Raw genomic sequence first — 47,834 nt, forward strand, 5'->3', positions numbered from 1 at the left:
GCGATAAAGCCTAAGCCATCAAAGTACCCACATAAAAAAAGAAATGCCAGTCAGCTTAACTGACTGGCATTGGCCTTCGGGCCCTTTTTTTTGGCCTAGAAAATCGTGTTGTATATTTTAATAACCAAAAAGAATAACTAACAACTGAAAACCTATGTAGCAAAATGTACAGGCTATTTTATATTTTTTTCAGTGTGTTAGTTTGAAGATAGGGCGTAAATTAACAGTCTACGCTGCTTTGTTGGTCAAAAAAATTATACAATAAAGCGCGCAAGCGATATGATCGTCCCGGATTAAGTAAAGACTAAAGACTCTTTGGTAGTATTAAGTTGTCATAGTAATTGTTATTTATGACATAAAGGTGAATTGCGTTAATGAAGAAATTGTTTGGCTTAGTATGTTGTTTAACTGCATCCACTGCGTTTGCGCAGGCTGATGTTAAACAACCACAATTAATTAAAAAGTCGACAATACATGCCAGTATCACTGTTGGTTACGGGGGCATTGAAAACCCGGTACTTGATGCAGACGATGTCACTTCGCCAATTCTGCCAAGCTTTGCTTATTACGGTGATGACTGGTATTTCGATGATTTCTCTATTGGCTACAGCCTCTATGAAACAGAGAACTTCTACGTTGATTTACTTGGGCGCTTTAATGATGATGGTTTTTTCTTTGAGCTGGATGGGGTAGATAAACTCTATGCCACCGGTGTTGTACGTTCGAGCTCTGGGCGACCTACATTACCTACCGCATCACCGATTAACCTAACGCCTATAGAGCGTGACCTTTCTTACATGGCGGGGCTGTCATCGGCAGTAAACGTGTATGATAATATCTGGTTAAGTGCTGCGTATGTCCATGATGTAACCAATGTTCATAATGGTTATGAAATCTTGCTAAACGGCTATCAAGTATTTGAACTGTTTTCTGGTACTGCTGGCATTGAGGCGGGTATTAATTATAAAAATGAAGAGCTGATCGATTATTACTACACGGTTAATCCATCAGAAAGCAAAACGCGTTTACTAAGCTACAATTTAGAAAGTGCCACGAACTACTACTTAAAAGTAAGTTACGAATATCCTATTAGCGACAGTTTCAGCCTTGACTTCAAACTTAAGCACACATGGCTTGATAGTAACTTAGCTAACTCACATATGATCAATAAAAACGGTTATTTCTCAGGTTTTACGGGAATTACTTACCACTTTTAGGCCAACGAATGGTGATCTCTGCACCGCCTGTTTGCGAACTGTTAGCCAAGCTAATTTTACCGCCATGCCAACTGGCAATACGATACACAATATAAAGTCCTAATCCATAACCACTCGCTAGTTTATCTCCTTCACCTTGTTTAAAAGGCTCAATTAACGCATCCGCATTAATTGGTAAGCCAGGTCCATCGTCTGTAATGCTTATACTGTAATAGCCCGCTTGTTCTGTGCTATTTATATGGATGGTGTGTTTTGCGTATTTTGTGGCGTTGATCAGTAAGTTTTGTACCGCGATTGCCATAAAGCTTGCTTCGCAATAGGCTGTGTCTACTTCAAGCGCAGGAATGAATTTGAGTTCTTTGTATAAATCAAATTTAGCAATTTCTGTGTTGATCAGTTTAGCTAAGTTAACTTTCTCCTGATTAAACACACTTTGTTGGTGCTCTAAGCGAGCGAACGATAAGTACTGCTCTAGACGTAATTCAATCTCATCGATATCGCGTTCTATTTGGCTACTTTCTTGAGATTCCAAATCGGCAATCGACAAAGCAAATCGCATACGGGTAAGGGGAGTGCGAATTTCATGAGAAATAATACGCGATAAGTCATTATGTAGCTGAACAAACTTATTGATGCGCTCAGACATATGAGTGAAGGTGCTGGCTAATGGCGCAATAGATGAATTTGGTTTTATATCAAGCTCTATGCGCTGCGGTTTTTTACTAAAGCGATGAGCTGCGCGTTGTAATAAGCTCAAATCGCGAAATACTGGGCGAATGAATAATAAGATCATCGAACCAAGTAAAAAGTAAAACGCAAAAAAAGCAAGCCAGTCAGTTTTGGCTTGCGAAATCAAAGAAATGGGGCCAACTTTTTGGATGCTGCCGTTATTGCCTTTGAGGTATATATACTGCTGATTGTTTTCGGTGACGCTGATAATGCCATCTTTATCAAATTTAGCTTGTAATGAATCAGGTAAAACAAGCTCGTTTTGGTTAAAGGAGCTGATCCTCGTTTCTTTTTGCTCAGCTATTTGAGCAAGTTCAGCAACACTTATTTGCACACTCGGTATGTGCTCAGAAAAAAACTGATTATAAAGCTGGCCAAAAGCTAAAACTAAGGCAATTAAGCTTACCGTGATAATTAAGTACAGCTTAAAAAATTGTTGCTTCATATTTTTGAAATATCCAAGCTGTATCCTTTACCTCGTACAGACTTGATATCTAGCGTTTCTTTTTGCTCGCTAATGGTTTCTTTAAGCTTTTTACGTAAACGGCTAATTTTTAAATCAATCGCTCGGTCAAGTCCGTCATACTCACGGCCAATAACATGCTTGAATAATACCTCACGAGAAACCGGTTCAGGGGTGTTTTTCGCAAGGTAGGCAATGATCTCAAATTCACTTTCATTGAGATTCAATGCTGTGTTATGAAAATAGATATCGCGTTTTTTACTATCGATACGCAAAATATCAATTTGGTGCGAAAAGTTATCTTGGCCAACAGTGTGGGCGATAATCGTTTTAACTTTGGCGAGTAACAGTTCAGGCTTAATGGGTTTTACAAGGTAGTCGTAAGCACCTAGGTTTAAGCCCTTGATTTGTGATTGCACAGAATCCAGAGCCGTTAGAAAAATAACAGGGCAACTGTACTTTTCTTTCAATTGAGAAATTAGCTCAAAGCCATTGCCATCCGGTAGCATCACATCACAGATGATCAGTGAAGGCATGAAGGTGATTTCACTGCTACGGTACGCCTCGGCAGTATTAAATACATCTATGGTATAGCCATGCTTTAACAAAAACGTTTGTATTAAGCTTGCTAATTTCACATCGTCTTCAATTAAAAAAATATGCTGCATTATAAACTCCAGCCAAAGCGCCGTTTTATTCGGTAATCTTTAGCTTCATAGCTTGCTATTGACAGTAGTTGTTGCTTAACAACTTGATTGCTCAATGGATCAATTAATTTCACTGTAAGCGGATGCTCAGTCTTAACCGTTAATTTCTCAATAATTAAACCACCTTGTTTGTAACACTGCGTATACTGAGGACGCTGAGTTATTTCTAAACAAAGTTCTTTAAAGGGAGCAACACGAAAATGAATCTGTATATTAAACTCACAGGCTTTTTGTTTTGCATCTGTCACACACACGGTGGGTGAGACTTTAAAAAAAGGTTGCTCGGGACTGTCATCGCTTAAACAAAGCGACGAAAAGCAAAGACAAAAAAACAGTAATAGCCAACTAAATCGGTTTATCATTTAACCAAGTCTCTGTTTTTTAGAAGTCTTTTCTTCAAAGTAACAATAACCATCGAAAGCTGATGTAACCTGCCCAACTCACTTTGAGTACTCATTTTTTTGCCGTTTATTATAATTATTATTTATGCAGCCTATGAGTGGCGATTACACGATAAAAAAGCGTGTCTATCATACCTCATTTATCGTTATAGCTACAAATAGGTGCTATGCAAAGCCAGTAATTTCAACCTATTGGCGTATTTTCTTTATATTCTAAAGTTAGCTTGTTGTTTTAAAAGGGAAACTGAATTTATATTTAGTTTTAGCTAATAGTTTTTCACTAAATTTAGTTGGGCCTTAGTCTTTACTATTCTGCGTTATTTGTTAATTGTTTCGTACAAATTGATACAATTTAAATTTAGCCTATCAAAACCACTATTTTAGCTCATGCATTTAAACATATGCTGAGCGCGTGATTAATAATTAACAGATTCGACCTCTATTTTCATTTTATCTGGTAGTATAGTCAGGTTATAAGTAGTTTAAGCAGTGAACAATTATGTTAAGTCCTTATTATCAGCAACATGCTGATTACGTTTCTATCTCACGTGAGCAAGGCTGTCGTTTTGCCAAGTTAGTGGCTGATGATTTCAATCCGTTACATGATAAAGATGCCAAAAAGTTTTGTGTGCCGGGCGATTTACTTTTTTCGCTGGTTTTAAACCGCTATGGCATCAGTGAAAAAATGGAATTCACGTTTGCAGGCATGGTTGATGAAAATTCAAAGCTGACTTTCCCTGAAGGGGCTGATGAGTTTGCGATCACCGATGGCGAAAAAGTCATGCTAAAAGTGAAACGAGAAGGGGCTGTTAGCCAATGTCCTGAGTTAACAAATAGCTTAATCAAAAACTATGTTGAGTTCTCTGGCACGACTTTCCCGCACGTGATTATTCCATTGATGGGGAAGCAGGATGTGATGATCAACCCAGCCCGCCCAATGGTGATTTACGAATCAATGCTGATTAACCTTGACCGCCTTGATATCAGCGCACCTGAATTACAATTTGCTGAGCCTGATTTTGAGTTTACTGGCAAACGCGGCAAAATCACGCTTCGCTTCAACCTGTTAGAAAATGGCGAAAAAGTAGGGTCGGGTGAAAAACACATGCTTGTGTCTGGCATTCGTGATTATTGCCAAGCAACAGTTGATGACCTAATTAGTTTTTATAATCAACGTAAAGAATCACTTAAACCAGCGTAATCTTTACAATTGCTACAAAGGGCGCTCATTGCGCCTTTTTTGTTGCTGATCTTCCGCGTACAATAGCGCTTTTATAGCCAAATGTACTTCAGACTATGTCAGTAGCGACCTTTTCAGAATTAAATCTTGCCCCTGCATTGCTAACAGCCTTGCAAGAAGAGAATTATCACACTCCCACAGCAATTCAAGCGCAAACAATCCCCCTTATTTTAGCGGGTGCTGATGTAATGGGCAGTGCACAGACGGGAACGGGCAAAACCGCCGCGTTTGTTTTACCACTACTGCATAATTTGTTATCTGCTGAAGTACTCCCTGATGCCGTTAAAGTCCTAATTTTAACGCCGACCCGTGAGCTCGCTCAGCAAGTATTTGCAAGTGTAGAGCGTTATGCAGCGCATACTGAAATAAAAGCAGCACTGGCTTATGGTGGTGCTAGTATTGGCCCACAAATTAAAGCCATAAAAGGGGCGCAGGTTGTAGTGGCAACACCTGGGCGCTTACTTGATCATGTGATCAAGGGCAGTATTAAACTTTCCAGCATTAATGCCTTGGTATTTGATGAAGCTGATCGCATGCTTGATATGGGCTTTATTGACGAAATTAAACGCATCTTGCGCCATGTGCCAAAAGAACGTCAAACTTTACTTTTTTCAGCCACATTTGACGACAGCGTCTTTAAACTCAGTAAGCAGTTATTAAATGATCCTAAATTAGTTGAAGTGAATAAACGCAACTCAGCAGCGGTTGAAGTTGAGCAGCTAGTTTATGCGGTTGATGAAGACCGCAAGCGTGAGCTGGTATCACACATGATTGGCATGAAAAATTGGCAGCAAGTACTTATATTCACTCGTACTAAACAAACCGCCGATGTGCTTGCTAAAGAAATGTGTAAAGACGGCTTAAAAACCGAATCTATTCATGGCGATAAAAGCCAAGGTGCGCGTGATAAAGCACTGCAAAATTTTAAATCAGGTGCGACAAGAGTACTGGTTGCGACAGATGTTGCTGCCCGAGGTCTTGATATTGCCTCACTCAAGTATGTGATTAACTATGAGTTGCCTTATGTGGCTGAGGACTACGTACACCGTATTGGTCGAACAGGGCGTGCTGGCGAGAAAGGGATGGCGATGTCGCTGGTTAGCATCGATGAGCAGTGGCTATTGGACGAAATAGATATCTTACTCGACACAAGGCTCACGCCGCAGTGGTTACCAGGGTATGAGCCTGATTTAACCAAAGAGCCAAAGCAAGTTCGTAAAAATACTAATAAGGCACGCCGCTCTCGTGATAAAAAACGTATTTTAGGGCAAAAAAGTAGGAGACGTTCCTAAATCTGGCATATATTTATACTATCCTCCGGCTAAAGTTGAGAGTTTAGTATGTTAGAAGAGAATAAATGGACGTTCCGCCGCGCTGATAAACAGTTCTCCTTAGAAAAGTGGCAGAAAACAATTGATCTCATGACAGAGTTGTTTTCTGCTCCCGCAGGCTTCATCGTTCATAAAACAGATGATGTCTATCGTATTATCGTCTCCAGTGAGCAACAAGAAAATCCCTATGATGCCGGGGCTGAATTAAGCGCCGACGATAATATCTTCTGCAAAAAAGTACTGCGTGACATGGCACCGCTTTATGTTGATCACGCCAGTCAAGATAGTCAATGGGATGACAGCCCACTGGTAAAAGATGGTTTTGAGTCTTATCTTGGGGTGCCAATTAGCTGGCCAAGTGGTGATCCGTTTGGCACCTTTTGTGTTATGGATTTTAAGCAAACCCATTATCAACAGAGCTTTTTAGAATTAATCGAGCAGCTTCGCGATATGGTTGAAGATGACCTTGCACTGTTAGACAACTTTACGCAGATGCGTGAAATTGCCATGCTCGATTCACTCACTAATATTTATAACCGCCGTGCAATAGACCTACTTTGCCAACATAAATTAAATATATCGAAACGTCTTGGTTTTGATATTAGTTGTTTATTTATCGATATAAATAGCTTTAAACCACTCAATGATACGTATGGCCATGAAGTGGGCGATCTCGCACTGATTTGTTTAGCTGACACGATGAAAGAATGCCTACGTGAAACCGATATTATCGGCCGCTTAGGGGGTGATGAGTTTATTGCGTTATTGCAAGTTCAGCCCGGTGATTGCGTAGACAGCATCGCTGATAAGCTAAACACCACTTTCCAAGTGAATTTAGAGAAGAGGGGCATTCCTGTCACGAGCTTAAGTATTGGTTCAGGGGTAATAGCTCAGCCAAAAGAAAACTTTGCTGAGCTATTAAAACGAGCAGATGAAGACATGTATGAGAAAAAGCAAGCCTCTAAGGCTGCACGTTAAGCTATTTGCTTCTCAGCTAGGTTTAATTCCATGGTTGCTTTAAGTAAACGATAAAGGTTAATTGACGCATCAATTTCTTCTTTACGATTGGTTAAGCTCTCAATATTTAAACCTAGCGGTACATCTAAATGTGCGCAGCTTTGTAAAATTAAGTCGAGATTCTCACGGCAAATACGCACTGATTCACTCAATGTATTTGCCGAATCTAACATGCGGTACTTAGTTGCTTCTGGTACTGAGATACCTAACCATTCCATAAACTCTAAGGTTTTTTCACCACCACAAGGGGTAAACGTTAGAATAATGCGTTTTGGTGTTTTGCCTTGTGCTTTACAGCTACGCGCATAGCTAGTGATCAAATCAATCGTTGCTTGAGCATTGTAAACCGCTTGCGAGATGAAAAACTTACAACCTTGTGCTGTTTTTTCAACTAAACGCTCATGTTCATTGCGTTTGCTGGCATGACGCTCTGCAATAGTAACGCCACCTAAAAATACATCATTGTTCTGTTTTGCCAGCGTTTTATATGCATCAGGTAGGCTTAATTTGATATCGCCATGAGATGATGGACTACCCACTAACACTAAGTTTTTTAGTTCAAAGTCGTTACGTGTTTCGTTTAACCACTCGGTAAACTCTGCTTCTCCACGCTGGGCAACACTTTTATAAGTGATCACATCAAGTTGCGACAAGCTACGTAGTAACTGACTGTATTCACGGGGATCTACCGTTTCTTTAAACGGAAAAGGACGCGGCTTTGCAATACGGCTACTTTCATCTTGAATGTCGTAGATGATTACACCATCGTATTCAATTTCGTGTAAACGACCAAGTAGCTTCTGAGCAATGGTCTCAAGCTGTGCTTTATCAGTACCTGACTTTGGTGGTGTGGTACCAATTAGGTAGACGCCTTGATTGGTGTCTTCAATTTTCTCTTGTAATGATAAAGCCATAATCCTCATTCCAGCTCGTGCTAATGTCTATGACAAATAATATAGCAGCCATTTAGACGTCTAGATAGATTTTTTTCTTGAAAGTTTTTCAATGACTATGAATTTTACTCAAGTTTAAAGCTGAGCGTTTCGCAAAATTGACACACCTGTTTACATAAATTATTGCTCTGACCCTCATATTTTCAGGCGCTTTGATGCATAATCAAGCAGCAATGATTATGAGAAAAATAACTAACAAGGGAACATTATGAAATTTAGATTATTAGCAACCAGTGTTGCTGTAACACTTGCTTTAAGTGGCTGCGCAAGTAACTCACAGTCAACTATGGTTAAAGAAGTCGAAATTGAGCAGCAAGTAAGCCAAGATGATAACCGTGTATTTAGCCAAGATTATCTATTAGAAGAGCTTGAGAATGGCCTTCGCGTGATGGTAGTTAAAACAGATTACCCAGATGTTGTGTCACTGCAAATTCCAGTATCGGTTGGTTCACGTAATGAGGTTGAAGCAGGTAAAACCGGTTTTGCACATTTCTTTGAGCATATGATGTTTAAAGGCTCTGAAAAATACCCACAAGATGTGTATTCAGATATTTTAAAAAACTCAGGTGTTGATAATCGCGCGTATACGACTAACGATTACACTAACTATCACTTAAACTTCTCAAAAGAGCACTTAGATAAAGTGCTCGAAATTGAAGCTGATATTTTCCAAAACCTGACTTACAGCGAAGAGCAGTTCCGTACTGAAGCGCTGACTGTAAAAGGTGAGTATTTAAAGAATAATGCTAGCCCAATTCGTAAGTTACTTTCTGCGGTTCGTAACGAAGCATTCGAAAAGCATACCTATAAGCACACCACCATGGGCTTTTTCGAAGACATTGAAGCCATGCCTGATCAAATGGCCTATGGTAAAGAGTTTTTCGCTAAATTTTATAAGCCTGAGTATGTATCTTTAGTCATCGTAGGTGATGTTGATCCACAAGAAACCATGGCAATGGTGAAAAAGCATTGGGGTAATTGGAAAAAAGGCGATTACCAAGCAGATATCCCTGTTGAACCAAAGCAACAAGCCGCAAAATATGTACATGAAAAAAATGATGGTTTACCAGGCCACTGGTTGCTTGTGTCATACAAAGGCACTGCATGGGATCCTACTCAAAAAGACCGTGCCGCTCTTGATTTGATCTCACAGCTGTATTTCTCTAACAACTCGGCACTTTATCAAGAGCTTGTTGTTGATAAACAAATTGCCAGCCAAATGTTTACCTATAACCCAGATACTAAAGATCCGGGTTTACTACATGTTTTTGTAAAAGTCGAAAACGAAGCGGACCTTGCGAAAGCCCGTGATGCGATTAACCGTACTTATGCGCAAGCACGTACTGAGTTAGTTGATGCACAAAAGTTAGCGGATTTAAAATCAAACCTAAAATACAGCTTTATTAATGGTCTTGATTCATCGCAGTCAATTGCGTCAACGCTTGCAAGCTACATGCATTTTGAACGCGACCCTGAGGTTATTAACCAACTGTACGCAACTGCTGATAGCATCACGCCAGAAGATATCAAAGCGGTAGCAAACAAATATTTTGTTGATCCGAGCCGTACCACGGTGACAATGTCGGCGCTTGATAAAGTGGCTGGTTTTGAGCAAGAAGTTGATTTAAATGCCTTGGTTGCCAGTATTGAGCAAGCCCCAACAGAGCGTCACTTTAAAGTACTTGATAAAACCAATAGCTCACCACTGGTTGATGTTAACTGGTTATTTAATACCGGCGCAGCGGCTGATCCACATGGTAAAAAAGGTTTAGCAGCACTCACTGCAGCGATGCTAGCGCAAGGTGGCTCAGAAACGATGAGCTACAAAGATATTCAAAAAGCGTTATATCCACTAGCGGGAAGCTTTGGCTATCAAATCGATAAAGAGATGATTTCACTACGCGGCCGTGTACATAAAGACAATGCCGCGCAGTGGTATGCACTTGTTAGCGACCAGTTGTTAAACCCTGGCTTTAGAGAAGATGATTTTAAACGCCTGAAAAAAGAGCTTATTGATAGCATTAAAGCAGGTCTGAAAGCGTCAAATGACGAAGAGTTAGGTAAAGAAGTGCTATATCATCAGCTTTATAAAGGCCATCCGTATGAAAGCTATAACTATGGTGATTTATCAGATCTTGAAGCACTGACACTTGACGATGTAAAAGCGTTTTATGCTAACCAGTTTACTCAATCTAAATTAACAGTGGGTCTAATTGGTGCGATTCCGAGTGATGTTAAATCGACTATGCTAAAAGATTTAACATCGCTTCCGCAAGGTAAAGAAAGCCGCTTAACGATCCCTGATGCGCCAGAACTTAAAGGTCATCATGCAACGATTGTTGAAAAATCAGCGCAATCTACCGCTGTGTCATTTGGTTTCCCAATCGATACAATTCGTAGTAGCGATGACTGGACAGCGCTTTGGTTAGTGCGTTCTTACTTTGGCGAACACCGCAGCTCAAACAGCTTCTTGTATCAGCGTATTCGTCAAACCCGTGGTATGAACTATGGTGACTATGCATACATTGAGTACTTCCCACGCGGTATGTTCCAAACTAAACCTGATGCTAACTTAGGTCGTTCAGAGCAAATTTTCCAAGTGTGGTTACGTCCGCTTCGTTCTAATAACGATGCGCACTTTGCAACGCGTACGGCATTATTTGAACTTGATAAGCTAATTAAAAATGGCATCAGCAAAGAAGATTTTGAAGCGACTCGTAACTTCTTAATTAACTTTGTGCCACAAATGGTTGCAAGCCAAGATCGCCAATTAGGTTATGCGCTTGATAGTGAGTTCTATAACACTGAGAGCTTTGTTGACTATGTGCGCGGCAAGCTTGAAAAGCTAACCCTTGATGATGTTAACCGTGTTATTCGCGATAACCTGCAAACAGAGAATATTCACTATGTGTTTATTACTGGTGACGGCAAAGACATGCAAAAACGTTTAGTTTCAGAGCAAACATCACCTATGGTGTATAATGCTGAAAAACCAGCAGAACTTGTTGCTGAAGACAAAGTGATTGCTGACTATAAACTTGCAATACCAGCGAAAAACATTTCAGTACTTGATGTCGAAAAAGTATTTCAGTAATAACTGGATAAAAAAGCTCTAATCAATGCCCCTAATTAGGGGCATTGTTCTAGGTTTAATGGCTCGATGTTATCAGCAATTACAAGCTGATTTCGGCCAGCTTCTTTTGCTTGATAAAGCGCGTTATCAGCCATTTCAATGAGTAACATGGCATCATCAATGCTACTAGGGTAGATAGTTGCTAAACCAATACTAACCGTTAAGGGATGACCGGCAAGCTCTGGTAGTTGAAGCGTATTTAGCGCTGCCATAAACCGCGTCACGAGTTTTTGTGCTTGATGGCTTTGCGTATTACCGAGTACCAGTACAAATTCTTCACCGCCGTATCTAGCGCACAAGTCACCAGGTCTGCGAGTATAATCTGGTAATAGTTTTGCCACTTCTTTTAAGCAAATATCACCCACCAGATGACCAAAGTTATCGTTAAGAGACTTAAAGTTATCAAGGTCAATCATGGCTAACGACAAGGGGTGTTTTAAACGTGCACAGCGACTCCACTCTTGCTTATAAAAATCATCAAAATGACGTCGGTTAGCTATTAGTGTGAGGCCATCGATACGGGCGAGTTCTTGTACTTGCTGCTCGGCGATTTTACGTTCGGTAATATTTATATGGCTGATGACGATAAAGCGTTTTGATGCATGCTCGAAGGGCACTGCTCGCATTAAAAACCAACGCTTGTCGGTATTGCTATGACATGGATATTCTAGGTAATACTCGGTTAGTTGTTGGTTTATAACCTGACTAATACCAGATAAAGCTTGTGCACCAAACTCATCACCTTGCTGTGCAGCTGATTGACATATTGCGAGGTAGTTTTGCTCTTCCCACTGGGTATTACACTGGCAATTATTTTCATCGCCAAAAGTTTGCCAACTGCGATTCACAAATTGAATATCACCTTTCTCATCAATTACAACAATATGTTTTGAGATCGTATCGAGTATTGATTTTAGAAACTCTTTTGATTCAACCACATTCGTTCCTAGCCACTATCACTTTTTTAAGATTAGCAATAAATGCTGGGTTTTCACCGTGGTTTACATAAAAAACAATTAATAAGGTATTTGTAGGTGCTGATATGAAAAAACTGCCAGCACCTAGCTCAACGCTCAGTTCTGACAGTTATATTTTATTTATATGCTTAGAAATGCTAAAGCATTGCGCCAATTTTAACTGCTAGCGCAAATAGCATGGTTGCTATTACAAAGCCGATAAGTGTAGCGTAGCCGCGTTGTTCTTTGGTCATCTATCACTCCTAAAAAATAACAAATACCGTTGCCATACCAAGGGCAAAACTGACAAACGAAGAAGCCGCTACGATTGCAGCGAGATTTTGCTTACTCACTGCATGTGTTGTGCTTTGTTCTGATACTTCGTCATCGAGCTTAATAAGCTCACCTTGGCGCACTTCAAAAACTGCGCATAGGCTCATGGTGGTTTCTTTTGATGCCGCACCTTCTTTTTCAACTCGTTGAATGGTACGTAGGCTTACGTCACAGGCATCGGCCAATTGCTGCTGCGTCCAATCGAATTTAAGTCTAAGTGCTTTTATTGTATTAGGGTTCAGTTGCATTACTTACTTCCCAAGAAATGGTTCAATAAAAGTAACGACAGCATAACCCGATATTGCCCCACCAAGAAAACAGCCTAAGGTAACCAAAGCTACTTGTTTTGGATTATCAGTAAGTGAGGTTTGTGTGCTCTGTTTAACTAATTTGTCAGCTTTATAAAACGAACATTCAAGCTTGCCTGTCAGTATATTTTTCATCTCGAATTTGACTGCATAAGTATTACCTTGGTAGCTAAAGTCATGATGACTTTTAAAACCGAAGCTGCGTTTTTCACTTACCAATTCGTCGTTTACATATACTTTTTCTTTACCGCTCATGATGTGACCAAAGCAAGCGATTTGGTTGTCACCATCTTGAAAGTAAAATTTATAACCTAGCTTGTGTGAGTTTAGTACGTCGTTTTTCATCATCGTTTCCTTGTTAAGTTGATGATGTAAATTTAATGATTATTTTTGTTTTTTACGCCGTCAGCGATATGTCAGTGCCTATTTTGGCATATGACAGACAAGATGTCATATCTGTCTTGTTATTGAAAAATAAGCACTTTAATTAATTTGCTCGGCTAGAGTCAGAATTTGCTACTGTCATATGCGGTTGGCAAAAAAGCACAGTAAAAAGAGTAAAAATAGGTGTTGTTACTCTGGTTATTAGATATAACCAGAACAAATAAACAACGGGTTAGTACATCTTGCTACAAATCCGTTAAACTTAAGGCTTAGCAGTTAGGTACAACCAGAAAGGCAAAATTATGCGTCATGAAATTTGGCAAAAGCTTCGAGATGAAGCAAACGAAGTCGTTTACCGTGAACCGCTTTTAGCAAGTCACGTTTATTCGTGTGTGTTAAATCATGAATGCTTAGGTTCGGCGCTGAGCTTTATTGTTGCAAATAAACTTGCAGATGCGGTGGTATCAGCATTTACTATCCGTGAATTATTCGACCAAGCCTTTGTTAAATGCGATCTAATGCTGACGCATGTGGCTCATGACATAAAAGCAGTTAAAGATCGCGACCCTGCGGCCGATAGTTACTTAACTGTTATTTTGAACCTTAAAGGCTTCCATGCAATACAAGCACACCGACTCGCAAATTGTTTATGGCAACAAAACCGAAAAGAGCTTGCTCGCTTCATTCAAAGCAGAACCTCAGAAGTATTTGGCGTTGACATCCATCCTGCTTGTAAAGTTGGTCATGGTATTATGTTTGACCATGCAACTGGGATTGTAATTGGTGAAACAGCGGTTATTGAAGATAACGTATCGATTCTACAATCTGTAACCTTAGGTGGTACAGGTAATGAGCAAGGTGACCGCCATCCAAAAATTCGCGCCGGTGTATTGATTGGTGCGGGTGCAAAAGTACTAGGTAACATCGAAGTGGGAGAGGGGGCACGTATTGGTGCAAACTCTGTCGTGTTAAGTGCGGTTCCAGCACACACAACTGTGGTTGGCGTGCCAGCTAAAGTGGTCGGCAAACCGAGCTGTCCCTGTCCAGCAGAGAGCATGAACCAAAACTTTTTAGATGATGGTACGACTACCGCTAGTAATGCCTCCCACACCAGTGCTATGTTGTAGTTTTACACTTTAAAAGAGCAATGGAATTGTCTAAGTTATCCTTCGGATTAGCTGTTACAGCGTCATTTATTTGTGGCGCTGTCGCTATGTCACTTTTTCAACCTACTCCACAACAGCCACACACTTATCAGCAAGAATTTGTTGAAGAACAAATAGTTCAAGCACCAGAGCAGCAAGTCACTGCCATAGCGCCTGTTATTAATAAACAAGTCGCTGAAGTTAATTCATATAGCTCAGCAGCTGTTAGCAAAAGTGAGCTTGAGCAACAAATAGCAGAGTTAAAGTTACAAGTCGAAAATCAACAAGCGGTGATTGCTAGTTACCGTTCAAGTGCGATACCTCCACAGCAAATCGACTCACACCTGGATGAACTTTATACCTTGTTAGAAGAGCAATCTCGGGATGAGGCTTGGGCCTACCAAGTTGAAACAGCTATGAGTGATTTTTTAATCATGGCCGATTTACCAGTGCAACCACAGCTTAGTGTCTCAACATGCAAAAGCTCTGTGTGTCAGTTTAAGCTATTGCAACCAGAGGATGTTGATGATTTGCCAAGCCATTATTGGCGCAACATGACCGATAAAATGATGGAGCAAAGCTGGTGGAAGCAATTTAAATTTACCTCCACCACCTCAAGTGACGATAGTCTAACAATCATTGCAAGCACGGAGTAATTTTATACAACTTTTGATTGCAGTTGACCATCAGCAAGCTCGGTGGTTATAAGCTCACCTACGCTTACATTGTTAACCGATTTTACTACGCCACCTTGTTGGTTTTTAGTAATGCTGTAACCACGAGCTAACACACTAAGTGGACTCACAGAATCTAAACGACTCGCTTGTAAAGAAAGCTGGTTTCGAGAACTTGAAAGTTGCTGTTGCATCGCTTGTGTAAGACGGGCATGTAATTGCGTGAGCTGATGCTCGCTTTTCGCTAACTGCTTTTCGGGTGAGCGTTGCATCAAACGTGGTGTTAGGTTAGCAAGTACTCGCTCATATCGCTGGATTTTGCCACTCATTGCGCTGTGTAAGGCCAAACTAAGTTCATCTAGTTTTTGCGCTTGTTGATTGAGTTGATTACGGGGATGGCATAGCTGCAAGCGATGCTCAAATTGAGTGGCAGTACTGCGTTTTACAGCTAAAGAGTGTTTAAAGGCATGATTTAAGTGCCTAACTAACTGCGTAACTTTGTTATGTAGCTCTTCGGTATTTGGACTAACTAGCTCGGCGGCTGCAGAAGGTGTTGCGGCGCGAATATCGGCAACATAATCACTGATTGTGGTATCGACCTCGTGACCAACAGCGCTAACAATAGGTAAGCGACTTGCAAAAATAGCGCGAGCTAGTTGCTCATGGTTAAAACACCACAAATCTTCGAGTGAACCACCACCACGACCTAATATAAGCACATCTACTTCGTTGCGCTGATTGGCGATGTTTATTTTTTCTATTAATTGGCTGTGGGCATCTGCACCTTGCACCATAGCTGGGTAAATCACGACTTCTAGCTGCGGAGCACGGCGTTTAAGTACCGTTAGAATATCGCGTATAGCCGCACCTGTGGCTGAGGTGATTACCCCAACGCGATTAATATTGGTTGGTAATGGTTTTTTATGGGCTGAGCTAAATAGACCTTCGGCAGCTAAGCGCATTTTTAGCGCATCAAATTCTTGTTTTAATAAGCCTTCACCTGCAGGGGCCATATGCTCAACAATCAGCTGATAATCACCACGAGGTTCATATAAAGATACGCGGGCACGCACAGTTACTTGTGCACCATTGCTCGGGCGAAAAGTTTGGCCGCGATTATTGCCACGCCACATTGCCGCTTTTACCTGTGCTCGGTCGTCTTTTAAAGTGAAGTACCAGTGTCCAGACGCAGGGGCTATAAAGTTAGAAATTTCACCATTTAAGATAAGCGATGAAAAGCCTTGTTCTAAAACATGGCGAATTTCCTTATTTAGGCGCGAGACCGTGTAAACAGGCTGTGTTGATTGCGTAAAAGCCATTAAAAACCCCAGTAAAAAATTCTCTGTGTACTTTAACACAAATAAATGAATAATTTTATTTACTCGTGCTCACAACGCTGATAAAATTTGGCCGCAATTCCTTATACTCAGATCCACATGTGAGAAGTTGCACTATGCTAAGAATCGCTAAAGAAGCTCTTACCTTTGACGACGTACTTTTAGTACCAGGTCATTCTACTGTTTTGCCACACACGGCAAATATTTCAACTCGCTTAACGCGTGGTATCAATCTTAACCTGCCGCTAGTTTCAGCATCTATGGATACTGTAACAGAAGCACGCTTAGCGATTGCTTTAGCGCAAGAGGGCGGTTTAGGTTTCATCCACAAAAACATGACAATTGAAGAGCAAGCTAAAAACGTTCGTAAAGTTAAAACTTACGAAGCGGGCATTGTTTCTTTCCCTGTTACTGTGACTGCGGATCTTACAATTGCTGATGCTATCGCGCTTTCAGAAGACAAAGGTTTTTCAGGTTTCCCTGTAACCGACGCTGACAATAACCTTGTTGGTATTGTGACAAGCCGTGATATGCGTTTTGAAACGAAACTTGAGCAACCTGTTTCTACAGTAATGACGAAAAAAGAATCGTTAGTGACTGTTAAAGAAGGTGCAGACCGTGATGAAATCTTAGGTCTAATGCACGAGCACCGTATCGAAAAAATTCTCGTAGTTGATGATGCATTTAAACTGAAAGGCATGATCACTGTAAAAGATTATCAAAAAGCACAAGACAAGCCGCATGCATGTAAAGACGAGCAAGGTCGTCTACGTGTAGGTGCCGCTGTTGGTGTTGGCGCGGGTACTGATGAGCGTATCGCAGCACTTGTTGAAGCAGGTGTTGACGTATTACTTATCGATACATCACATGGCCACTCACAAGGTGTTATCGACCGTGTTGCACAAACACGTCAAGCATACCCAGATCTACAAATCGTAGCAGGTAACGTTGCAACAGCTGAAGGCGCGATTGCCCTTGCTGATGCAGGTGTTGATGCTGTTAAAGTTGGTATCGGCCCTGGTTCTATCTGTACTACTCGTATCGTAACAGGTTGTGGTGTTCCACAAATTACTGCTATTTCTGACGCAGTTGAAGGCTTAAAAGGCCGTGATATTCCTGTTATTGCTGACGGTGGTATCCGTTTCTCTGGTGACATCGTAAAAGCACTTGTTGCTGGTGCATCATGTGTAATGGTGGGTTCAATGTTAGCCGGTACTGAAGAAGCACCGGGTGAAGTTGAGCTATACCAAGGTCGTTACTACAAATCATACCGTGGTATGGGTAGCCTTGGTGCGATGGACCAAAAAGAAGGTTCATCAGACCGTTACTTCCAAAAATCGAACGAAGCAGACAAGCTTGTTCCTGAAGGTATCGAAGGCCGTGTTGCTTATAAAGGTCCTATCGCGACAATCATTCACCAACAGGTGGGCGGTCTACGCAGTGCAATGGGCTTAACTGGCTGTGCAACAATTGAAGAGTTAAATACTAAACCTCAATTTGTTCGCGTAACTTCAGCTGGTATGGGTGAGTCACACGTTCACGACGTGCAAATCACTAAAGAAGCGCCAAACTACCGCTTAGGTTAATTACCTTAAGGTATTGAAATTACATGGGCTAGCATTTGCTAGCCCTAATTTATTGATCATCTCCCTTTGGGAGAGCAGTTCCTGACTAACGAGATACTCCATGAGCAAAGACATTCACGATTCACGAATTCTCATTTTAGATTTTGGTTCGCAATACACACAGTTAATCGCACGTCGTATACGTGAGATTGGTGTTTACTGTGAGCTATGGGCATGGGATGTAACTGAAGAGCAAATCCGCGAATTTAATCCACAAGGTATTATTTTGTCGGGTGGCCCTGAGTCTACAACACTTGAAAACAGCCCACGTGCTCCTGAGTATGTATTTAACGCAGGCGTTCCAGTACTTGGTATCTGTTACGGCATGCAAACAATGGCAACGCAACTAGGTGGTAGCGTACACAGCTCTGATAAGAAAGAGTTTGGTTATGCGCAAGTTGAAAAAGTAGGTAACTGTGCGTTATTCGATGCTATCGAAGACCACATTACTGACGGCGGTGCAGGCGTACTAGACGTTTGGATGAGCCACGGCGATAAAGTGATGGAAGTACCAGAGACTTTCAAAACAACTGCTAAAACTTCAACATGTCCACATGCAGCAATGTCTTGGGAAGAAAAACGTTTTTACGGCGTACAGTTCCACCCAGAAGTAACTCATACTCACCAAGGTTTACGTTTACTTGAGCGCTTCGCTATTGATATTTGTGGCTGTGAAAAGCTATGGACACCAGCTAAAATCATCGACGATGCGATTGAGCGTATTAAGGAAACTGTAGGTGATGACGAAGTTATCTTAGGCTTATCAGGTGGTGTTGATTCATCTGTTGTTGCCATGCTTATTCACCGTGCAATCGGCGACAAACTAACGTGTGTATTCGTTGATAACGGTCTCCTTCGTTTAAACGAAGGTCAGCAAGTTATGGACATGTTCGGTAACAAGTTTGGCCTAAACATTGTTAAAGTAGATGCTGAAGATCAATTCTTAGCAGACTTAGCGGGTAAGTCAGACCCAGAAGATAAGCGTAAAGCGATTGGTCATACCTTCATTAAAGTTTTTGACGAGCAAGCTAAAAAGCTGAAAAGTGCTAAATGGTTAGGTCAAGGTACTATCTACCCAGACGTAATCGAATCAGCTGCATCAGCAACAGGTAAAGCACACGTAATCAAGTCTCACCACAACGTAGGTGGTTTACCAGACGACATGGAAATGGGCCTTGTTGAGCCGTTACGTGAGCTATTCAAAGATGAAGTACGTAAAATTGGTCTTGAGCTTGGTCTACCATACGACATGCTTTACCGTCACCCATTCCCGGGGCCTGGTTTAGGTGTTCGTGTACTTGGTGAAATCAAGAAAGAGTACTGTGACTTACTACGTCGCGCAGATGCTATCTTCATCGAAGAGCTACACAAAGCTGAGCTTTATCACAAAGTAAGTCAAGCCTTCACTGTATTCTTACCAGTTAAATCGGTAGGTGTAATGGGTGATGCGCGTAAATACGACTGGGTTGTATCACTACGTTGTGTAGAAACAATCGACTTTATGACGGCACGTTGGTCACATTTACCTTATGAGTTCTTAGGTGTGGTTTCTAACCGTATCATCAACGAAATCGATGGTATCTCTCGTGTTGTTTACGATATTTCAGGTAAGCCACCGGCAACAATCGAGTGGGAATAATTTTATTATTCTGACCTGAATTGGTACAAAAACGGCGAATTAGCTTGCTAATTCGCCGTTTTGTTTATTTAAGAAGCAGTTAAACTAAAAACTGTGTTTTTTTACTTTACCTTTGAAAAAAGCTCTATATAATTCGTCGTCATTGCAGGGGCGTAGTTCCAATTGGTAGAACAGCGGTCTCCAAAACCGACGGTTGGGAGTTCGAATCTCTCCGCCCCTGCCATTTCTTCCTTCTTTACTTTAATCGCAAATCTCCCTATATTACTTGCTCTTAATCATGATTGAGTTGTTATGAATCCAAGTTACGCTGCGATATTCTCTGTACAATCTTTAGAGTTGAATCAACACTATCGAACTGCGCCTGATACTTCTGGCGAACAGATGCCAAACACTCAACAAGAAACACTGACGTTACCGTTACAGTTTCACCAAGACCTCGAAAAGGCATTTGCGCCGTTAGTAATTACCCAAATCGTTAAAACAGCAAGTATTAGCTGGCAAGAGGGCTGCTTAGGCTTACCAAGCGATAAGCTCAATGGCGAACAGAAAAAACAACTTTGGTCTTTAATCGGTGAACAACTTGATAAGCTTTAAACCTGTCGATGCAACCTATATTAGCCAGTTAATGGCTATCGAAAACGCCTGCCATAGTCACCCTTGGACAGAGAAAACCATGCTGTCGTGTTTAGCTGGGCGTTATTTTAACCTAGCCGCTTTTCAAGGTGATGAGATGCTAGGTTTTTATATCGGTGAACAAGCGGGCCCAGATTACACTTTAATGGATATTTGTGTTGCGCCGAAGTATCAAGGGCAGGGCATTGCTAAGCAGTTGTTAAATGCATTTATTGAGCACGGCGAGCAGCACCAAGCTGAAAACCTATTCTTAGAAGTGCGTGAGTCGAATGCTCCTGCTATTGGCCTGTACGAAAGTGCTGGGTTTTCACATATGTCGGTACGCAAGAACTACTATCCAACCGCGACAGGCAACGAAGACGCTATTTTAATGGGGATGAGCTTTAGCCTTTAAGATGCTTCTTCAAGGGCATTGATAAGTGCATCGTAGCATTGCTCTACCTGTTCAGTTTGATTACTGCGTAGCGCATTTTCAAGCTGACCAGCTGTCTTATGAATGGCCTCAAAACTAAAACACCCCGCACTGCCTTTTAAGCTGTGTGCTAATGAGCGTAGGGCTTCCCATTCTTTAGCGCGATACAACTGCACAACTTGGCTTAAGTAATCAGGTAGTTTTGAGCGATAGTTGTCGTTAATTTGTTGGAATTTTTCACTCTTCAGTAAGTTCTCCCACTTGTTTTGACTATCCTTTTCAATGTGTAAGTAGCTTACAAGCACTTGCTCTAGAGCATCTTTGTCGATTGGTTTGGCGAGTGCTTCATCACAGCCCGCTTCAATGTAGGTGTCAACATCGGTTTTCATTACATTGGCCGTAAGCGCAATGATAGGGCCATCATAGGCTGCGTGACGTAGCATTTGCGTTGCTTCTAAGCCGCCCATGACTGGCATCTGCATATCCATGATGATCAGCTGATAATCATTAACTAATGCCATTTCTACTGCTTCAGCACCGTTTTTCGCGATGTCAGGCTCAAGCCCCCAAGTTTGTAACAGCAGTTTGATCAGCAACTGGTTATCTGGGTTATCTTCGGCCACTAGTATATTGGCATCAAAACTGTTTGCTGCAAATGAAAGCTGAACGTCTTTACTTGGCGATAGTTGCTCATAGCTATGAATAAAGGCCTCGTACTTAAGCTGTTCGGCATTTAAGTGAGCAGCAACTTGTACGGTAAAACAACTGCCGTTTCCAGGTTCACTAATCAGTTGTACATCACCACCCAATAACTGGGCTAAGTTCTTCGATATACACAAGCCAAGACCCGTACCGCCAAAGCGGCGAGTTGTCGTCGCATCGGCTTGTTCAAACGGTTTAAATACCCGCTCGACTTCGCGCTCTGACATACCGATACCGGTATCTTGAATCGCAAATTGTAAATGCTGCTTTTCGCTGTTGTAGCTAATATCAATCGAGATACTGCCTTTCTCAGTGAACTTGACTGCATTACTGGCAATATTGATCAAGATTTGTTTTAAACGTGTGGTATCGCTATTAATAGTTTTGGGTATTGGTAGCTTGTAGTTGATATTAAACGCCAGTTGCTTCTCATTAGCCAGTGGTCGAATAATCGAATCAATATCATGAATAAGCTGCACTACATTACATGGCCCGCGCTCAACGGCGAGTTTTTCAGCTTCAATTTTTGATAAATCAAGAATGTTATTGATGAGCTCAAGCAAGTGCTTAGAGTTACGTAAAATAGTGCTTAAATGCTGCTCATCATTCACCGCATCTTTGTTGTGCAGAAGTTGCTCTGTGAAGCCCATAATTGCGGTAAGTGGGGTACGAATTTCATGACTCATATTCGCTAAAAAGCGGCTTTTCAGTTGGTTTGCTTGCTCAGCTTGCGCAATGGCTACTTCTAGCTTGCTATTCATCGCTTCGAGGGCTTTAGTACGGCTCTCTACTTTTTCTTCTAGGTGATGTTTATATTCTTCAAGCTCATCTTGGTAATGACGAATTTGGTTCACCATGTGGTTAAAGTCGTTGAAAAGCACACCTACTTCATCGTTTGTATGAGCGGGTAGGTATACAGATAAGTCACCATCACCAACTCGATGACTTGCAGCCCCTAATAATTCGACTGGGGTAAGTAGTAAGTTGCGCACCACAATGTAGATCAAAATAGGCAGTGAAATCACCGAAATAATAACAATTAATGCAGTAATTAAACTGATGGCTTTACCAGACTGATATAGCAAATCTTTGGGAGTGGTAGAGATAAAATAATCACCGTCGGTCATTTGTACAGCGTAGATGATGCGCTCTTCTTTATCGATACTCGACAGCTCAATACTGGCTAGTTTGCCGTAATCGGCCAAACTCTTAATTTGTTCAAGTTCGTATTCACTTAGGTAACTGCCGCGTAGGTCATAGTCTGAGCTAAATAAAATTTGCCCTTTAGTGGTCAAAAACAAATTTAGAGTGTTATTAAATGGCGCTTCTAAAATACTGGCATTTAATATCGATGGTTCAACATGAACAACAATAAACCCAAGTTGCTGCGGCTGTTTTAAGTAGTAATCGATATTATAAATTGGGTGCACAAAATACAGGCTAGTTGAGCCATCTTCTTTGGAGATCATAAATTGCTGTTGGCGCAAATTTGATTGCAGTACTTGATCAAAAAACGGGTAACTTTTCGGCGCAGGGGTTAATTGGCTTGAATAAAATGCATCGCTTTTACCATCTGGGGCAACATAGTTAATACTTACAATGTCAGGATAAGCTTCTGAATAGCTTGCAAATACATTCATTAACTCGCCAAGGCGTTCAATGTATTGGTTTTTTGATTCAGGTTCGCGGGCTAAAAAATCTGCCAATACAGGGGAAGTCGAAAGCAAGCGGGTAATCGAGTGAAATGAGTCAATGTAATTGAAGATTTTTTGCTGCTGTTGCTCAACAAAGCGACTGACAATCAGCTCAGCTTGTTTTTTTGTTGAATTGGTCACATTGGTTAACGTAAAGCCACCTAAAAACAACAAAGGTAAGATCACTAATGGTGTGATATACCATAATAATCGAATACTGAGCTTACTGGTTTTCATGACCTAAATTGATATCCCTCCGTGCAATTTATCAATAGTATGCGTTACAACTTGATTACACAAGCTTAGCAAAAAAGTGAACAACGAAAATCCTCAACGAAAGGTGAATAATTACTTACAATCGCTGCTTTTTTGGCTAAGACAAACAAGGTATAATGCTCGGCAATTCTATTTTATTTTTACAGTGCGCACCGAGCTTTATAATTTATAAGGCAGTTAAGTGCGCTTTGTTATGACTAAAAGCAGCTTACATGTCTAATTTAACTACCGAAATTAATAAACGACGCACCTTTGCGATCATCTCGCACCCGGATGCGGGTAAAACCACTATTACAGAAAAAGTTCTGTTATTCGGACAAGCGATTCAAAAAGCGGGTACCGTAAAGGGTCGTGGCTCAAACCAGCACGCAAAATCAGACTGGATGGAAATGGAAAAAGAACGTGGTATCTCGGTAACCACGTCTGTTATGCAATTTCCTTACAATGAGCGTCTAGTTAACTTACTTGATACTCCGGGACACGAAGACTTCTCTGAAGATACTTATCGTACACTGACTGCGGTTGACTCATGCCTAATGGTCATCGACGCAGCGAAAGGTGTTGAGGATCGTACTCGTAAATTAATGGAAGTAACACGCTTACGTACCACACCTATCGTAACTTTTATGAATAAGTGTGACCGTGATATTCGTGATCCAATGGAGTTATTAGACGAAGTTGAAACTGAGCTAAACATTGCCTGTGCGCCGGTAACTTGGCCAATTGGTTGTGGTAAAGAGTTTAAAGGTGTTTACCACATTCACCGTGAAGAAACGATTTTGTATAGCACAGGTCAAGGCCACACAATTCAAGAAGTTCGCGTTATTAAAGGTTTAGATAACCCTGAGCTTGATACGGCGATTGGTAGCGAACTTGCTGAGCAGCTTCGTGAAGAGCTAGAGCTGGTAATTGGTGCATCACACGAGTTTGATTTAGATCTGTTCTTAGCTGGCGAATTATCACCAGTCTACTTTGGTACAGCACTTGGTAACTTTGGTGTTGACCATGTTCTTGATGGCTTAACTGAGTGGGCTCCTGCGCCATTACCACGTGAAACAGAAGACCGCCAAGTTGCGGCAACTGAAGATAACTTCTCTGGTTTCGTATTTAAAATCCAAGCGAACATGGACCCTAAACACCGTGACCGTATCGCCTTTATGCGTATTGTATCTGGCAAATATAGCCAAGGTATGAAGATGAACCATGTACGTATTGGTAAGCAAGTCAGTATTTCTGATGCGGTAACCTTTATGGCCGGTGACCGTGAGCGAGCGCAAGATGCTTACGCAGGTGACATTATTGGTTTACACAACCACGGCACAATTCAAATTGGTGATACCTTCACGCAAGGTGAAAAAATGAAGTTTGGTGGTATTCCTAACTTCGCGCCAGAATTATTCCGTCGTATTCGCTTAAAAGATCCATTAAAACAAAAGCAATTGTTAAAAGGCTTAGTTCAGTTATCTGAAGAAGGTGCTGTGCAAGTATTTAGACCGCTTATTAATAACGACCTTATCGTTGGTGCGGTCGGTGTACTACAGTTTGACGTAGTTGTTGCGCGCTTAAAAGCAGAATACAACGTTGATGCGATTTACGAAGGTGTGAGTGTTAACACTGCACGTTGGGTAAGCTCAGACGATACCAAAAAGCTTGAAGAGTTTAAGCGTAAGTGCGAAAGCAACTTAGCGCTTGATGGTGGCGATAACCTTACTTATATCGCGCCAAGCCGTGTAAACCTAAACTTGTCGATGGAACGCTATCCAGATATCAAGTTTAACCATACGCGCGAAAACTAATACGCTAAGTCTGCTTCAAATTTAAGTGCCCGTACAGCGGGCCATAAAGGTAAAAATTACAATGAATATTCGTACTCTTTTAATCGACAAAGCAATTGCTGCTATGGTTGCAGCAGGGTTACCTGAAGACACTAATCCAGCGGTAACACAAAGCACACGTCCACAGTTTGGTGATTACCAAATCAATGGCGCAATGGGCGCGGCTAAAAAATTAAAATCAAACCCACGTGAACTTGCACAAAAAATTATTGATAACCTAGACCTTGCAGATATCGCTGAAAAAACTGAAATCGCGGGCCCAGGTTTTATCAACATTCACTTAAAGCCTGAGTTTTTATCAGCTAGCTTAAAAGCGGCAAACGAAGACGAAAAGCTAGCAGTTGCGCCACATGCAACAGCACAAAAAGTAGTTGTTGATTACTCATCACCTAACCTTGCTAAAGAAATGCACGTAGGTCATTTACGTTCAACCATCATTGGTGATGCGGTTGTTCGTGCCCTTGAGTTCCGTGGTGATGAAGTTGTTCGTCAAAACCACATGGGTGACTGGGGTACTCAGTTTGGTATGTTAATCGCGCACTTAGAAGATCAAATCAACCAAGGCGTAGACTTAGAGTCTGTAGCGCTGGCCGATCTTGAAACCTTCTATCGTGATGCAAAAAAACGCTTTGATGATGAAGAAGGGTTTGCCGACAAAGCCCGTAATTACGTTGTTAAATTACAAGGCGGCGACGCACACTGTGAAAAACTTTGGAAGTTATTCATTGCCACTTCTGTAAAGCATTCTGAAGAAGTTTATAAGCGTCTAAACGTAACACTTACGCAAGATGACATCATGGCCGAAAGTGCTTACAACAGCGAACTTGCAAACATCATCGCACTATTAAAAGACAAAAACATTGCCGTTGAGTCTGATGGCGCACAAGTGGTGTTCTTAGATGAACTTGCTAATAAAGACGGCGAGCCTTCAGTGTTTATCGTACAGAAATCAGGTGGTGGTTTCTTATATGCAACAACTGACTTAGCAGCTTGTGATTACCGTTCAAATAAATTGGGTGCTGATCGCATCTTAATCTTTGTAGATGCACGTCAAAGCTTACACTTCAATCAAGTTGAGCTAACAGCACGTAAAGCAGGTTTATTACGTGATGAAACAAGTTATGAATTCTGCCCATTCGGCACCATGATGGGTGAAGATGGTAAGCCATTCAAAACTCGTACTGGCGGTACCGTTAAACTTGCTGACTTACTTGAAGAGTCTATCACTCGTGCCGCAGCTAAGCTTGCTGAGCGTGAGTCAGATTTAAGCGACGAAGAGCGTAGCGAAATTGCCCGTAAAGTAGGTATTGGCGCAGTAAAATATGCGGATCTTTCTAAGCACCGTACCAGCGACTATATCTTCAACTGGGACACAATGCTGAGCTTTGAAGGTGCGACAGCGCCATACTTACAATATGCATATACACGTGTTCGCAGTATTTTCCGTAAATCAGGTATCGATGCTGCCTCATTAACAGCTGACGTTGCAATCAACGAGCCACAAGAAAAAGCGCTGGCGCTTAAACTTCTTCAGCTAGAAGAAGTACTTGATCTAATGATCAGCGAAGCGACACCGCACGTATTATGTGGATACCTATACGAACTAGCAAGCCTATACATGACGTTCTACGAAGCATGCCCAGTTCTAAAAGAAGGCGTAGAGCCAAGTGTTCGTGACAGCCGTTTAGTACTGTGTAATTTGGTTGCTAAGACACTGAAATCAGGGTTAGACCTTTTAGGTATCGAAGTCATGGAGCAAATGTAATCACCGTCGTATTTTAACCTAATACTGCGTTGTCAAACCGACTGACCCTAATCACATACAAAACACGTATGCTCATAGGGATAAGTCGGTTTTCCGCCTTGTCTTAGGCTAAACTACTTAGGTGAATTCTGCTTCGTGTAGTTCGCTTTAGCTGCGTTAATGAGTTTATTTAGCCTAAGTCACATACAAAACACGTATGCTCCTTGGCATAAATAAACTCATTGCCTTGCTAGCACTCCTACACTTGCAGAAAGTTTAAGAACTCAAAGGGATAAGTCGGTTTTCCGCCTTGTCTTAGGCTAAATTACTTAGGTGAATTCTGCTTCGTGTAGTTCGCTTTTAAAGCACTCCTACACTTGCAGAAAGTTTAAGAGCTCATAGCTTCGTAGGTTGGGTAGAGCGTAGCGAAACCCAACATAAATCGAAGGCCCTAGACTCTAGGCGCTAGGGGAGTAGCTTGTAGAACCTAGAACCTAGAACCTAGAACCTAGAACCTAGAACCTAGAACCTAGAGCCTAGCTTCGTAGGTTGGGTAGAGCGCAGCGAAACCCAACAAAATTGACAGCTCAATAACCTTGATTAATCTTTAGCTGATAGCTGATAGCTGATAGCTGATAGCTGATAGCTGATAGCTGATAGCTGATAGCTGATAGTAGCGATAGAGGGAATTTTATGAAACTTGAAGATATTCGCCGTGAATATTTACAGGATGGTTTATCTGAAGATATGCTTGATGCGTCTCCAATCAAGCAGTTTGAAAAATGGCTTGAGCAAGCTGTTGCCACTAATTTGCCTGATCCTACGGCGATGGTCGTCGCAACGGTTGATGAACATGGTCAGCCTTCACAGCGTATTGTGCTGTTAAAGCATCTTGATGAAAATGGCTTTGTGTTTTTTACCAATACTGGCTCGCGCAAGGCGCAAGAGCTTAAAGGTAATAACAAAATTTCTCTCCACTTTCCGTGGCACCACATGGAGCGACAAGTCATTGTCTATGGTGAAGCTAAACCTTTACCAACAACGGCTGTGGCTAAGTACTTTTTATCGCGTCCTAAAGAAAGCCAGTTAGCTGCATGGGCATCTCAGCAAAGTCGTCCTGTGTCATCGCGTAAGGTACTAATGGAAACATTTGCGAAAATGAAGCAAAAGTTTTCTGAGGGTGAAATTCCACTGCCTGATTTTTGGGGAGGCTATTGTGTTGAGCCTACAAAAATCGAATTTTGGCAAGGTGGTGCACACCGCTTACACGACCGCTTTATGTATCAACGCCAAGCCGACGGTAGTTGGCAGTTTGGTCGTTTAAATCCGTAAATGCGTTTTATCGATTCCCATTGCCACCTTGATTTTAGCGAATTTGATGAGACTCGCGAAGAGCTCATCAAGGCATGCAAGCAAGTAGGGATCGAGCATTTTATTGTGCCGGGTGTGAGCTTGGCACAATCTACAAAACTATTCTCTTTTGCTAAATCAGAGCCAAGTATATCAGTTGCTTTAGGCTTACATCCTTATTTTTTATCTGACCACCAAGCTCATCACCTCGCTGAACTAGATCAATTAGCGAAAACCCATACTGGGCAGTTTATTGCCATCGGTGAGTGCGGACTTGATCGCAGTATCGACAACCTCGATAAACAAACGCAGCTTTTTGAAGGGCAGATAGAGCTTGCCAACCAACTCGCTTTACCACTGATTGTACATCACAGACAAAGCCATGACTTAATTGCTCGCTCATTTAAGCGCTGCAAGCCAAAGTATGGAGGTGTTATTCATGCCTTTTCAGGTTCAGAGCAACAAGCTCATAGTTATATTAAACAAGGGTTTAAGCTTGGTGTTGGTGGCGTGATTAGTTACCCGCGCGCTGCTAAAACTCGTAAAGTTATAAGTACAATTGAACCCCAGTATTTAGTGCTTGAAACCGACTCGCCATCAATGCCGCTAGCTGGTTTTCAAGGGCAGGTTAATACACCTCTTAAGGTGCGGGATGTGTTTGCTCATCTATGTGAACTTAAAGGCGTTACAGGCGATACAAAGCAGCAATTGGCTGCTGAACTCTATGATTCTTGCTCTGCACTTTTTTTGATGTAACGGTTGATTTGCCAGTGTTTTAAGCCGCGGCCTAACTGCCAAGTAAAAATACAGGTGATCACTAACATTAATAACACTTGGCGACCTAAATCATGAAAACTACTGTGACTGGTCGCAATAGAAGCCTGCGTTAAATAGGTAATCGACACAAAGCCAATTGGCCTTTCATCATCACTTATCACCGGCTCTACAAATGGAGTTTTAAGTTTGCTGATACCCGGCGTTGAGTCGGGTAATAAACCAAAAGTGTGGTGACTTTGCCAATTATCGCTGGCCGCAATTTGAATACCTTGTTGATCGTAAATCGTTGCCGCTAAAACATACTCATCTTCAGCAATATGATTACACAAAGCATTTAACTCTGGTTTGTTTTTTTCTTGCAGTGGGGTTTTTGCATTTAGTGCCATAAACTTGGTTAAGCTTATCGCGGTGCTGTCAGCACTATCATAAAGTAATTGGTGGCTTTGAAAGCTACTATTCATGGCAACCCAACTTAACAGCACAAAACAGGCTGCAGCCAAGCTCAAGCGCACAACACGTTGGCGATAAGTGGCTGAAAAGGGAATTTTAAGTTGGTTATTTTTCATAGTCACCGTATACGTTACTGACAGCTTTTAAATTTGATGGTACAACATGATAACTTTAACAGCCCCTTGAGTGCGAGTGCCAAATGCACGACCAAGGACAGACATAAGTCTAATGTGGAGCCACTATGTCACAGCTTAGCTTAGCTGCTACACCTTCAGCAAATTTAGCAGAACAAATCAGCCTAAATTGCTGGTATAAAATTGAAAACAAACACCTTATTACAACAGACTTTACGCCAAAAGCAAATCAAGGCGTGTTCAGTGTTGCCTTTGGTAATGAGCTTAATGCTGAGCAATTACTTGCTATTAGCGATTTTTTAGCAGCGCAAGGGTTTAGCAATTTATCGCTTTGTTGTTATCAGCCAATCTCAGACATGCCAGTAGCGTGGAGCTTTCATAGCGATACAACAACAGCACTAAGCCCTTTGGTATTAGTTGAGTTTGCTAAGCAATTGGGTATTCAATTGGTGCAATTAACTAATCCACCCACAGTGAATGAACCAGGTTTATTGCTGATGGATATGGACTCAACAGCCATTACTATTGAGTGTATCGACGAAATTGCGCGTCTTGCCGATGTGTATGATGAAGTTGCTGCTGTGACCGCGCAAGCAATGGCTGGTCAGCTAGACTTTGCACAAAGCTTAAAACAGCGTGTCGCGAAGCTTGAGGGCATCGATGTAGATTTAATTGATGGCTTAAAAGCGCGTTTACCGCTAATGCCGGGCGTGAGTGAGTTATGCCAATACCTAAAAACGCATAACTGGCATTTAGCTATTGCATCAGGTGGTTTTGTGCCATTTGCTGAGCAAGTACAGTCACTGCTAGATTTAGATGAAGTGCACGCCAATACCCTTGAGTTTAAAGATAACCGTTTAACAGGCAAGGTCATAGGCACGATTGTTGATGCTGAGGAAAAAGCCCGTGTACTTAAACGAATCGAACAAAAGCTTACCTTAAACAACCGCCAAACTGTTGCTATGGGTGATGGTGCGAACGATTTGAAAATGATGGCTGCGGCAGGGCTTGGTGTTGCTGTGCATGGTAAACCTAAAGTAGTTGAGCAAGCACAAACTGCAATTAATGAAGGCTCATTACTGCAAGTTGCTTACTTACTCTCTCTACCGTTAGATTACTCGCTTTAACCAAGTCGCTTTGCGTTTACTCATTTCATTGATCAGCCTTCGGTCAATATCAAAATGGGTAAGCGCTTCTTCGGTTATATCAATTAAATCACCCACACCAGCTACTGCCCATAGTGCTTCTTCTAAGTCTTTTGCTTTATGTAATGCGTACTGACTAATATATTTGAGTTCATTCGCTAAGTAATCAATATCTGGGCGGCCAGTTCGTGATACATATAAACGAAATACAAAGACTAAATCGTTTTTCAGCGCTTTTTTCACAAACAAAGTTTGTGGTTTGTAATCATCTTCACTAATACAGCGGCTGGTAATTGCATCGCTTATTTCGGCTTGGCGCGGATCAAAGCGAACAAATAGAGTAAATGGCAGAGGTGGATCTTGGCGACTACGGTCTTTGATCAACGGGGTGATCACTTCTGTAATTTGATCCGTTGATAAGAATCCGTCGATGCTGGTTGTTTCGTTCAATAACGCAAAATTTTGTAGTAGTACATGAAGAGGGCTTGGATATAAGCCTTGGCCAATAGCACCAGCTTTAAAGTGGGCAGCTTCTTTATGTAAATAAAACGGGAATTGGCATACGCTTTTGGTCACCATATTTCTGAGTGCAGTTGATAGCCCCGGAATTTTAGGGGTTTCTTCACAAACACGTAATTTGTCTTTGTTGTTATCGATTAATACGGTGAAAAACTTAATCGCCATATGCGGTAAGTCACCAACTTTATGCACTTTTAAATTTACCGTTGTCAGTGATTTACTTATAGCCATTACTTCATAAGCCAGATTTGTTAAATCGTGCTTTTTGGTAATTTTTTGCAAATCAGGCAAGTTTAGTTTGATGATATCGCCTTTTTTGAACTCAACCGGTTGGTCGCATTCAATTTGCAAGCCCATCACAGATAAATCACGAGTATGGCCTGTAATTGATTGCTCATGATGTTCAATGCTGATAGCTGTTTTGTATAAATAGCGTTTATGAGCACGAAGGTTCACATACTCAAGCGCCACAGGCTCTAAATGAGGAGGCGTTTTATGCTTACTGTGACCAAACTGTTTAAGTTGGTTTACCGCATCTTTATTATAATCAAGCTGTTGGTATGTTTGTTGTTCAAACTTAGTACCCACCGAGGTCAAAATCAGTAGATATTTAACATCTTTAATCAACCCCTGCACCCGTGGTGTCGGTGGCTTATTAAGTTTTTCGATGTTTTTGCCAGCACTGCTGGGCAGCGACAGCGGAATATACGAATCTTCCGGATGGCTTGGCATCAATTGAAGCTTAAAGCATTGCCAACTGTCTTTTTGGCTACCAAAGCCGAAAAATAAATCTCTCAGTTGTGGTTGGCTATCAAGCTCAGTTCGCGTAGCTGAGTAGTAATAAATCTTGCCAGCAACGGTATGAGTGAAGGTGTACAGGTATTCTTCTTTTACCGCATCTGGTGAACTGAGCAAGTGACCTAAACGTTGTTGATTGATAATGCTATATAAGCATGACAACTTACGCTCATCACAAAAATAGCGCTGAATAAAAATGTTATTTTCTGTGGTTAACGCAAGGCTAGGATAAAGCTTGTCGCCTTGTAAGCTCAAAAAAGTATAAAGCGAGGTAACACGTGGAATGTAGTATTGCTCGTAGCCTTTCGATACAACCGCATCTAAGGTATTGTCTAAGTTCACTTTATAGCGACGTTTATTACCGTGAATAAAGCTTTCTAAGAACTCATCAAACTTATCATTATTTTCAATAAAGGTGCGCTTTAAGCGTACATGGTTGTATTCACGGGATACTTTTTCTACCGCAACCACTTCGTATTGAATTCCGTTTTTTAAGCCCAGTTCAAAATCTTGCTCTAGGCCAACTAAGCGCAGACCAATTAATTGGCCTTTTTTAACTTTATACCGTGGTGCTAACTTGATTTTTGCGCCACTTAAAGAGATATCAGAGGTAGAAGCGGCAACCTTATTGTCTTTGTCTAGTTCAACGGTAATTTTAATTGAGTAGTTCATCCGCTCTTCGCGGCGACTTTCATAGGATGCAAACTTAATGACCTTGGCTGACTGTTCTGTCGTGCTACTATCGTCAGTTAAAGCTTGTTCAGCGGCTTTTTTTTGCATTACGCGGTGATTGTTTTCGGTATTCATTACCGCTTCGTAAACGGCAAGGGTGTAACCACCGTGGCGCTTTATAGCATCTTCAAACACTTCAATGGCTGTATCGTCCATAAAGTGTTGCTTACCATCATATTCGTAGGGTTTGACTTGGCCGGTTACCTGGCCACGTAAATCAATAAAGCGTGCTACAGGCTGAGATAAGCGCGACATTTCCATTTTGATCAGAAACTGCTCTGGCTTAGTTAAGCTAGCTGTTTTTGATTTAAACAGTTTGTCGAACTGGGGAGTGCCTAAATGTGCCTTTAGTTCTTCAACTAGGCTTTCATATTTAAGCAGTATGTCTTCAGCCATTTATAAAACCATCACCGTCTATCTAAAAAAGTAGGTATACTAGCGTGCTATTGAAAGCCAAAGCAGTGTAACTAGTTTTTTATTTTATTAGTTATTGTTATATGTATTCGCCAATTAAATGGCAAGCACTGTAAAGTTTTATTTGTAAGCAAAAACTGTGCCCTTAACCATTTCTTAATTAAGCACTTAGCATGATTAAGCGTTTTTCATGGGGCAAGTTACAGCATATTATCTTTTGTGACTACAAAAGTGACTCTAGATTAATTACCTGAGTCATATGTTTTACTTTAGCTATTATATGCTTGAAAATACAGAAATAGTCACAAAACAGCGACCAAAATAGGTAAGGCCGAATGGCAAAATCAGCAAAAATCGAATTTGTCTGCACTGAGTGCGGCATGAACTATCAACGCTGGCAAGGTCAGTGTAAGTGTGGAGCATGGAATACGCTGGCAGAATTTAAGCCTTCAGCGGGGCAATCGAAGCAAGCGGCAAGCCGTGCGGCAGTGGCAGGCTATGCCGGTATCGCTAGCGGTGGCTCAAAGAAAATCAATGAAGTTGCGACCACTGAGGCCGAAAAACGCCTTACAGAAATAGGTGAGCTAGACAGAGTGCTAAGTGGTGGCGTAACCACAGGCTCTGTTAACATTATTTCTGGCGACCCAGGTGCCGGTAAAACCACCTTGCTGTCAGATTTAGTCGCACGTATGTCAAAGCTAATGCCTTCTTTATACTGCACAGCCGAAGAGTCTCTATCGCAGTTCAAAAACCGTGTGAATCGCTTACGATTAGATTACAACGAAGATGAGCTTTACTTGCTGTCTGAAACCAGTGTTGAAGCCATCATTGAAGAGCTTGATAAAAACAAAATTAAGTTCGCGGTGATTGACTCAATTCAGGCCGTGGTAACAGAAACGGCAAATGGTAGCCCTGGCTCACCCTCACAGGTAAAAAGTGCAGCTCAGGCACTAACACAATACTGTAAGCAAAATGATGTCACTATGTTCATCATTGCCCATGTAAACAAAAATAACGAAATTGCTGGGCCGCAAACACTTGTACACATAGTCGATGCTTTATTACATATCGATACTAACGATGGCCAAGTCAGAACACTGCGTGCTAATAAAAACCGTTTTGGCGATATCGATACCGTGGGTATTTTCAGAATGTGCGAGCGCGGAATGTTGAGCGTTGATAACCCAAGCGAAATCTTTTTATCTGGTTCTAGTACCGAGTCTCCGGGCTCTGCTATCACTTGTATCCGTAAAGGTAACCGTAACTTACTACTCGAAATACAATGTTTAACCACAGAAACCGAAGCCGAATTCCCGCAGCGGGTGTGTGTTGGCTTGAATATGAATCGTATCAAGATGCTAACAGGTATTTTACGTAAGCACACAAAAACAAAAATCTTCCACGATACTTTTTTCAACATTGTTGGTGGTTTAAAAATCGATGAGTCAGAGACTTGTATCGATTTAGCATTGGTAGCAGCACTTTTAAGCAGCTTGAACGAATTTGTTGTACCGCGTACCACCTGTATTATGGGTGAGCTAAGTTTAAATGGTGATGTAAGACCAATCGACAGCGGCGTACCTCGAGTTAAAGAAGCTGCGCAACACGGTTTTACTGAGATCTTTATTCCATATCGTAATTACCATAAATCAATGGAAGGCCTTGGTGCTAAGATCACCCCAGTAAAAACCGTGCATGAGCTATTGTCGTTAATAAACTAAATACAATTTGATACACTGATAAAAAATTTACACCAATTAAAGGAAATAAAATGAAGAAGTTAATTATTGCAGCGGTTGTTGCTGCGGCTGTCGGTGGCGTAGCTTACGCAAATTACGCAGCTACACAGGAAGTGAAAAAGGTGGTTGATAAGCAAATTAGTGCATTATCAATCCAAAGCGGTGTAGAAATTAAATACAGCGATATCTCAGCCAGTATTTTTGATAGCAGCATGCAGTTATCTGAGATCACGGTTTCAAATAGTTTAAGCAATGAGCCTGTCGCAACAATCGATAGCATTGATGTGTCGGGTTACGAAGTAGATGCAGTGCCGCCTCATACTGGTTTTGTTATGAAGAACTTTCGTTTTAGCGATGAATTTTTAGCGCAGCTGCCAGAAAACTCTAATAACAAGCTAGCATCAACAAGCTATAACGTTGACTCATCGCTTGATTATAATAAAGATTCAGGCGACAGCGACTTTGCTCTTAAAGTCACTGCAAATGAGGTGGCTGACGTTAACTTTAATCTTGGTTTAGCTAAAACCACAGCGCTGATGGAAGCATCACTTGCTGTGAGCCAGATGCAAAATGAAGCAGCTGATGGTCAGCTTACTTTAGAACAGCAGTTACAACAGCAATCGAAGATGATGGCAGCCCTCACTCAGTTAGAGCCACGTAGCATCAATATGTCGATTGCTGATGAAGGTGAGCTTAAAGCGGTCGTTGATAGCTTCTTAACTGCGCAAGGTATGACCCATGAGCAATTTAAGCAAGTCGTTGCGATGCAATTACAGCAAGTGCCAGTGAGCGAAGAACTTGCAACAGCGATTAGCAACTTTGTGAATGGTTTATCGTCTTTCTCAGTATCAGCTAAATTACCTGAAGGTAAAACTATGATGGAGATTAATCAGCAAATTCAAATGCTGATGGGTCAACCTGAAGAGCTTGCGAAATTCATCAACTTACAAGCAAGTGGCGAATAATCTCAAGCCTCTTCTGTAAACCTAACCTTAAAGTGACGAGTGATTTAACTTACTCACTTTAAGGTTGTTTTTTATCTGCATCACACCTTGGCTGTGCTCTAAAAACTTCTGTGCTAAAGCACGTTGAAAGCCTGTTTCTGCAATACCTTTTAGTTCAACAGTTTCACCTTCAACAATCACTTGTAAGTTTTCAATGTGAAAGTTAGGGTTACGAGTTAACTTCTGCAATGCCATTTGCTGTAAGCGCGGTTGCGCAGATGTGCTTGTTGTTAGCACACTAGTATTGGCGCTCACAGTCGTTGCGCAAGCAAGTAAAAACATACAACTCAATAAAGTAAGTACTACGGTTAATTTAAAGCGGCTCATACAATTCCCTCGTTAATCTAGTCTGCTGTGAACTATTGCTGAACCTGTTACAATTATTATTCCAATATTTAAGTTGTTGAATTTTATTGGTTTGTTTTTATGGGTGTGATGTGTGGGCAATAAAGTGTGAACTAATTACACAGTTAATAAGTAAAAAGGGTATGGCACAAAAATGCCGAGACAAACTCGGCATTTTCACAGTTATGATGCTAAAGTTAAAACTACTTTTTCTTCTTCGTTTTAGCTTTGGCTTTTTTCTTTGCCTTCATTTTTACTGGATCTTTTTTCTTTTTAGATGGGATCTTCGCTTCTTTGTGTTGTGGCTCAAGCCCTTTAATTACTCGGCGTTTCAATTTTTGCTCAATGTAGCGCTCAACCTTACCAACAATTGCCACGTCATGAGCTTCAATAAATGAAATCGCAATGCCTTTTTTACCTGCACGACCAGTACGGCCAATACGGTGTACGTATACGTCTGCGGTACGTGGCATATCAAAGTTGATAACATGGCTGATATCAGCAACATCAATACCACGAGCAGCAACATCCGTTGCAACTAAGATATTGTTGCGACCAGAGTGAAAGTTCTCCATCGCTTTCATGCGCTTGTCTTGTGGCATTTCACCGCGTAACCAAGCTACACGAAGGCCTTCGTTGTTTAGCTCACCAACTAATGTTTCTAAGCGCTCACGAGTTTTTACAAACACAATAGCTTTATGAATGTCGTCACCATTTAATGTTTCAACCAACATTTTTAGCTTGTGGTCGTAGTCATCAGCAAGGTGAACCCATTGGTGGATTTTGCCTTTCTCTTTACGTGAAGATTCGGCTTCAAGCAGTGCAGGGTCGTTTAAGATACGCTCTGCAAATAACTCAACGCTGTCACCTTCAAGGGTCGCTGAGAATAAGAAACATTGGCGGCGGTTACGTGCTTCATCACAAATGCGTAGCATTTCTTTACGAAAGCCCATGTCTAGCATGCGGTCAGCTTCATCAAGAATAAGCATTTCAACGTTTTCAGCATGGAAGTTCTCTGTTTCAAGGTACTCCATTAAACGCCCAGGTGTGGCAATGAGAATGTCGTTATTGCTTTCGAAAATTTCTCTGTGTGTCCCGTAGTTTATACCACCTGTTACAACCCCAATTTTAAGATGAGTTTGTGCTGCGAGTAATTCACATTGCTCATGAATTTGATAAGCAAGCTCACGGGTTGGTGTCATGATCAATACGCGCGCAAAGCCAGGATCGCGACGTGGGAAATCAAGCAAGTATTGAATTGCAGGGATCAAAAACGCGGCTGTTTTACCCGTACCAGTAGGGGCAGATGCCAAAATATCACGACCTTGAAGTGCTTCAGGGATCGCCTGTTGTTGAATACTGGTAGGCGTATCAAAACCCATTTTATTAATGGCATTTAACAGCTTGTTATCGATATCAAATTCAGAAAATTGCATAGAGTGACATAAATAGAGGACAATTGAGCCTAATTATACGCGTTAACGCGGCTGTGGTGAATGAAAAGGTGAAAAAATGTCAGGCTTTGTGTTTAAACAATTTACGGTAACGCAAACACGCACGGCGATGAAAGTATCGACCGATGGTATTTTGTTAGGGGCGTGGGCTGATTTAAGTGGTGCTAAGGGCATTTTAGACATTGGCACAGGCACAGGGTTGTTGGCGTTAATGGCAAAACAAAGAGCGCCTGAAGCAAAAGTAAGTGCCATCGAAATTGACGCGGGTGCCTGTAATGATGCTCGAGATAACTTTGCGGCTAGCCCTTGGCCAGAAATAAACCTTTTCGAAGGAGCTGTACAGTCGTTCAACGCAGCAGAGCCTTTTGATGCGATCATCACCAATCCACCGTATTTTAATGCGAGCCTAAAAGGTGAAAATGATGCTCGAAATACTGCCCGTCATACTGACGGCCTTAGCTTCAGCGAATTGATAGAAGCGTGTACTAGGATTAGCCACGGCAAAACGCTTTTGAATGTGATTTTGCCTTGCGTAGAGGCAAAACAATTCATTGCGGTAGCTGAGCAGGCAGGCTGGTACTTAAATCGCCATTGCTTGGTACGTACAACCGAGAAAAAACAACCAAGTCGTAGCCTGTTGTTACTCAGCCAAAACAACGGCGAATGTGATACATCATCGTTAACCATACATGCAGCTGATGGCAGCTATAGCCAAGATTATAAAGAGCTCTGTAAAGCTTTTTACCTAAAGATGTAATCGTTATTCAGCAATGCTCGCTTCAAGGCCATCTTCACTTAAAAGTAAAGTGTATGACTGCCCATATGATGCGTTGCAGATTGAGACTGGTTCATAAACTCGCTTATCTTCATCATTGAGCTTTGATACTTTTAAATCATCAGCGCAGTCATCAATGTGGTACCAGTAACTTAATTGATTTTGATATAAATTGACGATTTGATTTTCGATTTTTAAGCGAAGGTTTTCAGTTGCGAGAATACGTATAGCAAAAAAGTCATCTTTATCATCATTAGCTTTTTTGACGAGTGTTAAACGAAGCTTTTCTTCATTTTGCCAAGCCACAAAATGATAAGGTTGATTTTGCTCTACCTGATACATCTGTGTGGCTGAGTTAGTTATGTCGCTGTGATCGACTACATAAAATGAAATACGACTACGTTCATTGTGAGCATGTGTTACATCAATGGGAAGTGATTGCGATGCAAGCGTATCAATATAGTATTGAGAGTCTTTAACTTCTTGAGCATCACCAAACAGGTCAGTGTTTGCCATGTAATAGTCCACTTCTAAATCAGTGGTATTTACGAGTGTGTAATTGTTCTCATACATTTCATCGCCAAAGTTATGAGTTTCTTCAACTTCTAATTCATCACAACCAGTTAGCAAAATACTTGCGGCAATCATTATAGGTAGCGCACTTTTCATTGTTATTCCTTTTACAAATGAAGGAGCTGATTAGCATACTTATAAGTTATTGTACCTTTATTGGTTGTTAAATTGTACCGGTGGCTGTAATTGCATTACTTCATCAAGCTGAATTTGTTGCACATATTCAAGCTCTAATAGGGCGTCTAACACGGCTTTACTGTGCGACTTTTCTATTTCGGCACTGCAAAAGTCAATAATGCTAAAGCGGCGTTTTATCAGCAGGCCGTTGATGTCAGGTAAAGGATGTGTGGTTTCAATTAGCACGCGGGTTGTAGGGCAGGGATCGGCATAGCCTGAACGTAATAACTTTTTTAAATTAAACAAGTTATCATCAAGCCGACCCAGTTCAATGGCGGCTTTAGCGCTATCAGGAATAAATAATGGCTCAGCAAAGCGATTTATTTTTATTTCGCCCGTGGCGTTAATTGTAGCTACCTGATTACTGTCGTAACTGACAATATCACCGGTAATTAATGTGAATTGACTCATTGTGTTCCCTCGCAATGCTGTGTCGATTTCGGAGCTTAGAAAATGGTGTGTTTGGTTAAGCCCTGATATAGTGCCAAAGTCTTAAGTTTTATACGAGTTTTTTATGTTCCGTTTATCAATTGTTTTATCTGCCTTATTATTTTCTCAGTTGAGTTTTGCTGCATTGACGCCAGTGGGTCTTTGGAAAACTATTGACGAAGAAACGAATGAAGCGAAATCTTTAGTACGTATTAGTGAGCAAGATGGTGTATTGGTTGGTAGTGTTGAAAAAATCCTTAACCCAGCCAAGCAAGACGCAATCTGCGAAGAGTGTAAAGGTGATAAGAAAAATCAGCCAATTTTAGGGTTACAAATTATAGAAGGTGCTAAAGATGCCGGTGATGGTAGCTGGCAAGAGGGGGAAATTCTAGACCCAAACAATGGTAAAACCTATACCCTTAAACTAACACCACAAGAACAAGGTAAGGTACTTGAAGTACGCGGTTATATTGCATTTTTCTATCGTAATCAATACTGGCAACGCGTTGAATAATCATTAAAAAAGCCAAGCAATGCTTGGCTTTTTTATCCATGACTTACAAGCTTTCGCTGTACTCAGTCATGACTTGTTCAACCCAGCTTGCGATACGCTCATCGCTGAGCTCGTATTGACTGTCCTCATCAAGGGCTAAGCCAACAAATTGTTTGCCATCTTCAGTGAGTGCTTTTGAAGCCTCAAATTCATAACTTGCATCGTTAGGCCATTTGCCTAACAAGGTAATGCTTTGATCACAAATTTCATCGTGTAACATGCCAAGTGCGTCTTGGAACCACTGACCATAACCTTGTTGATCGCCCATACCAAACAGAGCCACGGTTTTGCCGTTTAGGTTAACATCTTTAATGTCGTCCCAGATTGATTCCCAATCTTCTTGCAACTCACCAAAATCCCAAGTTGAAATGCCGAAGATCACGAAATCAAATTGCTCTGCATTTTTTAATGGCTCATCTTTGATATTGTGAAGGCTCACGATGTCGTGACCAATAATATCGCGAATTTTCTCTGCCGCTATTTCTGTGTAGCAGGTTGTAGAACCATAAAATAAACCAATCTGCATCGTATTTATCACTGTGTATTTGCCTGATATGATAGGCGTAAGTTTACCGTAAGGTATAATCAATTGATACCTTGATAAGGATGAGAGTACGCGTGGCTGATAATAATTCACAAGCCCAAAAAGGTGTAATAACAGCAAATAACGCCGAACATTTAGAGTTATTTTTAGATACGCTGTATCTTGAGCAAGGGGTCAGCGAAAATACACTCGCTGCTTATCGCAGTGACCTTGAAAAGTTTTGCCAATTTTTAAAAGATAAAGACCTACTAGCTGTTCGCTCTGATGATATTGAAGCGTATTTAGCATACCGTGTTGATTTAGGGCTGAAGTCGCGCAGCACAGCGCGAAGCATCAGTGCGCTTAAGCGTTTTTATCAGTATTTTGTACGCGAAAAAGCCATTGCCGATTCGCCGATGGTCAATATTGCTCAGCCAAAAGCTGGGCAGTCATTACCAAAAACGCTGTCAGAAGCCGAAGTCGAAGCTCTGCTTGCAGCCCCAGACATAGAAGATCCTATGGGACTTCGCGATAAAGCCATGCTTGAGCTGTTATATGCTACTGGGCTTCGTGTTACTGAGCTGGTGGGACTCAGAATGGAGCAAATTAATTTGCGCCAGGCGGTGGTCTTTGTAAAAGGTAAGGGTAATAAAGAGCGTTTAGTTCCCCTAGGCGAAGAAGCAATGTACTGGCTTGAGCAGTTTTTAAAAGTGGGTCGTTCGCAAATGATTAAACATGCCACTGACTTTGTGTTCCCATCAAAGCGCGGGATTGGCATGACACGACAAACTTTTTGGCATCGCATCAAACACTATGCTATTTTGGCATCAGTTGAATCGCCGTTATCACCGCATACGCTCAGACACGCGTTTGCAACGCATTTGCTTAATCATGGGGCGGACCTTAGAGTCGTGCAAATGATGTTAGGTCACAGTGACTTATCAACAACACAAATTTATACCCATGTAGCGAATGAAAGATTGAAGTCGGTACACGAGCAACATCATCCACGTGCTTAGTGCAAGATTTTTAAAGATGTACCGGTCTATATAAAAAATGATCAGGATATAGGATATTTATGAAAAAGTTAGTTTTAGCCACAGCACTACTAGGCACAAGCTTAAATGTGTTTGCCAATGGCGTATCAACAACAGATGCTGCTGATGCCCCTATTATTGCTAAGTTTGCTGAATTAGGCGTAACCGTTAAGCAAATCAACCCAAGCCCAGTGGCAGGCCTTAAAGAACTAATTACTGATAAAGGCGTGCTGTACGCAAGCCCTGACGGTCAATTTCTAATGCAAGGAACACTGATTGACCTTAATAACCGAGTTAATCTAACAGAGCATGCACTGAGCGATGTACGTAAAGAAGGCATTGCTGAGTACGAAGACTCAATGATCGTTTACAAAGCGAAAAACGAAAAGCATTCAATCACAGTCTTTACCGATATTACCTGTGGTTACTGCCGTAAGTTACACCGTGAACTTGATGATTTCTTAGATGCGGGTATCACGGTTAAATACCTAGCTTTCCCACGTGGGGGCTTACGTGGTAAAGGTTACCAAGATCTAATGAATGTATGGTGTGCTAAAGACCCTGCTGAAGCGTTAACAGAAGCAAAAGCGGGTGCAGAAGTCGCAGACGTGCCAGGTTGTAACGCGCCAATTGCTGAGCATTACCAACTAGGTCAAAGCTTTGGTATGTCGGGTACTCCAGCAATTATTTTAGAAGATGGCACCATGATCCCAGGTTATCAATCAGCTGCGCAAATTAGCCAAGCGCTTGATGCCTTACCAAAAACATCTTCATAACTGATTTTTTAAACGAAAAGGCCTATTTTTCGTAGGCCTTTTTTATTTGTATTAAGCAAAGAAGTACCATTTCCGACATGGAAAAAATAATTCAAGCTCGTCCTCATGTTGATGATTCGCATTTACCACACCATTTACACCCTGTAATTAAGCAAATATATGCGACTCGACAGGTGCAAAGTGCCACCGAACTCGATAATAGCGCTGCGACATTACATGACTTTAAGTTGTTTAAAGATATCGACAAAGCTGTGGTGCTATTGCAACAAGCCCTCGCGGCTCAAAGTCGCGTGTTAATCGTCGGTGACTTTGATGCCGATGGCGCAACCAGCACAGCAACCTTAATGCAAGGTCTTGCTATGTTTGGCTTAAAGAACCTTGATTACTTGGTACCTGACAGATTCAGCCTAGGTTATGGCTTAAGTCCTGCGCTTGCTGAGCAAATAGTGACTATGCAACCCGAGCTGGTGATCACTGTTGATAACGGTATTTCATGTATAGATGGCATTGCAATTGTTAAGCAAGCGGGTATTAAAGTGCTGGTAACTGACCACCATTTACAAGGTGAAGCCCTGCCAGATGCTGATGCCATCGTGAACCCGAATCGCCATGACTGTCAGTTTCCATCGAAATCAATAGCAGGCGTTGGGGTCGCTTTTTATCTGCTCATTGCTTTACGTAGCCACTTACGTGAACAAGGGTATTTTCAGCATCAGCCAATGCCAAATTTGGCTGAGCTACTTGATATTGTAGCCCTCGGTACCGTGGCCGATGTGGTCGCGCTTGATGCCAATAACCGTACCTTAGTTCATCAAGGTTTAGCACGTATTCGTAGTGGTAAAACACGCCCAGGTATCAGTGCCTTAATCGAAGTGGCAAATCGTAATGCTGCCCGTTTAAGTGCCAGTGACTTTGGCTTTTCATTGGCACCACGCTTAAATGCAGCAGGGCGTTTAGATGATATGAGTTTAGGTATAGCCTGTTTGTTATCAAGCGATATAAATCAAGCACGCCGAATTGCCGGTGAGCTCGACAGCCTAAATCACGAGCGCCGTGAAATAGAGCAGGGCATGCAAACTGAAGCACAGGCGGTGCTTGACCGTTTAGCATTTAAAACTGAGTCAGTGCCTGATGCCATTTGTTTATACCAAGCTGATTGGCACCAAGGTGTGATTGGTATTTTGGCTGGTCGCTTAAAAGAAAAGTATCACCGCCCGACGATTATTTTTGCTGCTGGCGATAACGGCGAAATAAAAGGCTCTTGCCGCTCTATTGAAGGGCTGCATATGCGTGATTTACTCGAGCGAGTAAATACACTCTATCCGCACTTGATCAGTAAATTTGGTGGCCATGCTATGGCGGCCGGGCTGAGTATCAATGAGCAAAGTTTTACTGAATTTAAAACCGTGTTTGAGCAAATGGTGAAAGACACACTCACTGAAGAGCATAAGCAAAGTATTTTACTTACCGACGGTGAATTACCTAATGAGTGCTTTTCGATGGAGTTTGCCAACTTACTAAAAAATGCCGGCCCCTGGGGACAGCAATTTCCAGAGCCAGTGTTTGAGCATGTGTTTGAGGTAATACAGCAGCGCATTGTCGGTGAAAAACACTTAAAACTGGTTTTAAAACATCAGTCTGGACGATTAGTTGACGGCATTGCATTTGGTGTTGATGTGCGTGCATGGCCAGATACCGAAGTGCGTTATGTGAAAGCTGCTTATCAACTCGATATAAATGAATTCCGTGGTAAATTCTCGCTACAGTTGATTATTCGAGAGCTACAAAAAGCGACATAAAAATATCGTTATAATCGACATAAAAGGCTAATAAAACGCTCGGTTTTTTGTTAAAATCGGGCGTTTTTAATATTTGTAGATAATTTACCGTATTTATTGTCGATAACGGTGCGCGGTAAATCAGCCATTTTGGAGTAATGTACATGTTTGAAGTGAATCCTGTGATTAATCAAATCAAGGAAATTCGCGAACGTACTGAACTGCTTCGGGGGTACCTTTGACTACCCTCTTAAGAAAGAGCGGTTAGAAGAAGTTAACGCAGAACTTGAAGATTCAGCAGTGTGGAATGAGCCAGAGCGAGCTCAAGCACTTGGCCGTGAAAAGTCGGCACTCGAAGCTATCGTTGAGACCATTGATAATCTAGTGTCAGGTACCGAAGATGTTGAAGGTTTAGTCGAGCTTGCTGTTGAAGCAGAAGATGAAGAAACCTTCGCAGAAGCCGAAGCTGAATTAGGCGATTTAAACACACAGCTTGAAAAGCTAGAGTTCCGTCGCATGTTCTCAGGCGATCATGACCAAAACGATGCTTACCTTGATTTACAATCAGGTTCTGGCGGTACCGAAGCCCAAGACTGGTGCAACATGCTACTGCGTATGTATTTACGTTGGGGTGAAGCAAAAGGCTTTAAAGTTGAACTGGTTGAAGCAACTGATGGTGATGTGGCTGGTATCAAAGGCGCAACAGTGCGCTTTGTTGGCGAATATGCATACGGTTGGTTACGTACAGAAACAGGTGTTCACCGTTTAGTGCGTAAGAGCCCGTTCGACTCAAGTGGTCGTCGTCATACCTCGTTTGCATCGGCATTCGTTTACCCAGAAATCGACGATAATATCGAAATTGATATTAATCCGGCAGACTTACGTATTGACGTTTACCGCGCATCAGGCGCCGGTGGTCAGCACGTAAATACAACAGAATCTGCGGTTCGTATTACTCATATACCAACTAACACTGTTGTACAGTGCCAAAATGAGCGTTCACAGCACAAGAATAAAGACCAAGCAATGAAGCAGTTAAAAGCGAAATTGTTTGAGCTTGAAATTCAAAAGCAAAATGCTGAGAAACAAAGCCAAGAAGATGCTAAATCTGATATTGGCTGGGGTAGTCAAATTCGTTCATACGTACTTGATGACTCGCGCATTAAAGACTTACGTACAGGCGTTGAAAACCGTAATACACAAGCGGTTCTTGACGGCGACTTAGATAAATTTATTGAAGCCAGCCTTAAATCTGGCCTATAACCACCAAGCTAAAAAAGAGCTAAAAAATGACTGATCAAATCCAAGACGAAAATAAGTTAATCGCTGAGCGTCGTGGCAAATTAGACGCAATCCGCGAAAATTGCCCAGCCAACGGTCATCCAAACCAATTCCGTCGTGAACATTACACGGCTGATTTGCAAGCTGAGTTTGGTGATAAATCGAAAGAAGAATTAGTTGCTGAGCAACACGTTGTATCAGTAGCGGGTCGTATTCTTGCAAAACGTGGTCCTTTCCTTGCGTTACAAGACATGAAAGGCCAAATTCAAGCGTACGCATCAAAAGACGTACAAAAAGAATTAAAAGCAAAATATGGTCAACTTGATATCGGTGACATCATCGGTGTTAAAGGCGCACTAAATAAATCAGGTAAAGGTGACCTATACGTAGAAATGACAGAGTACGAGTTACTGACAAAGTCATTACGTCCGTTACCAGAAAAATTCCATGGTTTATCTGACCAAGAAACTAAATACCGTCAACGTTATGTTGACTTAATTACTAATGAAGCGACACGCGAAACCTTCCGTATTCGCTCAAAAGTTGTTGAAGGTATTCGTCGTTTCTTAGCTGATCGTGACTTCATGGAAGTTGAAACGCCGATGCTACAAGTGATCCCGGGTGGTGCGTCTGCTCGTCCATTCGTAACACACCACAACGCTCTTGATATCGACATGTACTTACGTATTGCACCTGAGCTTTACTTAAAACGTTTAGTTGTGGGTGGCTTTGAGCGTGTATTTGAAATCAACCGTAACTTCCGTAACGAAGGTTTATCAACGCGTCATAACCCAGAATTCACAATGATCGAATTCTACCAAGCATACGCTGACTACATTGACCTGATGAACATTACTGAAGACATGTTACGTACTGTTGCGACAGACGTACTTGGTTCACCAATAGTGGTTAACACAACGAAAGATGAAAATGGTGAAGTGGTTGATTCAGTAGAGTACGACTTTGGTCAACCTTTTGCTCGTTTAACAATGAGCGAGGCTATCCTTAAGTACAACCCAGACTTTGATGCTGCGGTATTTAATGACCCTGAAAACCATTTTGAAGAACTTAAAGCGTACGCGAAGCAAGTACACGTTAAGATCCCAGAAAACTGTGTATGGGGCCCGGGTAAATTCTTATGTGAAATCTTCGAAGAGACAGCTGAGCATAAGTTAATTCAACCAACTTTCATTACCGCTTACCCGTGGGAAGTGTCACCACTTGCACGTCGTAACGATGAAAACCCGTTTGTAACTGACCGCTTCGAATTCTTCGTTGGCGGCCGTGAATTAGCAAATGGCTTCTCTGAGCTTAACGATGCACAAGACCAAGCAGAGCGCTTTACTCGTCAAGTTGAAGAGAAAGACGCTGGTGATGATGAAGCGATGCACTACGATGATGACTATATTCGTGCATTAGAATACGGCTTACCACCAACAGCGGGTGAGGGTATTGGTATCGATCGTCTAGTGATGTTATTTACTGACTCACCAACAATTAAAGACGTGATCCTATTCCCACACATGCGTCCTCAAGCTGATTAATCAGCTAAAAGTCTTGAAAACGCCGCTTTTTAGCGGCGTTTTTGTTATCAGAAATTTCTGATTTTTATTGCTCTCAATTTTAATACTCAATTGTAATTAGCTGATCTAAAAAGAAATGCTGAATTAGTCTTCCAACAAAGTTACTAAGTTGTAAAATTTTTCTACAAATACAAAGGCCAATAGTATTATTTTTAGCCAAGATATGACATCATTGCGCAATTCTCGTTCAATGTATAAATGGACTTAATAATAATGACTAAAAAGCCTTCGCCGTTGCCTACAGATACGAACAAAAGCGAGCATCAACGTGAAGATTTTTATCGTGCTTGCATAGCCGAATTCCAACAATTGGGTTATCAAGATCAATACCTCGCAGAGTTAACTGATGAACTAATCCCATTGACGGGTCTTGAGCCGTTGAGTGATAAAGAAAAAACGGTGAAAGGATAAACAAAAACAAGCTGTTTTGGTTCGTTATGGACAATCTATAACCATCTATACGATTTTCCTTGAAAAGTGTTTGACATATTTCCTGAAATCTTTATTATACGCCCCACAAGACGGAGAGGTGGCCGAGTGGCCGAAGGCGCTCCCCTGCTAAGGGAGTATAGGGTTTGTAGCTCTATCGAGGGTTCGAAT

The 47,834-nt window shown here is 41.6% G+C and carries 42 protein-coding genes and 1 tRNA gene; 27 read left to right on the plus strand and 16 right to left on the minus strand.

Annotation, left to right across the window (positions count from 1 at the left end; translation table 11 throughout):
* Positions 1–374 precede the first annotated feature (374 nt).
* Positions 375–1,217, plus strand: coding sequence for a MipA/OmpV family protein (locus EXT43_RS05645; RefSeq protein WP_130166537.1), 843 nt, complete (start codon positions 375–377; stop codon positions 1,215–1,217).
* Here the strand turns inward: EXT43_RS05645 and EXT43_RS05650 are convergent.
* Genes EXT43_RS05650 through EXT43_RS05660 form a run of 3 tightly spaced genes read right to left on the minus strand, consistent with a single transcriptional unit; the run spans position 1,201 to position 3,478 of the window.
* On the minus strand, positions 1,201–2,391 hold the full coding sequence (locus EXT43_RS05650) for an ATP-binding protein (protein ID WP_130166538.1): 1,191 nt from the start codon (positions 2,389–2,391) through the stop codon (positions 1,201–1,203). The two genes, EXT43_RS05645 and EXT43_RS05650, sit on opposite strands and share 17 nt — an antisense overlap.
* Complete coding sequence (locus tag EXT43_RS05655) at positions 2,388–3,077, minus strand: response regulator transcription factor (protein ID WP_054560845.1); 690 nt, start codon at positions 3,075–3,077, stop codon at positions 2,388–2,390. The genes EXT43_RS05650 and EXT43_RS05655 overlap by 4 nt, the downstream gene beginning before the upstream one ends.
* Complete coding sequence (locus EXT43_RS05660) at positions 3,077–3,478, minus strand: DUF3019 domain-containing protein (protein ID WP_062564876.1); 402 nt, start codon at positions 3,476–3,478, stop codon at positions 3,077–3,079. The genes EXT43_RS05655 and EXT43_RS05660 overlap by 1 nt, the downstream gene beginning before the upstream one ends.
* Positions 3,479–4,016: 538 nt before the next feature.
* On the opposite strand from EXT43_RS05660, the gene EXT43_RS05665 reads away from it, so the two are divergent.
* The 3 genes from EXT43_RS05665 (at position 4,017) to EXT43_RS05675 (ending at position 7,066) form a co-directional block, all read left to right on the plus strand.
* Positions 4,017–4,718, plus strand: a complete 702-nt coding sequence (locus tag EXT43_RS05665; protein ID WP_130166539.1) for a DUF3581 domain-containing protein — start codon at positions 4,017–4,019, stop codon at positions 4,716–4,718.
* A gap of 95 nt (positions 4,719–4,813) precedes the next feature.
* On the plus strand, positions 4,814–6,049 hold the full coding sequence (locus EXT43_RS05670; RefSeq protein ID WP_130166540.1) for a DEAD/DEAH box helicase: 1,236 nt from the start codon (positions 4,814–4,816) through the stop codon (positions 6,047–6,049).
* A 48-nt stretch (positions 6,050–6,097) separates the two neighbouring features.
* On the plus strand, positions 6,098–7,066 hold the full coding sequence (locus EXT43_RS05675) for a sensor domain-containing diguanylate cyclase (RefSeq protein WP_062564879.1): 969 nt from the start codon (positions 6,098–6,100) through the stop codon (positions 7,064–7,066).
* Here the strand turns inward: EXT43_RS05675 and EXT43_RS05680 are convergent.
* The gene (locus EXT43_RS05680) at positions 7,063–8,019 is read right to left on the minus strand and encodes a hypothetical protein (protein WP_130166541.1); all 957 of its coding nucleotides are present in this window, start codon (positions 8,017–8,019) and stop codon (positions 7,063–7,065) included. The two genes, EXT43_RS05675 and EXT43_RS05680, sit on opposite strands and share 4 nt — an antisense overlap.
* 247 nt (positions 8,020–8,266) lie before the next feature.
* Between EXT43_RS05680 and EXT43_RS05685 the strand changes: the two genes are divergently transcribed.
* On the plus strand, positions 8,267–11,152 hold the full coding sequence (locus EXT43_RS05685; RefSeq protein WP_130166542.1) for a M16 family metallopeptidase: 2,886 nt from the start codon (positions 8,267–8,269) through the stop codon (positions 11,150–11,152).
* Between the two features lie 35 nt (positions 11,153–11,187).
* Here the strand turns inward: EXT43_RS05685 and EXT43_RS05690 are convergent, their stop codons facing one another.
* The 3 genes from EXT43_RS05690 to EXT43_RS05700 form a co-directional block, all read right to left on the minus strand.
* Positions 11,188–12,129, minus strand: a complete 942-nt coding sequence (locus EXT43_RS05690) for a sensor domain-containing diguanylate cyclase (RefSeq protein WP_062564882.1) — start codon at positions 12,127–12,129, stop codon at positions 11,188–11,190.
* 281 nt (positions 12,130–12,410) lie between these two features.
* The gene (locus EXT43_RS05695) at positions 12,411–12,728 is read right to left on the minus strand and encodes a helix-turn-helix transcriptional regulator (RefSeq protein WP_063527559.1); all 318 of its coding nucleotides are present in this window, start codon (positions 12,726–12,728) and stop codon (positions 12,411–12,413) included.
* 3 nt (positions 12,729–12,731) lie between these two features.
* Complete coding sequence (locus EXT43_RS05700) at positions 12,732–13,133, minus strand: hypothetical protein (protein WP_171037172.1); 402 nt, start codon at positions 13,131–13,133, stop codon at positions 12,732–12,734.
* Positions 13,134–13,474: 341 nt separating this feature from the next.
* On the opposite strand from EXT43_RS05700, the gene cysE reads away from it, so the two are divergent.
* Positions 13,475–14,299, plus strand: a complete 825-nt coding sequence (gene cysE, locus EXT43_RS05705; RefSeq protein WP_130166544.1) for a serine O-acetyltransferase — start codon at positions 13,475–13,477, stop codon at positions 14,297–14,299.
* Between the two features lie 86 nt (positions 14,300–14,385).
* The gene (locus EXT43_RS05710; protein ID WP_130166545.1) at positions 14,386–14,973 is read left to right on the plus strand and encodes a hypothetical protein; all 588 of its coding nucleotides are present in this window, start codon (positions 14,386–14,388) and stop codon (positions 14,971–14,973) included.
* A 2-nt stretch (positions 14,974–14,975) separates the two neighbouring features.
* Here the strand turns inward: EXT43_RS05710 and xseA are convergent, their stop codons facing one another.
* Entirely contained in the window at positions 14,976–16,310 is a 1,335-nt protein-coding gene (gene xseA, locus EXT43_RS05715; RefSeq protein WP_130166546.1) for an exodeoxyribonuclease VII large subunit, read from the minus strand.
* A 134-nt stretch (positions 16,311–16,444) separates the two neighbouring features.
* On the opposite strand from xseA, the gene guaB reads away from it, so the two are divergent.
* From guaB to rimI, 5 genes are all read left to right on the plus strand, one after another.
* Positions 16,445–17,914 (plus strand): IMP dehydrogenase, encoded by a 1,470-nt coding sequence (guaB, locus tag EXT43_RS05720; protein ID WP_054551225.1) that lies wholly within the window; start codon positions 16,445–16,447, stop codon positions 17,912–17,914.
* A gap of 100 nt (positions 17,915–18,014) precedes the next feature.
* Positions 18,015–19,592, plus strand: a complete 1,578-nt coding sequence (gene guaA, locus EXT43_RS05725) for a glutamine-hydrolyzing GMP synthase (protein WP_054551226.1) — start codon at positions 18,015–18,017, stop codon at positions 19,590–19,592.
* 146 nt (positions 19,593–19,738) lie between these two features.
* Positions 19,739–19,815 (plus strand) — tRNA-Trp (locus EXT43_RS05730).
* A 68-nt stretch (positions 19,816–19,883) separates the two neighbouring features.
* Positions 19,884–20,186, plus strand: coding sequence for a hypothetical protein (locus tag EXT43_RS05735; protein WP_063528471.1), 303 nt, complete (start codon positions 19,884–19,886; stop codon positions 20,184–20,186).
* Positions 20,173–20,619, plus strand: a complete 447-nt coding sequence (gene rimI / locus EXT43_RS05740) for a ribosomal protein S18-alanine N-acetyltransferase (protein WP_054551230.1) — start codon at positions 20,173–20,175, stop codon at positions 20,617–20,619. Before EXT43_RS05735 ends, rimI begins: the two co-directional genes overlap by 14 nt.
* On the opposite strand, the gene EXT43_RS05745 is transcribed toward rimI, so the two are convergent.
* Positions 20,616–23,270 (minus strand): hybrid sensor histidine kinase/response regulator, encoded by a 2,655-nt coding sequence (locus tag EXT43_RS05745; protein WP_055020975.1) that lies wholly within the window; start codon positions 23,268–23,270, stop codon positions 20,616–20,618. The genes rimI and EXT43_RS05745 overlap by 4 nt on opposite strands.
* A gap of 251 nt (positions 23,271–23,521) precedes the next feature.
* Here EXT43_RS05745 and prfC point away from each other — a divergent pair, with 251 nt between their 5' ends.
* The 4 genes from prfC to EXT43_RS05770 all read left to right on the plus strand — a co-directional run bounded on the left by prfC (position 23,522) and on the right by EXT43_RS05770 (position 28,994).
* Positions 23,522–25,105 carry a peptide chain release factor 3 gene (gene prfC, locus EXT43_RS05750; protein WP_054551232.1) on the plus strand — a complete coding sequence of 528 codons (1,584 nt, stop codon included), beginning with the start codon at positions 23,522–23,524 and terminating at the stop codon, positions 25,103–25,105.
* Between the two features lie 61 nt (positions 25,106–25,166).
* A complete protein-coding gene (gene argS / locus EXT43_RS05755; RefSeq protein WP_130166547.1) occupies positions 25,167–26,909 on the plus strand; it encodes an arginine--tRNA ligase in 1,743 nt (580 codons plus the stop codon).
* Between the two features lie 672 nt (positions 26,910–27,581).
* Entirely contained in the window at positions 27,582–28,220 is a 639-nt protein-coding gene (gene pdxH / locus EXT43_RS05765) for a pyridoxamine 5'-phosphate oxidase (protein WP_055020972.1), read from the plus strand.
* Complete coding sequence (locus tag EXT43_RS05770) at positions 28,221–28,994, plus strand: TatD family hydrolase (RefSeq protein ID WP_130166549.1); 774 nt, start codon at positions 28,221–28,223, stop codon at positions 28,992–28,994.
* Here EXT43_RS05770 and EXT43_RS05775 read toward each other — a convergent pair.
* Positions 28,961–29,581: an AhpA/YtjB family protein gene (locus tag EXT43_RS05775; protein ID WP_054560826.1), complete on the minus strand. Its 621-nt coding sequence runs from the start codon at positions 29,579–29,581 to the stop codon at positions 28,961–28,963. The genes EXT43_RS05770 and EXT43_RS05775 overlap by 34 nt on opposite strands.
* A 125-nt stretch (positions 29,582–29,706) precedes the next feature.
* On the opposite strand from EXT43_RS05775, the gene serB reads away from it, so the two are divergent.
* A complete protein-coding gene (gene serB, locus EXT43_RS05780; protein ID WP_062564890.1) occupies positions 29,707–30,726 on the plus strand; it encodes a phosphoserine phosphatase SerB in 1,020 nt (339 codons plus the stop codon).
* Here the strand turns inward: serB and EXT43_RS05785 are convergent.
* Positions 30,709–33,189, minus strand: a complete 2,481-nt coding sequence (locus EXT43_RS05785) for a PilZ domain-containing protein (RefSeq protein ID WP_130166550.1) — start codon at positions 33,187–33,189, stop codon at positions 30,709–30,711. The two genes, serB and EXT43_RS05785, sit on opposite strands and share 18 nt — an antisense overlap.
* Before the next feature lie 353 nt (positions 33,190–33,542).
* Here EXT43_RS05785 and radA point away from each other — a divergent pair, with 353 nt between their 5' ends.
* Both radA and EXT43_RS05795 read left to right on the plus strand, forming a co-directional pair.
* Positions 33,543–34,928 (plus strand): DNA repair protein RadA, encoded by a 1,386-nt coding sequence (gene radA / locus EXT43_RS05790; protein ID WP_054560823.1) that lies wholly within the window; start codon positions 33,543–33,545, stop codon positions 34,926–34,928.
* A gap of 50 nt (positions 34,929–34,978) precedes the next feature.
* Positions 34,979–35,911: a hypothetical protein gene (locus tag EXT43_RS05795; RefSeq protein ID WP_062564892.1), complete on the plus strand. Its 933-nt coding sequence runs from the start codon at positions 34,979–34,981 to the stop codon at positions 35,909–35,911.
* A 27-nt stretch (positions 35,912–35,938) separates the two neighbouring features.
* Here the strand turns inward: EXT43_RS05795 and EXT43_RS05800 are convergent, their stop codons facing one another.
* Together EXT43_RS05800 and srmB are read right to left on the minus strand one after the other, a co-directional pair.
* Positions 35,939–36,277, minus strand: coding sequence for a BON domain-containing protein (locus tag EXT43_RS05800; protein ID WP_062564893.1), 339 nt, complete (start codon positions 36,275–36,277; stop codon positions 35,939–35,941).
* A gap of 221 nt (positions 36,278–36,498) precedes the next feature.
* On the minus strand, positions 36,499–37,731 hold the full coding sequence (gene srmB / locus EXT43_RS05805) for an ATP-dependent RNA helicase SrmB (protein ID WP_055198154.1): 1,233 nt from the start codon (positions 37,729–37,731) through the stop codon (positions 36,499–36,501).
* A gap of 76 nt (positions 37,732–37,807) precedes the next feature.
* Here srmB and EXT43_RS05810 point away from each other — a divergent pair, with 76 nt between their 5' ends.
* A complete protein-coding gene (locus tag EXT43_RS05810; RefSeq protein WP_130166551.1) occupies positions 37,808–38,506 on the plus strand; it encodes a methyltransferase in 699 nt (232 codons plus the stop codon).
* Positions 38,507–38,509: 3 nt separating this feature from the next.
* On the opposite strand, the gene EXT43_RS05815 is transcribed toward EXT43_RS05810, so the two are convergent.
* Together EXT43_RS05815 and EXT43_RS05820 are read right to left on the minus strand one after the other, a co-directional pair.
* The gene (locus tag EXT43_RS05815) at positions 38,510–39,193 is read right to left on the minus strand and encodes a hypothetical protein (RefSeq protein WP_130166552.1); all 684 of its coding nucleotides are present in this window, start codon (positions 39,191–39,193) and stop codon (positions 38,510–38,512) included.
* 57 nt (positions 39,194–39,250) lie between these two features.
* Positions 39,251–39,685: a hypothetical protein gene (locus EXT43_RS05820; RefSeq protein WP_058585703.1), complete on the minus strand. Its 435-nt coding sequence runs from the start codon at positions 39,683–39,685 to the stop codon at positions 39,251–39,253.
* A 103-nt stretch (positions 39,686–39,788) separates the two neighbouring features.
* Between EXT43_RS05820 and EXT43_RS05825 the strand changes: the two genes are divergently transcribed.
* Positions 39,789–40,217: a DUF2147 domain-containing protein gene (locus tag EXT43_RS05825; protein ID WP_130166553.1), complete on the plus strand. Its 429-nt coding sequence runs from the start codon at positions 39,789–39,791 to the stop codon at positions 40,215–40,217.
* A 43-nt stretch (positions 40,218–40,260) separates the two neighbouring features.
* Here EXT43_RS05825 and fldB read toward each other — a convergent pair whose 3' ends face one another.
* Positions 40,261–40,782: a flavodoxin FldB gene (fldB, locus tag EXT43_RS05830; RefSeq protein ID WP_054551247.1), complete on the minus strand. Its 522-nt coding sequence runs from the start codon at positions 40,780–40,782 to the stop codon at positions 40,261–40,263.
* Between the two features lie 80 nt (positions 40,783–40,862).
* On the opposite strand from fldB, the gene xerD reads away from it, so the two are divergent.
* The 6 genes from xerD to EXT43_RS05860 all read left to right on the plus strand — a co-directional run bounded on the left by xerD (position 40,863) and on the right by EXT43_RS05860 (position 47,645).
* Entirely contained in the window at positions 40,863–41,798 is a 936-nt protein-coding gene (xerD, locus tag EXT43_RS05835; protein WP_054560814.1) for a site-specific tyrosine recombinase XerD, read from the plus strand.
* A gap of 59 nt (positions 41,799–41,857) precedes the next feature.
* Positions 41,858–42,592 (plus strand): bifunctional protein-disulfide isomerase/oxidoreductase DsbC, encoded by a 735-nt coding sequence (gene dsbC / locus EXT43_RS05840; RefSeq protein WP_054560813.1) that lies wholly within the window; start codon positions 41,858–41,860, stop codon positions 42,590–42,592.
* 77 nt (positions 42,593–42,669) lie between these two features.
* The gene (gene recJ, locus EXT43_RS05845) at positions 42,670–44,391 is read left to right on the plus strand and encodes a single-stranded-DNA-specific exonuclease RecJ (RefSeq protein ID WP_130166554.1); all 1,722 of its coding nucleotides are present in this window, start codon (positions 42,670–42,672) and stop codon (positions 44,389–44,391) included.
* Positions 44,392–44,534: 143 nt separating this feature from the next.
* Positions 44,535–45,633 (plus strand): peptide chain release factor 2 gene (prfB, locus tag EXT43_RS05850; RefSeq protein ID WP_130166555.1). Its coding sequence is split into 2 segments (ribosomal slippage): positions 44,535–44,609 and positions 44,611–45,633, totalling 1,098 coding nucleotides; the frame shifts between segments, so codons are not numbered across the junction.
* 26 nt (positions 45,634–45,659) lie between these two features.
* Positions 45,660–47,195 (plus strand): lysine--tRNA ligase, encoded by a 1,536-nt coding sequence (lysS, locus tag EXT43_RS05855; RefSeq protein ID WP_130166556.1) that lies wholly within the window; start codon positions 45,660–45,662, stop codon positions 47,193–47,195.
* Between the two features lie 252 nt (positions 47,196–47,447).
* The gene (locus EXT43_RS05860; protein ID WP_130166557.1) at positions 47,448–47,645 is read left to right on the plus strand and encodes a hypothetical protein; all 198 of its coding nucleotides are present in this window, start codon (positions 47,448–47,450) and stop codon (positions 47,643–47,645) included.
* Positions 47,646–47,834 lie beyond the last annotated feature (189 nt).

It is taken from the genome of Pseudoalteromonas sp. CO109Y, assembly GCF_004208935.1.
Taxonomy (GTDB): Bacteria; Pseudomonadota; Gammaproteobacteria; order Enterobacterales; family Alteromonadaceae; genus Pseudoalteromonas; species Pseudoalteromonas shioyasakiensis.

Coding starts and splice junctions, on each gene's coding strand:
- EXT43_RS05675 (WP_062564879.1), top strand. CDS start 6,098: ATGTTAGAAGAGAATAAATGGACGTTCCGCCGCGCTGATAAACAGTTC.
- guaA (WP_054551226.1), top strand. CDS start 18,015: ATGAGCAAAGACATTCACGATTCACGAATTCTCATTTTAGATTTTGGT.
- EXT43_RS05695 (WP_063527559.1), bottom strand. CDS start 12,728: ATGCAACTGAACCCTAATACAATAAAAGCACTTAGACTTAAATTCGAT.
- xerD (WP_054560814.1), top strand. CDS start 40,863: ATGAGAGTACGCGTGGCTGATAATAATTCACAAGCCCAAAAAGGTGTA.
- argS (WP_130166547.1), top strand. CDS start 25,167: ATGAATATTCGTACTCTTTTAATCGACAAAGCAATTGCTGCTATGGTT.
- guaB (WP_054551225.1), top strand. CDS start 16,445: ATGCTAAGAATCGCTAAAGAAGCTCTTACCTTTGACGACGTACTTTTA.
- EXT43_RS05735 (WP_063528471.1), top strand. CDS start 19,884: ATGAATCCAAGTTACGCTGCGATATTCTCTGTACAATCTTTAGAGTTG.
- EXT43_RS05650 (WP_130166538.1), bottom strand. CDS start 2,391: ATGAAGCAACAATTTTTTAAGCTGTACTTAATTATCACGGTAAGCTTA.
- EXT43_RS05670 (WP_130166540.1), top strand. CDS start 4,814: ATGTCAGTAGCGACCTTTTCAGAATTAAATCTTGCCCCTGCATTGCTA.
- EXT43_RS05795 (WP_062564892.1), top strand. CDS start 34,979: ATGAAGAAGTTAATTATTGCAGCGGTTGTTGCTGCGGCTGTCGGTGGC.
- EXT43_RS05645 (WP_130166537.1), top strand. CDS start 375: ATGAAGAAATTGTTTGGCTTAGTATGTTGTTTAACTGCATCCACTGCG.
- EXT43_RS05820 (WP_058585703.1), bottom strand. CDS start 39,685: ATGAGTCAATTCACATTAATTACCGGTGATATTGTCAGTTACGACAGT.
- radA (WP_054560823.1), top strand. CDS start 33,543: ATGGCAAAATCAGCAAAAATCGAATTTGTCTGCACTGAGTGCGGCATG.
- xseA (WP_130166546.1), bottom strand. CDS start 16,310: ATGGCTTTTACGCAATCAACACAGCCTGTTTACACGGTCTCGCGCCTA.
- EXT43_RS05680 (WP_130166541.1), bottom strand. CDS start 8,019: ATGGCTTTATCATTACAAGAGAAAATTGAAGACACCAATCAAGGCGTC.
- EXT43_RS05745 (WP_055020975.1), bottom strand. CDS start 23,270: ATGAAAACCAGTAAGCTCAGTATTCGATTATTATGGTATATCACACCA.
- EXT43_RS05655 (WP_054560845.1), bottom strand. CDS start 3,077: ATGCAGCATATTTTTTTAATTGAAGACGATGTGAAATTAGCAAGCTTA.
- recJ (WP_130166554.1), top strand. CDS start 42,670: ATGGAAAAAATAATTCAAGCTCGTCCTCATGTTGATGATTCGCATTTA.
- prfC (WP_054551232.1), top strand. CDS start 23,522: ATGTCTAATTTAACTACCGAAATTAATAAACGACGCACCTTTGCGATC.
- EXT43_RS05710 (WP_130166545.1), top strand. CDS start 14,386: ATGTCACTTTTTCAACCTACTCCACAACAGCCACACACTTATCAGCAA.
- EXT43_RS05825 (WP_130166553.1), top strand. CDS start 39,789: ATGTTCCGTTTATCAATTGTTTTATCTGCCTTATTATTTTCTCAGTTG.
- EXT43_RS05810 (WP_130166551.1), top strand. CDS start 37,808: ATGTCAGGCTTTGTGTTTAAACAATTTACGGTAACGCAAACACGCACG.
- EXT43_RS05665 (WP_130166539.1), top strand. CDS start 4,017: ATGTTAAGTCCTTATTATCAGCAACATGCTGATTACGTTTCTATCTCA.
- EXT43_RS05800 (WP_062564893.1), bottom strand. CDS start 36,277: ATGAGCCGCTTTAAATTAACCGTAGTACTTACTTTATTGAGTTGTATG.
- EXT43_RS05785 (WP_130166550.1), bottom strand. CDS start 33,189: ATGGCTGAAGACATACTGCTTAAATATGAAAGCCTAGTTGAAGAACTA.
- dsbC (WP_054560813.1), top strand. CDS start 41,858: ATGAAAAAGTTAGTTTTAGCCACAGCACTACTAGGCACAAGCTTAAAT.
- serB (WP_062564890.1), top strand. CDS start 29,707: ATGTCACAGCTTAGCTTAGCTGCTACACCTTCAGCAAATTTAGCAGAA.
- EXT43_RS05860 (WP_130166557.1), top strand. CDS start 47,448: ATGACTAAAAAGCCTTCGCCGTTGCCTACAGATACGAACAAAAGCGAG.
- EXT43_RS05770 (WP_130166549.1), top strand. CDS start 28,221: ATGCGTTTTATCGATTCCCATTGCCACCTTGATTTTAGCGAATTTGAT.
- EXT43_RS05685 (WP_130166542.1), top strand. CDS start 8,267: ATGAAATTTAGATTATTAGCAACCAGTGTTGCTGTAACACTTGCTTTA.
- cysE (WP_130166544.1), top strand. CDS start 13,475: ATGCGTCATGAAATTTGGCAAAAGCTTCGAGATGAAGCAAACGAAGTC.
- fldB (WP_054551247.1), bottom strand. CDS start 40,782: ATGCAGATTGGTTTATTTTATGGTTCTACAACCTGCTACACAGAAATA.
- EXT43_RS05815 (WP_130166552.1), bottom strand. CDS start 39,193: ATGAAAAGTGCGCTACCTATAATGATTGCCGCAAGTATTTTGCTAACT.
- srmB (WP_055198154.1), bottom strand. CDS start 37,731: ATGCAATTTTCTGAATTTGATATCGATAACAAGCTGTTAAATGCCATT.
- pdxH (WP_055020972.1), top strand. CDS start 27,582: ATGAAACTTGAAGATATTCGCCGTGAATATTTACAGGATGGTTTATCT.
- EXT43_RS05700 (WP_171037172.1), bottom strand. CDS start 13,133: ATGAAAAACGACGTACTAAACTCACACAAGCTAGGTTATAAATTTTAC.
- EXT43_RS05660 (WP_062564876.1), bottom strand. CDS start 3,478: ATGATAAACCGATTTAGTTGGCTATTACTGTTTTTTTGTCTTTGCTTT.
- lysS (WP_130166556.1), top strand. CDS start 45,660: ATGACTGATCAAATCCAAGACGAAAATAAGTTAATCGCTGAGCGTCGT.
- EXT43_RS05775 (WP_054560826.1), bottom strand. CDS start 29,581: ATGAAAAATAACCAACTTAAAATTCCCTTTTCAGCCACTTATCGCCAA.